We start from the raw sequence: 49,834 nt of genomic DNA, 5'->3' as shown, positions 1-49,834 counted from the left end.
GTTTTATATTTATGAGCGAGCAATCATCGAGAGAAAACTTTGTCGAACAGAACCTGCACTTGACCGCAAGCGTGGTGAGTTTCTTTACTGGGGGGGGGGTGATGATTTCCTTCTTGGCCCCCAAAACTGTAGAACGTTTTCGTCGGTTTTCCAGCAAGACCAGTTTGCCACAAAGAACCTCTCAATTGCGAAAAATCAAGCACACTTATAGGGCAGGTAGTCTCAACCGAAAAGCAGCGATGGATACCACACTGTATCCTGCCTTGAACCGTTCCACAACTCAGTGCTCTTTGAGACTGGCTCTTCAGATCGTGCCTACATGATCGATTATTCTACTCTCTGGTGCGCTGAAAGAGAACTCTCTCAAGATTATGGAAGGAGCCCCTTTATTTATCTCTGAAATACAATGTGTTACATTGTATTTCAGAGATAAATAAAGGGGCTGTGAAATGAACGCAACTGCTACCACGACGATCCGTCTTGACCCGAACCTTAAAGAACAGGCAACGAGCATCTTTGAGGCTCTTGGGATTAGCATGTCTTCGGCTATCAACACTTTTCTGAAAGCAACGATTCGTGAACAAGGTCTACCTTTTGAGATGAAAGTTGAATCTCCAGAAGCACCAGCTACTGGAAATTCCACTCTAAACAGTGCTTCTCTAGCACGAAAAGACGAGTTCTATACCCAGTACGAAGACGTAGCGAAAGAAATGCAATACTATGTAAAGCAATTCAAAGGGAAAACCGTTCTTTGTAATTGCGGTGACTCTTTTGAGTCTGCGTTTTTCCGCTACTTCGTTCTTAATTTCAATGAGCTGGGGCTTGCTTCGCTTATTTCTACTTCATATTCGGGGTCATCTCTTGGAAAGCAGGAAGATCCTTTACCTTCCACTCTCCCAGCATATAAAGCTACAGTAACTGAGGTACCAGATATTGATCTAGTTCGACCTGATGGTTCCCTAGATCTAAATGGTATTTTTAAGGCTAAAGGAAATACTTTGGAAGTTTTATCTGGTAACGGAGACTTCCGATCTTTTGAATGCGAAGAACTGCTTGAAGAAGTAGATATAGTAGTAACGAACCCGCCGTTCAGCCTTTTTCGGGAGTATATAAGCCAACTATACCGCCACAACAAGAATTTTATTGTCTTAGGTAATATGAACGCCGCAACGACCAAAGAGATTTTTCCGCTATTCCGCGATAATAAAATCTGGTATGGACGATCCATCCGTTCAGGTGACAGGAAGTTTTATGTCCCTAATAATTACCCTCTCAATGCAGCGGGTTGTGGCGTAGATGAACAAGGGCGCTGTTTCATTCGGGTCAAAGGAGTCCGATGGTTCACAAACATTGATAGCGGAATACTGCACGAACCGCTGCCACTCACTCAAGAGTATGATCCGGTAGCAAATCCTGCTTATGATAACTATAATGCTATCGAAGTTGGACGGACAGCTAATATCCCCGCTAACTACAAAGGAATCATGGGTGTTCCTATCACTTTTCTTGATAAGTACAGTCCTGACCAGTTCGAGATTCTAATGCTCGCCAACGGTAACGCACGAACCAATGTTGAATTCTCCACTCTGCAAACAGTCGGATATGAGCAACATCCAGAAGACCGCGGTGGAGTAACTATCCTCAACGGGCGTAGAACTTATGCGCGTATTCTTATTCAGAGTCGGAAAAATGAAAAATAAACTTCGAGTACCTTGCGCCTATCAGGGAGGCAAGCAGCGTGTTGCTCCTCAGATTGTAGAAGAGCTTATAGAAGCAGGCTCCGCTAAATCATTGTTCTACGATTTTTGCTGTGGTTCAGGTGCTATCTCTATTGAGCTAGTCAATAGAGGTATTGATCCTTCTCGTATCGTCATGCTGGATATAAGCTCTTGGGCAGTTTTCTGGAGGGCTATCGGTGCTGGTACATTTGACATACAGGTTTTTGACAATTTTCTATTAGAAATACCTTCTGATAAACGCCGGGTAAAATCGTATATGCTAGATCTTGTTGCTCAACCTGTGGGGTCGCATGAGGCTGAACTTTATCCTATCCTCCAATCGGCCTCATTTGGTGGAAAACAAATTTGGCGAGAAGAAAGCGGAAGCAAATGGGTCAATGCTTTCTTCCGTGATTATTGGGAACCTACACCTACTAGTGTGCGTCGTAGTCCTGCGAATCCGATGCAGCCATCACCCGATGAACTGCGAAGGCGAGTGATTATGCTAGCAAAACAGATGAAGGGGCTAACATGCGAAAAGGCCAATATCCTGACGACTTTGGACTGGGAGATTCCTGATGACTCGGTAGTTTATATTGACCCACCGTATAACAACACCACTGGTTACGCTTTCGAGTTTGATATTGATAATTTTACGGAGCGTTTTACTAATATTCATAAAACAAAGCTATTTGTTTCTGAAGGTAAGCAGTTATCCGAAAATGCAACTCGCTTGGTCTTTGGTGGAGCTAAAGGTGGTATCAATGGTAGTCGTGTAGGAAAACACCAAGAATGGATCAACCGTTTCTTCTAACCAGTGAATCAGAGAGGCTGAGGCGATCAGGATAGATACTTCTATAGGGCATCAGTATATTATACCGATATAACGAGAATTTGAGTTGAGGCCATTATATCCACATAAATCGGAATTGTTTTTGAAATTATCCAACTCACTTCCAGGAAACACAGCCAAAGAATAATAATCTGTACCAAGTTTAGTAAAGGTAATAATCTTAAATTTTAGACTGCTGTTTCCGTAGAGAGATTTTAAATTTTTCCCGGACGCGTTAACACCTTCGAGTTGCAACCTCCAGGTGCGATTACTATGTTGGTTGGATGGAAATTTTATAGTATTCCCTTTATAGTCATCACCTTGATAATGAATTGTAATATTTTTTGTTTGGGAGATTTGAGACGGATTTACTCCAAAAAATTCAACGGTTCCACACATATACCCTGCTTTGTTCCTGTCATATGGGGTTCCCGACGGATCGCCAGAAACCAATTTCGATTGTATGGATAAGTCAATTTGGTTACCTGACCCACCAGTCAATTTCTGTGTTGAATACCAAAGGGTATGATCGCTAATCTGTAAAGTAGGTGTAGTTAAAATCGCTGTATTTTTCTCCTGTTGTGAAGGGTCCTGAATCGGATTCCGAGTGGATGGCTTCTGGGGTAGTGCAATATGCTTTCCTGCGCCAAACTTAGGTTGCAGCTTGGACTGGTTCTGCCGTGCTTCCTTCCGATTTATTTTTTGTAGGACTTCTTGTGATATATAACCATCTTCTAGTAGTTCTTCGATGAAACCCTGGTCTTTAACGTGCTTGAACGAATTGCCAAGAATTTTAAGCTCATTTACATAGTCATCAATGCTTTGTTGAAGTTTTTTGCCGTCCATTTGAGTTAAATCCGCTGCGGCAATAAATGAGCTCTCGAAATTAGTCCAAAGTCCACCTGCTGTAAGGTTGTGCGACCCAACAATAGTTAGAATATCTTTGTCGTTTACAAAATTGAATATTTTAGGATGGAAAGTTTGTGAGGTTTCTGAGTGAATAATATTCAGGGAATCCACAGACTGATTTAGTGTAGTTAATGCTTCGTAAGATGTGCCGTCTAAATCAATTCCGACATACGCGGTCACACGTCCTTTAGCTAATCGAAACTCGTCGAGTGCATCCTTTATTCTGAGCACACCGGATTCTTTTGCAAATGCAACAATAATGGTCAAATCAGTGTATTTTTCTGAATTCAATAACGATATTAGTTTTTCACCCATCGTTCCGGAAAAGGGTTGATTGAAAAGTTCCAACTTGGTCTCCTAAACTATAGATTATATAAGGATGTTCTGCTCCCACACATAATTGGGGATTGCGCATCAGGGGTAGCTCTTATTCCTGAATGCGCACGAAATAGTAACGGCTCTTATACCTCGTATATGTATGATAGTGAAAGAAACGAACCAAATACCAATCACATGCGTAGATAGAGCATTCTACCTTTTCACCGTACCACTGGACTGACCACCACACAATTCGCTACCATCTTAATCTTGCTCAGTCATATCCTGGACCTGGGATATCTGAATACTAATCCCTACAGATTTGCTCTCGCCCAGGGGGTAAAAGCCGCCCCGTTATACCTACGCTAAAACCATACCGAAGAAACCCTCGCCAAATACTTCGGGGTATCCCAAGCCACTGACAATGCCACCATCACCATGATCGAAAAGGTGGTACTGACAAATCTGCAACCCGGTGATACCCACAGAACAGAAACCCTGCGAACTCTTTCGGAACTGTCATCATAGAGATACCCTTGATACCACTTATAACTGGCACACTACACCAGGTTATGGCAACTATTCATAATGACAGACCCTGTTATTAGAGCTCTTCACGATGTGTCTGCGTACCAGTATCACGAGTTGGACAGGTTTGTGACTCCGAAGGATATTTTGGTAAATAAGGAATACCAAGACTAGAGCTGATCAGCTTGTCTATGAAACCACCGCGTGAGAATCTCACCAAGAATGAGAAAGAGGTTAACCGCCAGATTAACCACCACTGGGCGGTGGTGGAGCGTCGTGTGATTGCTCGGGTGAATGCTGTTGCCGACCCCTGAGCTTCTTATCCTTAGGGTGTTCTTGGTCGTCTGTGGGCTTATCTTTTGGTTACGAGACAACTTCCAAGTAAGTAAAACTCAAACCCGTTTTAGTGGAATAAAGAGCCTTTTTAGTATGAGGAAATATGTAAGGAGTATATTGAGGGTTATTCATTAGGGGTGTAACACCCCAACCGCCTAACCACTCTTCACCACACAGAAAAACAACGGCCCCTCACCTCTTGTCCACGTATGATGGTGAAATACCAAAACCAACCACCAACCATACACGCACAGGTAGGAACCGTTGCCTTCTCACCGTACCACCGGCCTGAGACCAGCACAATTCACGACCCTCCTAGCACTTCCTGACCAAACACCTTCACCTGGAATACTCCGAACACTAAACCTCATAAACTCACCCTTACCCAAGGGCTGAAAGCCACCCTGCTGTATCTACGCCAGAACCAGACCGAAGAGTTCTTAGCCGAAGACTTCGGAGTTTCTCAACCAACGATCAGCCGCATCCTGAACAAGATCGAAACAGCACTGCTACACGTCTTAGCCCCAGCAGTACCGCCCATACCTGAAACCCTGCTGCAGAGTCCTGGGACCGTGATCGTCGACGGCACCCTCGTGCCCACCTACAACTGGCATGTTCCAAGAATACGCCTATACAGCGGTAAACACCACCGTGCAGGATTCAACCACCAGATTATCTGCACTCTAGATGGTATACCCTTGGTGATCACCGACCCCGTACCCGGGGCACACCACGGCACGTTTGCGTACCGGTGGTACGGATTGGACAGATTTTTAGACCCGCACGATACTCTAGGCCGATAAGGGCTACCAAGGACTAGACCTGATCACCCTGGTGAAGAAACTACCCGGCGCAGAACTCACCGACAACGAGAAACACCTGAACCGGCACGTCAATCACCACCGGGTCGTCATCGAACGCGTGATCGCACACTTCAAGTGTTGGCGGGTACTCTCTAGTATCTTCCGCAGATTCCTCACCTCGTACCGGAGAGTGTTCTCGGTGGTGCGGGCACTGTTTTTCTGGATACAAAACCACCCAAATGAATAACCCTCATTCATTGAGAATGTTCAGGGGGTTTTCATAGAATATCCAGGGTGTAATCATAGTGTAAAAATATGAATACTGACCATGACTTTTCATCCCAAAATTCTGCTCACGATGCGCCTGTTGCTCAAAGCGTCCGCGAGGTTTCTCGGTCGGGTATAGTCGATGGCGCCTCGGCAGTACCGGAGCAGCACGAACAGCAGCCGCAGTATTCCCGGCTGGAGACATCCACAGCCGCGATGACCGCCTACCCCGAATTTCCGTTCCGTTGGCTGTACAAGGTGCGTATCGCGTTCATGATGGTGAGCCTGGGGCTATCTGTGTGGGGCATATATAACATTGTGGAGTTTATCGCCAAGTATGGATTCAAGTATTGGGGTACGATAGTACCGGCAAGTGCACTTCTGGTGTATTACGGGCTTCAGGTACTCGCCGGTATCTTCTACCTCAGGTCTAAAGCACTGGGATTTATTCTGAGCATCAATATTATTGGTCTATTTCTTCAAGCTCTAAAGATAACAACGCTAACTGATGTGATCACCCATATGGATAAATTCTTCCAATACGCCAATGGCTTGATGTACCTCAACTGGGCTCTATATTTCATAGACGTAGCCCTTTGCATCGTCTTTATCTTCGTAACGGTTCGTGAATATTCTCGCCTAAAGAAGGATAATACGATGTGGACGCAGGGAGCGTAGCCTCTAATGTAGACGGTAGCTAGCTGTGAAAATACATGAATGCCCCCGAACTTCTTCAAGAAGTCCGGGGGCACTCTCATATAAACGCTCGGGAACGGAAGCTACTCGTGCGGGAAGGTATGACTTAGCCACCACATCTGCTTATGTCAATGGAGCGGGTTTTCCGCCACTTTATTGGAATAAAGAGCCTTTTTAGCATGTGGGTGAGAGGTCTGCCGGGCGAATCCGGCGAAAATAGTCGCCGTCGTGAACGGTGTGCATGGTAGTTTTATATTTATGAGCGAGCAATCATCGAGAGAGAACTTTGTCGAACAGAATCCGCAGGATGCGGTAAAACCTGGGACGGCGTCGCAGCCTTCCGACGATCAGGCTTCGACGGTACCGGGGCAGTATGCGCACCCGGGAGCTGCGAACCAAACGGAAGCGCCCATAGCCGTGACGACGGCATACCCTAAATTCCCGTTCCGTTGGCTGTACGGGGTGCGCATCGTAGTCACGGCGGTGAGTTTATGGCTCAGCGTGCGGATTCTCTACAAACTTGTTACCACGATTCTTGATGGTTATGTGTCGCTCGCCCTCGCAGAAATTATCGAAGCACCGCAGGTTATTGGATATCCGGTCTACGAAATCATGCAGATTATCGCGGCAATACTATACCTACGGTCCAAAGGGCTTGGCTATATTCTGGGCGTGAATATCCTCGGTTTAATCGTCCAGTTGCCCTCGCTGCCTAAACTGATTGAGAATCTTCTGCGCTTAGATATTTTCTTTGAATATGCCAAAGCTTCAACGTACTTAGACTGGGGACTGTACATTATTAATCTGGTTCTGTGCATATTCTTTATCATCATTGTGATTCGCGAATATTCTCGCCGCCAGAGAATGAAGACGAATCAGACTCAGCCTGCTTACGCGGCGACTCCACATGCTTCTGTACCGCCGACCGTCGTGCCGCACAACCCTGCCGCGCCAGCACAAACGCAGGGAGCACAAGCACAAACCTCACAATCTCAGCATGCACAGCCTCAGAATCCGCCGGAGCAGCCTCTAATGTAGCCGGTACTCCGCAGAGGTTGTGAAAATACATGAGCGCCCCGGACTTTTTCAAGGAGTCCGGGGCACTCTCATATAAACATTCGGGAACGAACGCTACCCGTGTGGAAATGCGCGCTTTAGCTGCCGCATCTGCTTATGTCAATGGAGCGGTTTTTCCAATGCTTTATTGACGTAAAGAGCCTTTTTAGTATGAGGAAATATGTAAGGAGTATATTCATTGAGAATGTTCAGGGGGTTTTCATAGAATATCCAGGGTGTAATCCTAGGGTGAAAATATGAGTACTGACCATGACTTTTCGCCCCATAATTCTGCTCGCGATGCGCCTGCCGCTCAAAGCAGCCGCAAGGTTCCTTGGTCGGGTATGGTCGATAGCGCCTCGGCAGGTCATGAACTTCCTGCGTATACGGCACTTTACGGCCAGCTGGGGGATGAGGAACTCGTGATCCGCCCTAGTGAAGATCCGGAAAATGATGCCGAAAAGCCGAAAAATACCACAAGTTCAGGAAGTCCCGTAAAATCGCTAGAGAAGGCGCATGATTCAGTGGAAGTCTCTGCGGCAAAACCCCTAGGGCTTGAGAATCTCAAGATATTCTATGTTCTTCGTATAGCTCTGGCGTATATTCCGATAGTAGTTATAGCTTATTCGTGGATAAATTCTATGGCGCGGTATTCAACTTCATATCGCGAAGAAACTTCTGTAAATCTGTTATCGGTTGAACGGCCATTATCCCATATAGCGATTCTTGGGTTTCTGATGATTCCTTATGCAGTATATATTACGGCCGTACAGACCCGCGCCTGCGCAAAATTTATACGGCGCAAAGACTATCCCTGGGTTGAAAAGGTGAATAACTATGGTCTTGTATTCTCTTTCGTGATGACCATGGTTACCGTCGCATACGATAACCCCTTTGGGTGTCTTATGGTTCTTTTTGACCTTGGGGTGAGCATTGTTTTCGTGAAAATGATGGGTTCAGGGACGGCAAAAACTAAACCTGCCGCCCGACCCCTAAATATCGCAGACCTCGATAGTAAGGAAAGTTCAAACAACAGCCGCAGTGACGAAGAGGCAGAAAAATAGCAGGATGTGAACGATATGCGTGATAGTTTTGAATTTATGCGTGAGCAATCATCGAAAGAAAACTCTGTCGAACAGAATCCGCAGGATGCGGTAAAACCCTGGGCGGCGTCGCAGTCTTCCGACGATCAGGCTTCGACGGCACCGGGGCGGTATGCGCACCCGGGAGCCTCATATCCCGAATTTCTGTTCCGTTGGTTGTACGGGGTGCGTATCGCGTTCACGATAGTGAGCCTGGGAATGTCCGTGTGGGGTCTATATGACTATGTGGAGCTTACCGTTAAGCATGGATTCGACTATTGGGATGCAGAAGATTTTCAGCGCATAGCATTGGCGTGTGCATATCCGGTATATTACGGGCTTCAGATACTCGCCGGTATCTTCTATCTCAGGTCTAAATCACTGGGATTTATCCTGGGTATCAATATTATTGGTTTGTTCCTTCAAGCTGTAGAGGTAGCATCGTTCATTAAACTGATCATCTTAGCGGGTGGCTTCGGCTCCTTCCGGTACGCCAATGGCTTGGTGAACCTCGGCTGGGTTCTATATTTCATAGATGTAGCCTTCTGCATCGTCTTTATCTTCGTGACGGTTCGTGAATATTCTCGCCGCCGAAAGAATAAAACGGTTTGGACTCAGGGAGTACAAGCGCAAACCGCACAGCCTCAGAATCCGCCGGAGCAGCCCTTAATGTAGCCGGCACTCTGCCAGCCGTGAAAATACATGAGTGCCCCCGAACTTCTTCAAGGAGTCCGGGGGCACTCGCATATAAACATTCGGGGTGGGAACTACTCGTGCAGGGATGCGCGCTTTAGCCGCCGCACCCGCAGCCACCACATCCGCATCCGCCGGATTTGGTGGCGACTGAACCCTCAGAGGGAATGCCATCGCCGGTGTCGCCGCCCATGAGGTTCACGCGGTTACCAATATCGGGACCACCTACCACCTGGGGCTTTTTACCGGCGAGGGTTGCCGCGAAACCGGCGGGTTCGCGCAGAGCACCGGGTGCCAAATCGGGAATGGGAGTGAATCCGGAGGAACCGCTCGGGCCGCATGCCGCCGCAGCCGCATTCGCCTTCGGCTTTTTGACCTTGTGGGCTTTTGAGAAGCGCGTAATCTGCTCGGCGGTCGGGTACATAAACGAAACCTTGACCTCGCCATTGACGAGCATAATCGGCAGAACGTCGGCACCGCTCATCGCAATTTGCTCGGAGACAGGCTCGCATTCCTCAAACGCTGAGGGGTAACTATCGGTTGAGTAAACCTCAATATCGACCCCCGAATCGAGTGCTTCCTGTGCGGCACCCAAAAAGAGGGTTCGTTCCATATCGTTAGGGTCCTCAGGGTTCTCGCCCGGACCCGGAATGAAAACCTCAAGGATGGTGCCGGTTAGTTCTTCGGTTTGCTCACTCATGCGGGAACACTTTCTCGTCGTTAGGGTTCAAGCCTTCAATATGCTCTAAGTGTACTCGTGTTTACCTGATGCAGGGAGGGCTTACAAAAATACTGAGCGATCGGCGAAATCCTCCGGAGCTCTAGTGCTGTGTCTGCCGCCTGATTGAGCGGCTGCATCATGAAATATACTCTGGAAATTCGGCATATTATGCAGGCTGGGAATATTTTTTCAAAATCCCTCGACCTGTGGCGTACACAGTAACAAAAACCTGACGAGTACGGTATTCTAAAGGGCAAATACATGTATTTGCCTGTGTCGTTACACAAACGACATCTTTCGGGTGTTTACTACATCAAAGGAGATCTTATGTTTGGCTTCGGGAAGAAAAAAGCAGCGGCACCGACGGAATCGACCGCAACCGCTGATATTTATGTGGCACCGGTGACGGGGGAGTACCTTCCTCTGTCTGAAGTTTCTGACCCCGTATTTTCGCAGGGTGTCATGGGGGATGGCTACGCCGTTAACCCTACATCGAATCTGATTGTTGCCCCTGCGGCAGGTACGATCGCCTTGATTCAAGACACCATGCATGCCTTTATGCTGCGCACCGATAACGGTGGCGAGGTGCTGGTGCATATCGGTATCGATACTGTAGATCTCAACGGCGAAGGCTTTACCTCGCACGCTAAGGTGGGCGATAAGGTTGAGGCGGGTGCCCCCATTATTGAGGTTGATTGGGAGGCTATTAAGGATCGTATTCCCTCCAAGGAGACGATGGTGATGGTGACCAACACCCCCAAATTCAATATTGTGAAGGACTCCGAGGAGCGCCGTACCGTCAATGCGGGCGATCACGTGGCGGAAGCGACCAAGAAGTAGAAGACGCGTAGAGCCTTGTGATGCTTCGACAGGGCAGAAGGCGCCGGTTTTCTCGCTCTGCCTTGCACGATGCTTTGGCTTTACACAGCCTCGCTTTATGTGAGGTCTTGTGCCGCAGGTGCCGACGCACAGACCTTACGAAAGAGGCTTTCTCATATGGTTTCACCGATTTTCGGTGGAACCATATTTTTTAACAAAAACTTTTTAACGGGCAAAAGATATTGTCTCGAAGAAATAGGCGTGGGAAAATACTTGACAAAGATAAATTTTCTCGCTCAAGCAAAAGTGATTTACAGGTAAAAAATAGTTATGCTATTTATGTGACGCGTCAAGAAAATATTTTTTGATGTGTCCGCCTATTCATTCACTCAGCAACATATAATATTTGGGAGTTCATACCCATGAGCCTTTCTTCGCAGAAACTCAACCGACGTACCGTTCTTGGCGCCACCACGCTTGGCGCTGCCGCCGCTATGATGCCCGTGGTGGGCGCATCCGCAGCAGAGGCGAGAATTCAAGGAAGTCTTCCCGGCGAGAAGGAACAGCCTGTCAATGATGAACAGCAGCCTATCCTCGACGAAGATATTGAATTTGACCCGGAACATGCCGCCTGGACCTTTCTTAGACAAAAAGAATTCTTTGTAGCACACCGTGGTTCGGGCGATATTAATCCCGAACATACCGCATACGCATATACTCAAACTGCAAGAAATGCCGATGCTATCGAAATTTCTTTGCGAACCACGGCTGATAATATTCCCGTCTGCATTCATGATGAATCGTTGATGCGCGTTACCGGACTTAATCGCAAAGTACGTGATCTTACCCTGCAAAAACTGCGCGGCGTTTACGTCAATATGCGCAAGACCCTCGGTGAAGGTACACCGCTGGAGCAGATTCCCACCTTTGAAGAGGCCGTGGATGCGATCAACAATGCCCCCACCGGCAAACGCCTTCCCCTCTTCATCGAAGCAAAAGACTGGCGCGCACAGGGTCATCTGCTGAAAGCTATCAAAGAACGCGGGCTGGCGCATCGTGTAGTGATCAAGATGTACCGCGACGGCCACGGCGGTTTCAACCCCAACTCAAAGTATCTGGCCCAAGCGAAAGCCGCGGGCTGCCAGACCTGGTGCTACTTCGACGCCAACGACAGCCTTGAAGGAATCCGTCAGCTGGCGGGATCCAACAACGTGGATGCGCTCGGCGTGCCCTACTTTGAATCCGTGCGCGGCCCCGGGTACGGTTCCATGGCGGATGATAAGGTGCGTGCCATTGTCGGCTTCGGCAAGCCCGTGATTGTTTGGGAGGTGCACCGCCGAAGCATCTACGAACACTACAAGAGCCTGGGCGTGCGCGGGTTTATGAGCCCCGACCCGTCCTGGGTGTGCGGGTGGAAAAAACAGGCCACGATCAACGTTGAAAGCGGCCGTCGGGAGCACGGCATGCTGCCCTCCAGCATCACCAACGCCCAGGATTACCCCGACTTCACCCGCGGGGCAATCGTGCACCAACAGAATTACGACGAATCCTTGCTGCTGGGGCCGCTCGCTGCTGCCACTGACAGGGAACAGTACACCCTCGAATTCGCTATGCACTGGGATAAGAAACTGCCCACAACCACCTGGAATTACGGGTACATGGCGTTCGGTCGCAGCCACGACGGTCCGCTCGGTATCGCCGGGAAGTTCCGGGGTGCATCCGAGGACGGCTGCTATGTGCTCGCTCTTCGCCCCGGCGCGAAGGTTCGGGACGAGCACGGCAAATACCGGACGGGCGATCTTGCACAGCTGATTCGTCTTGACGGCGGGCCGGGTGCGTCTCGCGAAGGTAAGGTTCTGCACACCATGAGTTTGAAAAAGCCTATCAAGCCCAACGAGAGCATCGAAGGCAAAATTGTGGTGAAGGGCAAGTACTTCTACTTTGTGATTAACGGCCAGTATTCCGCGCAGATTCATGATGCCGCCTACCGCGGTCCCTACGTGCATTTCGGCCGCTATCACGGCAATGCAACCGGCGGTCCGCTCGTGCTCACCCGCGCACTTGCCCGTGAGTCATGGGCATAAGCCTTTGAACCAGGCTGCCAGGGCGGCTTATCCACCCGAGAAAATTGTGTGGATAAGCCGCCGCGGGTTCGCCAAGAAGAAGTTGGGCAGTGCACAAAAACTGTTTGACGTCAGGTACAGGTTACCGTAGCAATTCGGGCGGGGTTAAGGCGATGCTGATCTAGGTGCTACTCTAGGGGCATGACAACTTCATTCACCGATAAAAAAGCTGTAACGACTGTGAGCCCCGAAGCTCGGGACGCATGGTTTAAATGGCAACTCACTCCACCCGTTCCCACGTCCTGGGAACTGCCCGAAGAAGCACGAGAAGACTTTGAAGATGCAATCATGCTCCTGCTCCTCACCGGCGAGGACGCCAGCGAATATGCGGATTACCTCAACGACTGCCTAGAAGAATTTCTAGGCGAATCGCAGGTCAAAGGCGACTTCTACCACGATATTGAACAATACGCGCAGAAAGTCGTGAGGGAGCGCCGTGCGCTCGCCGAGCGTTTGGGTGTTACGGGTGATTCTGGCAACTTGGCTGCGGCTTTCGCTGATTTGGAGGCGCACGGCGTGCTTGCGCGCGGTAAATTTTCGTGCTGCGGAACCTGCGCCAGCGCCGAAATCTGGGATGAGCGTGAGGGCTCTGACCGATGGAAGGGCTATATCTACTATCACCAGCAGGATGCCGAGAATCTGGCGGAAAGCGGGAGCACCTACATTGGCTTCGGCTCGTTTGAGGCGTACCCCTCTGATGAAGAGGCGTGGAAGAAACTCAGTGATGAGCAGCGCGCGGCCGTCACCCGCAAACATGAGGAACTATCACTCGCGTTGATGCTTGATACCGTGATTCCGACGCTGGAACGCTACGGCGTTAAGGTGACCTGGAACGGTAGCTACGATACCCGCCCGCGCCTCGATAACGTTGAGGTCTACGAGATTCCGTAAGCTATAAAACCGTGCGTGCGGTCCGCCGGAGGAGTCGCGCGTGAGTTGAGGGGCGCATCCTGTATGTTATACGGGATGCGCCCCTCTAGCTTTTTGTATTTTCTTACCGGTGCTCGCGGGGAGGTTATTCGGGCAGCAGGCTCAGCGCAATCTGGAAAAGGTGCTCACGGTCGGTCGAGGGGGACAGGGTTGAGCGCACCATAAACCCCTGGAAAGTGAGGATGAGCGCATCCGCTGTGTCGTTGACGAAGGCTTGAAGTTCGTCGGCAGAAGGTTTGCGTTTATTCTCTGCTTCAAGATACCGCTGACCCCAGGGTATAAGTGATTGAGCGACGATATCGTGCAGGGTGGTAAAAAGCGTGTTGGTGGATTCTTGCACCTCGGGAACGGTAAACGATTCCAAACGGATGCGCAGCATCGAGGTGAAGTTCGCTTCGACGGTTGAGGTGGCGAAGATCATGCGCATAATGTCGCGTGGGGAGGGGTCTTTGAGTTCCCCGTAAGCTGCGGCGATCATATCGATACGCTGTTGAACAGTGGCGTAAAGAATGTCGCCTTTGCCGCTGAAGTGCGAGTAAATGGAACCCGAGGAAAGTCCGGATTCTCTGATGATGTCCGTCATGGAGGTGTGAGTGTACCCCTTGGCGGTAAAACACGTGAAGGCGGCGTCGATAATTTGGCGTCGACGTGCCTGTTTAGTGGCTTCGGTCAGACGTGGCATGCCTTAAGACTATACCTTTCCGAGGAGTTTGCGCTAGATAAAAATAGAATGTTTATTCTCTGTTGTGAGATTATAAACAAAATGATTATTGTGTTTGCATCTGGTCTTTATGCAGAGTAGAGTCTTAGGTGTTAATAAACAAAACATCTATTTTGTTTGGAGAGTTTCATGGCACGCACACCGGAGGCGATTACGCCCTCATCCTGGCGTAAAGTTATCGCCATCGCCACGCTGGCATCCGTCATCGTCAGCATCGTGATTCTCGCCTTCACGTGGCCCACTAAAGCCATGGAGACGAACCTACCCGTCTCCATCGCGGGACCGGAAGCAGCCGTCAGCCAATTCGAGCAAGGACTCAAAGAGCGAGGAATCGAAACCTTCGAGTTCAAACAGGCATCCTCGCGCGAAGACGCCGAACGGCAGATCAAAGAACGTGAAACCTACGGCGCGATCGTCTTCACCGAAGGTGCGGCGCCCGAGGTCATGACCGCGCCCGCCGCAAACGCATCCGCAAACCAGATGCTCACCGGCGTAGCCCAGCAGATGAACGCTCAGGTACAGCAGCAAGCTACCGCAGCCAAAACTCAGGCACTGCAGCAGGCCGCCCAGGCGGGCGGGCAGCAGGGCGCTATCGCCACCCAGCAGCTCGAACAACTGAAAACCGAGCAGGAAAAACTGCAGCAGGCACAGGTTAAAACCACCGCAGTCGTGCCGCTCGGCGAGGGTGATCCCAACGGTATGGGCCTGGCGGTTGCCGCATTCCCGCTTGTTATGGGCGGCATAATCGGCGGGGTTCTCAGTATCTCTCTTGTCAAAGGAACCGTGCGCCGCTTCGTGACCGCAGGACTTTACGGGTTTATCGGCGGGCTCTTCATGACCCTTATTCTGGGCACCTGGTTCGGATTCGTTCCCGGCGATTTCGGGGCGCTTTGGGCGACCTTCGGCGTGACCGTTTTCGCGACGGCCTCCTTCATGATCGGGATTTCTGCGCTGTTTGTTGATGCCGCCGGTATCGGCCTTGGCGCCGTGCTCTCCATGTTCGTGGGTAACCCGCTCTCCGGGGCAAACATGCCGTGGCAGTTCATCCCCGCACCCTGGGGCGCCCTCGGGCAGCTGATGGTGCCGGGTGCATCCAACACGTTGCTGCGGAATATCGCCTATTTTCCGGATGCTTCAAACTCCCTGCCATGGGCTGTGCTGTTGGGTTGGGCAGGGTTTGGCCTTCTCGCCGGGGCGATCGGCTGGGCGTGGAAGGAACGCCGAGCAACTCACATGAGCGCAGAGGATGATACCGCGAGCGTTGGCGCGAAAACCGAGGCGAACGCAGATGTGCCGGACAATGTTGAGATTCCCTGGAAAACGGCAAACACATAGCGACCTCGCCCCCAAGTAGATCCGCGAGCAGATAGTATTTTCAAAATACTATCTGCTCGCGCCGCATGGGGGAGATTCCTAGAATGGGAAGTATGAGCGAAGAGATCACCAGCGCCCGCATCGACGTCTGGCTGTGGTCGGTGCGCATCTTCAAAACCCGCGCACTCGCAGCCGACGAATGCAAAGGCGGGCACGTGCGTGTGAACGATGCATCCGCAAAACCCTCACAAAAACTCAAACGAGGCGACATCGTGCGAGTGCGCTACCCCGGCTGGGAACGCGTGTTTAAGGTCGAAAAACTCATCACCAAACGGGTGGGCGCGCCGATCGCCGTCACCTGTTACGAAGACCTCTCGGGGCCGCGCCCCGCGCACCTGTCGATGCCGCCGGTCGCCAAACGCGAACGCGGCACCGGGCGACCCACCAAGAAAGAACGCCGTGCCCTAGACGAGCTGCGGGGGCGAAAAGGCTAAACCCAGTTCCGCTTTCTCTCACCCCGCGATCGTCGTTAAGAACCGCGAGCAGGTAGGATTTGGCCGAACAGGTGAGTTTTTCCTACCTGCTCAAACCAAAAACCACCTGCTCGCGGAATAAGAAGCGGTCATAGCGTGAGACAGATAAACGCATCGCTGACGTGCCATCTTTGCGGGAGTAGGCTGTACCTATGAGCAACAAGGCCTCAGAACCCAACACATCAGGCGCCGCGAACACAGCCGACGGCACCGCCAGCACGCACGAACCCCAAAACCTGCTGGATGCGACCCCGCGTACCGGCAGCATCCCCCTTCACCTAGGGGAAGGCGGCGCGGACTCTGGGAAAACTCAACCCGAAAAATCGCTCAACAGGCGGATTCTGGCGCTCGCCGTACCCGCCTTCGGCGCACTGATTGCCGAGCCGCTGTTCGTGCTCGCCGATTCCGCACTCGTGGGGCAGCTGGGCACCGAAACCCTGGCGGGCATGAGCATTGCGGCAACCCTCATCACAACCGTGGTGGGGCTCATGAACTTCCTCGCGTACTCGGTGACCCCGGCGGTTGCGCGCGCGTTCGGAGCGCATCGGCTGGCGCACGCCTACCGCATCGGCGTGGACGGCGTGTGGGTTGCGCTTGGACTCGGTCTGCTCATTATGGGTGTGGGTTATATCTTTGCCGACCCTGCGCTGCGCGGCATGGGCGCGAACGACGCAACCATCGGCTATGCGCGCGACTACCTGCACCATTCGCTGTGGGGCATTCCGCCCATGATGATGATTTTGGCGCTCATGGGCACCCTGCGTGGGCTGCAAGATACCGTGACCCCGCTCAAAGTTGCGGGTGTGGGCACCGTGGTGAATGTGGCGCTGAACTGGGTGCTGATATACCCGGTCGGCTGGGGCGTGGCCGGTTCGGCGACGGGCACATCGCTCACGCAGTGGGGCATGGCGCTCGCACTCGGTATATTTATTCATCTTAAGATGCGCCCGCAGGGCGTGACGTGGCGTCCCGATATTGCGGGGATGCGCGGCGTGCTATCCCTCGGTTCCTGGCTGATGCTGCGCACCCTCTCGATGCGCCTGGCACTGCTGTCTACCGTATTTGTGGTGGCTCGCCTGGGCGACGAGCAGACGGCGGCATATCAGCTGGGCATGAGCGTGTTCAACCTGCTGCTCTTTGCCCTGGATTCTCTTGCAATAGCGGCGCAGGCGCTGCTGGGCAAGGAACTTGGAGAACGCGACCTGACGGCTGAATCCGGGCGTGCGAAAGTGCGTGAGCTCAAGAATCGCCTGGTGCGTATGAGCCTGGTGTACGGGGTTGTCACCGGCGTTGTTGCGCCCGTGATTGGCTTCTTCGGAAACTGGATTTTCACGCAGGATGCGCCCGTCGCCACCCTCTTCGCGTGGGCTACCCTCGTGATTGGCGTGGGGCAGCCGATAGCCGCATATGTATTCGTTCTTGACGGTATCCTCATGGGTGCTCAGGACGTGAAATACCTGGCAATTGGCTCATTTGTGATGCTGGTTGTTTATGCGCCCGTCATTTTCGGGATCTACTGGGCGGTTTCCGGCGGTCTGCTGAGTGCCACGGTGGGGTACCTGGGGCTGTGGGCGGCGTACATCCTGTGGTACCAGGGCGTGCGTGCATTCATCTTCGGCCGCCGCGCCGCCTCGGATGTGTGGATTAAAGCATAGTTTTTCCGGGGGGGGGATACGCGGAATTTAGGTGTTGAAGACGAGTTTTTTCACGGTCTTCTAGCTTACGCATCGCGTTGAGGCATCGACTGGTGACCCCCACGGCATCTATGTGCGAACGGACTATACCCTTGGCGGTATGTGTGCTCCCTGAAACGGAGACGGTTATGCGATGTGCATCGTTAGAGAAGGGACTGTACTCGCACCCTCACCTGAGGCTGGGGCTTGGAGCCTGATTCCGAAGCGCCGCCCTCTCGACTTGCTTGCGACAGTGAGCGCAGAACCGCCTCTTGAACATCGCGGACAATTTCTTTGACCGCACGGGAGCCGTCGATTCCAATCTCGATAATGACCTTCTGCCCGCCCGACTCGATGATAACCCCGAATCGGGCGGCCGCAGGGTCGCCGCTCATACGGCTGCCGATGGCTTTCAGCGTGGAGCCGATCCCCGGTTCAATGCCGCGCACTCCAGGAACGGCCGTGACTACATGAGTCAATTCGGCTGCTGAGAGGTTAATCGTCATCGTGCAGATCCTCAATATGAATATTGACGGTTGGGGACAATTCTAGGTTCTCATAACACGCCTGGCGCACAGCATCACGAACCTGTTGAGCAAGCTGGGGGAGGCTACTGGTTGTAACGTGTGCAGAGATACGGCAGGAGATCGTATCCGGTATTCCCAGCTCTCGCTGACCTTCGGGAGCTGGGGCATGTTTGAAGGAAGACTTGAGTGCGCGAGCTCCGGGTACGGAGTCTACACTGCGTCGCACTAGGGCGCGTAGGGAGAACTCGGACATACTATAAGGCCCTAAGTCGGTCGGCGGCATCTCTACCTGGGCACCGTGGCGCGTTTCGGCGAGTACCGCATCCATAATATGGCGCTGAGGCATCACCGATGTGCTCGACTGTGCTTCCAATGTGTCCCAGGTCTTGTGGAGTGAAGCGATTAGACGCAGGTACTCCCGTGTGGAGGCTTCGTCAAGCTCATAAGACTGAGCCGACTGTGTGGGCTGCGGTTCTGCGTGTGGGATGCGGGTGGTGGAACTCATTCCCACTCCTTCATATGGCGCATGACGAGGGAGCGGGCGCGTGCCAGCCTCCCCCGGACTGTGGATTCGGTTAGGGTCAGGGTTTGGGATATCTCCTCGTAGGACATGTCATCAACCTCTCGAAGCACCCAGACGATACGCAGCTCTTCAGGAGCGGATGCCAACAGCTTGGCTAATGCATCTATCTGGGCGTTTACCTCACTGGACTGTGCCGGATCGTCGGTCGCTGTCGACGTTGTGTTAGGTAAGGCGCTCGCGCTCTCAAGACCCTCTGAATCGTAAGGGTCAGTGGCTCGGCGCTGAAGTTGACGAATAGTGCTGGTGGCCTTATTAGTGCAGATACGCATGAGCCAACCCCGGAAGGCATCAGGATCCCGAAGCAGATGAAGACTCCGCCACGCCTGAACAAGGGTCTCTTGGACGATGTCCTCACTGTCGTGGCGGTTGCGCACGATCATGTAGGCGGTGCGAAACAGGCGTCCCTGATAACGTTCGACGAGCTTTCCGAAAGCGTCAATGTCACCGTCCTGGGCTCGCAGCACCAGGTACCTGTCCTTGCCCTGAGACGCAGCGCTCGGATGAGGAACATGCTTGGTGGGCGGACCGGTGGACTGCCCTGCATTGCTGCGCTGTTCATCGGTCATGGTTATCAGAACCGCCGCTCTCTAATGAGTGTTGTCCTGCCACAGTGTGGGCTGCACTCTGGGGTTTGGTGGCTTGTTCTAGGCGCAGCAGTACGTCGATCTGACGAGCATGCTTTCCCAGAGAGGAACTAACGTCGTGGTCAAGTCGGTTCCTGAGCTCGCTCACGGTCCATGCAACCTCGCTGTTCTCTGCTACGGTGACGGTTGCCTGCACCCACAGGTTGCTGGGTGAACCGGTGACCCATACTGAGCACCGCTGAACCCCAGGAACGTCTTCGGCTCGCTCAGAAAGCGCTTGGGCTATGACATCGGGGCTGAGTGTGGCCAGAAGTGTGCCGTCGGAGCCTGTCAGGCGCAAGGGGGACGCGGCAGCTTTACGGGGTACCTGCTTAATGAGCAGAACCAAGCCAAACGCGATGAGAAGAACCGACCCGAGGGCGGCGGCTGGCAACAGCCAGTGTGCCTGGGGTCCGACCCAAGTATCGACCCGGGTATCAGCTTTGGCGAGGACCGAGCTAAGCGCGGGCCATGACTGGCCCACACCCATGCCGGAAGCCATAACCCAGAGGGCTATCGCCGCAATGAGCAAACCGCTTACCGCAAGGACTATCCTATTGAGAATTCCAGATACCGAACGCATGGTTTTCTCTCTTTCAGCTCGTGTGCTGGATACGCACTCGGCTGTGTGCGGTTCCGACGGGTTTCAAGGTCTGTATAGCCTGCTCAGCTGCCTTCTGTGCGGCCTGACGCACAGGTTCGAGGTCATCCAGAACGCTGAACACGGTCACATTCACGCGCGTTCGACGGACTCGAACCTTAGCGCTGTGAACACCATCGACCCGCTCGACATGGGCTTGTACCAGCTTTGCTAGGTCACGGCGTGAAATAGCTGTCTGACCGGGTATGTTATCTGCAAGAACCTCAGTGCGTTCAGGTGCCCCCGGCCACAGAGCCAGGAGAATCATGAACAGACTGCATACGGTCACAAAGCAGGCTGCCGCGAGTACCGCTGGCGACCCGATAATCGTGGAGCCGAGCCCGTTGACTGCTGAGGATGTTCCATTCGGCCACGCTCCGTTCAGGAGACGGTTTCCCAACGCCCAGATTCCCAGCCCTCCTACGATGAGGAGCAGTAACGCCAGGATAATGACGGGCAAACTCCGCGATGGGCGCCGGATGAGATTTTGTACGGGGGTTTTCATCGCAGAGCCCTCCTTACCTGGTTGTTCGGATTGAGCCAGGAGACCTCAATGTTGATCTTCTCAACCCTCAGCCCGGTGAAGTGCTCGACGCGCTGGCTCACATGCTCACGCACCTGTTGCAGGGTTGAAACCAATGCTGTAGGGAAGGTAAGGCCGAGATCTAAGTGAAGGACAGCAACCTGACCGTAGAGATCACACTTTGCCTCGGGGCGTGAATGGAAATTTCGACGTGCCCCGATCCCGAGCAGTCCCCCGGCGTTCGAGCCCACATTTGCGCTCTCGTAGGCAGCTTGAGCCGCGATCTGCGCAACAACCTGGGCGGGAATGACGGTGACGCCGCGCTGCTCCTGCCGGGGGCTCTCTGTCTGAGAGTCCCCGACACTGACAGCAGCGGGCTGTGTATTGGTCTCCGTCATTACTTCCTCCATCGATTAAGGATGCTTTGGACATCGACCCGGCCCTCCAGGTAAAGACCCACCACCGTTCCAACCAGGCCGCACAGTGCCACCAGGATGAAGTCGGCGAAGGAACCGAAAGCAAGAATTGTTCCCAGGAATAGGCCCACCAAAAGGGCCAGGTGTGTTGTCTTCATAAAAGATCCTCAGATCGGGGGCGTCGGTAGATTACTTGAGATCGGCAGAGTCAGAGGAAGTGGAATCGTCGTCGGGCAGGTGAACGTCGGTGACGTCGATATTGACCTCTACTACCTCTAGCCCCGTGGTCCCCTCAATCTGCTCGATAATGTTGCGGCGGATAGCATTGGCTACTTCCACAATGGAGACTCCATATTCAACCACGACGGTAACATCTACGGCTGCCTGGGTCTCGCCCTTCTGGACGCTAATACCGCCAGCAACATTGGTCTGGGCGTTGGGGATGCGGTCGGTCACGGCGCTGAAGGCACGGCGTACGGCATTGCCCATATCGTACACACCGGGAACTTCGCGGGTTGCCATGCCAGCGATTTTGGCAACAACGTTCTCTTCAATGGTGGTTACACCGTGTGAAGTCTGTAGGGGACCGCGAGGAGTCTTATCCTGCTGGGTTTCCTTGTTGTTTTCGCGCTCGCGCTGCTGACCGGTTTGGGGAATGGAGTTATCGCTCATGGGAGCCTCATTTCATGTGTTTTCCGCTGCGCGGATTATGATGTTTGATATTTGCGGCACGCATCGACGGCTGGGGAGTTCGGGCGCTACCCACGCCCTTTGTCCGTCCTTGCGGTCGATGGTGACGCTACTATAAAGACGCTTGAGGCGCTGAATTCCTCACGAATCAAAATGGTGATATATACCACTTTGTGTTGATGAGCGTGTACAAACACGACTGTTGCCTATGTTTGCTCGGCTCAGCTGCCTATCGTGCGGGTAGTCCTCATATACGCCAAAGCGGGCTATGCGGAAGCTGGGAATAGCTTCTGCATAACCCGCTTAGTTTATTTCTGCGATGCTGAAGCGACGCAAGAATATGGGTTACTAGTTCTTTTTGCCGGTTACGCTTAGGTATATAGAGATTGCGACAATGGCGGCAATAATGGATAGGATCCAGCGAATCCAGTCGATACCAGCAGTATCTGCAACGCCGAAGAAGCTCGCGATCCCTCCGCCAACGAATGCGCCAACAGCACCCAAGATAACGGTCCACAGTGCCGAGATGTTCTGGTGACCTCGCATGATGAGGCGTGCCAGAGCGCCGATGATAGCGCCGGCAATGATCATTCCGATGAGTCCAAGCATAATGGTTCTTCCTTTGTGAGTATCCGCCATAGCGCGTGCGCGCCTGAACGGTGATGATATGGGGTCTTAAAAGCGCAGATCGGTGAGGTTCTGCCTGAAAGTTCAGAAGCAGCCGGGATTTCAGCTGCCTTTCCTGTCACATATTGCGTGATTCGACGGGGCTGTTATCGCCTGCCGTCGTCTCTCAAGCCTACGGCGCTGATATGAAGACGCCATGAGTGCGCAGATCCTCACGCGTTCTATAAGTGTTTTACATCACCTTTAGTGTGAAGGGTGCTCTTACGTCCTTCTGTTCTGCTTCTTGCCTCCTGGTGCCGTGGGGCAGGGAGGGTGGGGCGCTGGCAGATGGGCTTTTGGTCGGTATGGACTTGACCGGTGTAGTACATAAATAAAAAATCTTATTCTTGAGCATCCGCTTTAATAATAAATTCGTGAATGCTGTTGTAAATTTTTAAATACATTATGGGAGTGAAGGGGTTTTATTAATAAATCCGGGGAAATTCCTCAGAATTGAATGAGAGTAGGCTGACAAAAATCTAAAAAAGGTTGTTTTGACAGATGTTCTGGAATTACATTGAAAATACCCCATGAATTCACAGATAAGTGATCATGAGGAAGTATCTTACATATCTGTTTTTCAGGGTTTTCTGCATTATTAAATGCGAGGAGGTGGTGCACATACCTTGATGAACCGTGGATAAAAAATACTCAAAACTGTCAGGATTAAGAAAGAAATGAGGCGATACGCTATGAAAAAGTCATTCAAACGAACCCTGGTGGCCGGGGTTGCAGGCGCGGTTCTTGCGGCCGGTGCCGCTATTCCGGCGAATGCTGCATCCAGCACGTCAAGTCTCGTTCCGCCGCGAACTGAGATTGATGCCACGGTCCACGGGCCGGGGTCTAGCTGGTGGTGCCACAGTGTTATCTATGTGTTTTACACTCCCATTAACTACCAGGAGCCCCGGTATGAAACCGTAACGGCGTGCGGGAACGAAACGGTGACAAAACACCTGGTATCAAACCATACGCAGGTGGCGGTCGCTGGCGAGGAATATCATCCGGCTATTACTGCTTCCCCGCGAGGATAGCGGCAAGATTGATATCCAGATGCGGTCTGCGGCAAATTATTGTATCTGCCGCAGGCCGCACTGATGCTGAACTATTTTAAATTTTAGAATATTTTTTGACCCTAGGATTTAATGTAAAAATATTTTCTTGATGATATATACCGATCATTTTATGGCGGTTCATGCCGACACAACTTAAATATTTTATAATTCTGCAGATTATATATTCGGATATGCTTCTTCGAGGAAAGAATAGTCATCCCAATATCCGCGGTCCCACCATTCGATAAATTCGATATTTTTACCTTCGCATCCGAGGGTGAGGAAATCTTCAAAGAAAATCAGACGCTCGGAAAATATAGAACTGTCATGGCCCTCTATGCGTATTTTTTCGTGAAATTCGCGCGGTGAAAACCCTAGACTCACGCCGTCGAGGGTGTCACCATCCAGGATCTGCAGCGAGAACAGAACAACCTTCCCCTCAGCCAACCCAAGATCCACCACGCGTTCGGCATTGCCCAGAGTAACGCGACCCTTGAAACGCTCACTTCCATGAAATGATGAATCGTAAAGGTCTTTATTGAATCGCTCGTTGTAGTAGCCGATCGGCTGTCCGAGCTCCAGCTGGGGCGGGGCCTCAAACTGAAAATCCATATTCTTCACCCTTCCTGAGGGACCATGAAAATCCTTATAAAGTACCCTCGAAACATACGTAATATACCCAAAGGCGCATTATTTACTGAATGAAGGACGTGCAAATAATCGGAACCGCTATATGTCACCGTGTGCTCGTTCCGGGCTCTGATAGTAGATCGGAGCAGCATGTAGCTGCTGGATCGCCTCAATAAAACTCGGGTCCAGCTCCCCCAACTCATCAAGCCAAGACCAGTCGTCAGGGGTGGAATCGTGCGAATGTTTCATGCGCCCTCCGTATTCTGTATGGAGTGAATATACTAGTTGAGATGAACCCGGCAGTTATCGCAGCATCTGGTCAAACTGCTCAATGGCGGCGTCAGGAATATCGCCGAGAGCATGCAGCATCTCGAAGGTGAAATCAATGAATCCCACCCCGCTGGCGGTCACCAGGTTCTTATCGCGCACAGCCTCGCGCGTGGTGTTCACGTACTGATGCGGGTTCGTGTAGGCAGGCAAATCCTTGATGTCCTCAAAGCTGTTAGCCGTGTGCCTGCGTCCGTCGAGCAGGCCAGCAGAAGCCAAGAAATATGCGCCGTCGCAGATACCACCAACTGCTTTGCCTGCATTCTTGAAATCACGCAGAATTGTGGCGAGTTGTTGGGAATCTTCGGTAGGCAGGGTGCGCCATGAGCCTTCCGCGCCGATGACGATGACCGCATCCGCAGTTGAGGGAATCTCAGCGATCGTCATATCGGGCTCCACCCGCAGCCCGCCCATAGAGGTTTTCACTTCTCGATCGACGGAGGCCCACCGCACTGTGTACCCGCCGATGATACTCTGCAGCCCGGCGGTAAGCAGGGCAGGCTCCCAATCGGCGAATTTATCCAGAATGACGACAGCAAGTGTTTTCATGGGAACTCCTCGTAACCTCAGCTCACTAGTCCCTAAACCCTACGGTAAACCTCGTCGAAGGGCAGGCGGAAGCGCTCGCCCCAGATGCCGTGGCCGGGTTTGCGGATACCGCAGGCGACCACCATGTTAATCTCGACATTGCGCGGCAGGTTGAGGAGTTTCTTCACGCGGTGACTGTCGAAGCCTTCCATCGGGCAGGTATCGTACCCCGCCTCGGTCATCGCGAGCATAAACGTCTGCGCCACCAGGCCGCAGCTCTTGTGCACAACCACGCGATAATCGTGCTCCGAAACCTCACGCATCATCGGAACGAATAGGCCCGCACAATTCGCCATTGCCGCGCGGGATGCGCCCAGCAGACCAAAGCAGCGCGCGTACAGGAGCGGCATAGCCTTGGTGTAGTACATTTCCCAATTCTTGATGCGGTCTTCCTGCTTCTCGGCCGGGCTGTTACGCTCAACATTGCCGCGCTCAAACTCCAGCGCGGCTTTCGCGCGGCGTCGGTACAAATCCTGGCGGGTCACGAATACCACCATCTGCTGCGCGGTCTTGGCAGCCTGCTGATGCATGCACGCCGCAGCGAGTTTATTCAGGGTGGCGGGATCAGTCACGTGGTAGAGCTCGTACAGCTGCATATTCGAACTTGTGGGTGCCAGCTGAGCCGCCTGCAAACACTCTTTGACAACATCGGCATCAATGGGCTGGTTTTCGTCGTAATGGCGCACCGAACGGCGGCGGTTCAGCAAATCTAGCAGGGACATTATGCGACCTTCCTCTCCGTAGGTGCGGTTTCTGCGAAAGCGCCTTATCCTTCAGTCTAGCGTGCGTGTGAGGGGCATGCGAGGGCATGTACCACATGTGGGGTGCCCTAGTCTTAGTCCCCGCAGGTATTCTGCGCCTGACTCTGCGGATCCTGTTGACTCTGAATTTACGATGCAGAGATCGTTTCGCGAAAGGTGCTCAGCTCATGCAAAAAGGCCTTTTTCTGCGTGATACCAAGATGCAGACTGAATTTTTGGAATGCATTCGCTGCGGCGTCAATGCTTTTCTGGAGCTGAAGAAGCTGCTCCAGCTCATCACGCTGTTTCGCGATCTCACGATCGATCAGTTCCAGTTGTTTGTACGCAGGAAGGCTATCAGCAAAATACATGCGCACCATAAAATCCCATTTGGTTTTCCTGGGTTCCACCTCAGTACGAAGGTAGTTTTGAAATGATTCGATACCTTTTTCTGTGATGGAATATATTTTTTTATCTGGTTTTCCTTCTTGGCGAACTAGCTTAACATACACTTTTTTGTGTGTAACTAATTTGTGGAGAATTGGGTATATACTGCCGAAAGAAGCGTTATAAAAATTACTAAAAACGGTTTCAAATTTTTGTTTAATCTCGTATCCAGTCGAAGGCGATTCGAGCAGTATACCTAAAACAACATCGTCACTTTTCATAAGAGCCTTTCGTGAATTTTACGGATTTTCGCGAGGTGAGCAGAAAGAGTGCTGCAATGATCAAAGCCGCCGGTGAAGCGTAGAGATACAACCGGGTAAATGAGGAAATATAATCCAGAGGTGTGTGGGCTGAGGCAAGGTTTGTGGTAAGTCCGCTGATAAAAATTGTGGTGGCGAGAACCGTTCCAAGTTGGCGAAGCACGCCTATAACACCTTGTGAAACAGTCAAGTCACTCCCTGTAAAGTCCGCTGTTGATAGCATGCTGATGGGCCCTACCAGTATGCCGTAGCCTGCTCCTACAAATATACTACAGGCTATGTAGGTGCCGTAGTTCAGGGGTGCTTGTAGAAATGCAAGGCCGAGATATCCAAGTCCCATTACCAAAAATCCTAAAGCAACTAAAAGGTGGGTTTTTATTTTCCTCATAGCTTTCCCTGCAAAAGGAGATAGTGCAAAGATTGCGACAGTTGCGGGCGTAACCAGTAGTGCCGACTCCAGAGATGTTCGGTGAAAGATCGTTTCAAATAAAGTTGGCATCAATACCATATATCCCACCAGAAGAATTTGCCCCAGAATAGTTCCTGTGGTGGCTAATTTAAAATTCTTGTTGTGAAAAAGCCGAAAATCAACGATCGCATGAGGGGTGTGTCGCTCCTGGCGTATAAAAAGGGTAAAAAACAGTATGAAGAGCATTAGGAGAAAGAAACTTTCTGCCGCAACCCCAGTATTCCTGAGGTTTAGCAGAAAAAGCGTGAGGCAGAAGAGCCCTGCAGTCATCATGCCTGCACCCCACCAGTCGATGCGCGAATCCGTTTTTGAGGGTTTAGTGTTTGGTATATATTTTTGGATCAGCACGAACGAGAGAAGAACCACGGGAATATTAATGAGGAAGATCCATCGCCACCCCCAGCTTTGCAGAATCATGCCTCCCAGAATAGGGCCGAAAGCGGATGCGGAACCCTGCGTCATGCCCAAGGTCAGCGTGACTTTGCCCCTGCGGGTTGGATCTTGGGTGGAGATTGCCAAGTCCATGCTGAGTGGGAAAATGGCGGCTGCCCCTAGACTTTGAAGAACTCGACCCACTACTAGAAGGAGAATGCCATTCGCCAGACCACTCACTAAAGAACCGACCGCAAAAATGAACAATGCTCCAAGGTAAAAACGCTTTTTACCTGTACTGTGGGCGAGTTTGCTGAAGGGAATTGTGAGAGCTGCAAAGAGAATAGTGTAAGCGTTGAGTGCCCAAGAAAGTTCGGAGAACGAAGCGCTGAGCTCCGTGTGAATCTGGGGTAGGGCAATGTTCATAATCGTCATGTCCAACATGACAACGAAAGTGCCCACACACAGAGCAAAAAGGGTGAGTTTATTGCTGTGGACCATGACTTAACTCCTTACTATATAAATTTTATTTATATAAATATAATTTATATAGTAGTCTTATGGGGGAGGGTACGTCAAGGGTTATGAATGAGCCAAAAGCCAGCAGAACCGCCGTAAAATATAGAAATATAGGGAGCCTGACCTTGTGAAGACCAAGCTCCCTGAGCCATATATCAATGCGTTTTTGAGAATCTACTCCGCGAACCAGTCTTTGGTGGCCGTGTGCGCATCGAAAACCTGCCCCAAAAGTGGGGTTAGCGGGGAAATTCCGTGTTCACGCACCAGCGACACGAAACGTAGCACCGACTCATTCCACTAGTGAAGCGCCAGCGCATAGGTACGCCCAGTGAGTGCAGAAACCGGGTAAATTAGGGGACCGGGCAGGCTGCTAAGTACCTGAACCCGACCCCCCCCAGATAAGAGTCCCGCGCGGGAACTCAGGGAGAGCAGACTACTTGGCCCACACAACGAGCTCATCAAGCGGCTTGCGCGGCTTCGGGTCGATCTCGCGCGAGCGGTAGCCGAAGGTTGCGGCAACGGATACGCCGTAATCCTCGGGGTCGAGAAGCCCTTCCTCGGTGAGGAGCTGGGTGACCGCATCGTAGTCCATGCCTTCAACGGGGCAGGAATCGATGCCGAGCATTGCTGCGCCCGTGAGCATATTCCCTAGCGCAATATAAGTGTTCTTCCTAGTCCACTCGAAAAGGGCACGCTCGTCGTCGGCGATCTTCATATCGTGCACCTGGAAGTTTTTGTACATATCCAGCGCCATCTGCATCTGGTCTTCGGGAAGATTGCGCTTCGCTAGCGCTTGCAGCAGGAAATCGGAATCATAGCGGGCGTTCTTCTTCGCCACAATAATCACCACATGGCTGGCGTCATCGAGCGTGTTTGCCATACCCCAGGCGATAGGCTTGAGCTTCTCACGTAGCTCTTTATTCTGTATCACCAGAAATTTCCACGGCTCGGAACCAACCGAGCTGGGGTAGAGGCGCCCAAACTCAAGGATCGTGTTGAAGTCTTCATCGCTGATCTTACGGGCGGGGTCGTAGGAGCGGGTAGAAACGCGACGCTTGAAAATTTCAATTGCTTGTTCACGAGTGAGAATCATGGTTTTCCTTTTCTGTGCTGGGTTTCTATGACGGAATTTAGTATATCGAGCAGGGATGCGCCTCCCGCCGGTTTTTTCGCACAGCGTGATTGACTGCGTTGCCCAAAGCGTGCTTTAGATGTGCTCCTACGGCTAACAACATATCGTTTGGACAAACCGCCGCCGATCTTCAGCTGGTTTTTCGGGTGAAAGAGCCCGGTGAGCGGCCTGCACAATCAGAGAGGCTGGAACTGCATCATATGTTTTCCCCTGGGACTCGACGGTTCGGCACTGTTCACCGTGGCACACATCGTCGCAGGTGCTGCTTCCCTGTATCCCACCCACTAGATCTTCCAGGGGTACACCCATAATCCAGATACGATTGGATTCCTCAGGATGAGTCAAGAATTCTTCTTCACTCATTGTACGGATTTCCAGATGAGGCTGAATACCCTGAGGCAAGAGCTCAGCTTCCAATACCTGTAAAGCCTTGCGCAGCTCCTCACCTGTTGTACCGCACCGTGAGCAGGTTTGTTTTTCGGCATTGACAAGGTGCTGCCAGATAATAGGTAAAGTTTTCATCAGGGACTACCTTTCCTTGTTGAAACTATAATCTATTTGGTTGTGATGGGATGGGGCGTGGGCACGCCAGTGTTTACACCACTTTTACGGTGTATTCCAGGGCCTTGCTCGGGTGCATGGTTACTGAGACGTATCCGTTGGCGGGGGTGCGCACATAGTCGAGGTAATCCTCCATAGACGGACCAAATCCTTCAACATCGTCTACGGCAATCACAGCGCGGTCGGCAAGATGCGGCTCCAACAGCTGAAAGACGGGATGCACCAGGTCAGGCCACCCGTCGAGAAGTACAAAATCGGGGCTGAAATCCAGGTCTTGCAGGGTCTTTAGCGCATCGCCTTCGCGTAGCTCGATATAGTCCGCAAGCCCCGCCCGCTCAAAATTTTTCCGCGCGGCCTCAGCCTTCTGAGGCACATATTCGCAGGTGATTACGCGCCCGCCATTGCGTTTTGCGGCGGCGGCAAGATACAGCGTCGAGATGCCGTAGGACGTACCAAACTCAACGATATTCCGCGCGCCGCTCGCCAGCGCCTGCATATACAGAAACTCGCCCTGCTGCGGGGTTATGGGGATGTATTTATCGGTATAAAAATCTTCGTTCTCGGTCTCCCAATCAATCCCCCTGCCTAAAATCTGGTGGATTTTTGGCAGAAAATGCATGAACATGCGCTTGCCCTGCTTGAGCGTGGCGTCGTAGAGGTCATAGAGTGTGTCTTCGACCGGTGGGTCGTTGAGGAATGTGAACATTTGCGGGGTTAATTTGGGCATGTGAATCTCCCGGGTGCTTTGGTGCGTATTACCTGCACCACAAAATTCAGAGGTATACCTCTGAAAATAGTGCGGTCATGTGATTCCTCTTATCATGCCAGCGTCAGCAGGGGAGTACAAGGGATTTGCGCGAAGACGCACAAAAGCCGAAACTCGCCGCCTCGACTGGGCTAACGCTCAAATCGGGTGAGGCGCATCGAATTTAGCACCACAAACACCGAACTGAACGCCATGGCCGCGCCCGCAATCATCGGGTTCAGCAACCCTGCCGCTGCGACCGGCACCGCGATAGTGTTGTATGCGAACGCCCAGAACAGATTCGACTTGATGGTGTGCAAAGTCGCCCGCGAAAGCCGCAGCGACGTGGGGATCGCGCGCATATCCGAGCGCATCAGCACAATATCCGAAGCCTGCACCGCAACATCCGTACCCGAGCCCATCGCCATCCCCAGGTCCGCGCGGGCCAGGGCAGGCGCATCGTTCACGCCGTCGCCAACCATCGCCACCCGGTAGCCTTCATCTTGAAGCTGCGCGATAACCTCAGATTTACGTTCGGGCGTGACCCCCGCGAAGACGTTCTCAGGATTAATCCCCACGCTGGATGCGATAGCCTGGGCAACTTCGGGGGCATCACCGGTCAGCAGTACGGGCTCTAAGCCCAGTTCGTGAAGCTCGGTGATGGCCTGCGCCGACTCGGGTTTGGGGGAGTCTGCCAGCGCGATGAGCCCGACAGGCAAGGGGTCCTTTGTGCCGATCGCGCGAGCCACAGCCACGGTGGTCAGCCCTTCCGAACGCGTTTGCTCAAGCATCTGATGCTGCTTCTCGGTGAGGGGAACGCCCGCCTGCAGCAGGTATTCGGGGGTGCCCACCAGCACCAGGCAGCGGGACTTCCCCTCGTCCCGAGTGCGCACGAGCTCGCCGCGCACACCTCCGGGCACACCCTCAAAATTCTCAACGGTACCGAGAAATGCTCCATAGTTTTCTGTCGCAAAACGCGCAATAGCATGGGCTATTGGATGCTCGCTCAGCGCCTCCACAGCTGCGGCATCGCTCAGAATAGATACAGAACGTTCGCTCTTTGAAGAGGCGTTGTCGGCCGTGACGTCGGTGAAATCGTCGAAGGTTCCAAAGCGCGCCACGCGCATTGTGCCCTCGGTGACGGTCCCGGTTTTATCCAGCACGATGCGGTTCACCGCATACGTAGTTTCCAGCACCTGCGCGTTGCGAATCAGTATGCCCAGCTGCGAGCCGCGTCCGGTGCCCGCCAGCAGTGCCGTGGGGGTTGCCAGACCGAGCGCGCAGGGACAGGCGATCACCAGCACCGAAACTGCCGCATTGAACGCACGCGGCACATCGTGCGATACAACCAGCCACCCGATAAGGGTCAGGAGCGAAATCACCAGAATCGTTGGCACGAAAATCGCAGAAACACGGTCGGCAAGGCGCGCGATGGGTGCCTTCGTTTCTTGGGCGGCGGCAACCAGCTCACCCATTTTCGCGAGCGTCGTCTCAGACCCCACGCGGGTTGCGCGCACCGTCAGCGACCCGGAGGTGTTCAGGGTTGCGCCGGTGACCGCATCGCCCACTGAAACCTCGACGGGCACCGATTCGCCGGTCAGCAGGGAGGCGTCCACGGCGGAAGACCCTGCAATAACCGTGCCGTCGGTAGCGATTTTTTCACCCGGGCGCACCAGAAATTCGTCTCCCGGCAGCAGGTCCTCGACCGGAATCTGCACCTCGCGCGTGGTTCCCCGCTTATCGGTGCGAAGCAGGGTTGCGGTGCGTGCCCCCAGGCTCAGCAGGGTGCGCAGAGCCTCAGAAGAGCGGGTTCGTGTGCGGTGCTCAACTGCCCGCCCGATCAGCAGGAATAAAGTCACCATCGACGCCGAATCAAAATACAGTGGCGCATGGTTACCGCTCAAGAACATGCCGAGAATGCCCCCCTGCATGGGGTGAACATGCTCGGTCAGCCCGGGGTTCATGAACAGCTGCGCGAGTGAATACAGGTAGGCGACGATCACACCGAGAGAAACCAGCGTGTCCATCGTGCTGCTGAAGTGGCGTGCGTTCGTGAGAGCGGCGCGGTGAAACGGCTCGGCGCTATAGACCGCAACCGGCAGCGTGATAAGCGCAAGCACCCAGCCCCAGTGCGGGAACTGGAACGTGGGGAACATCGAAATCAAGAAAATCGGCACACCCAGCAACAACGCCACAACGATGCGCCACCCCAAGCCCCCGCTGCGCGCGTTGGTCCTCTCTTCGGACTCTGCATCGCGAACCTCGGTTTTGAGCGATGCCGTATACCCGGCGTTATTGACCGTTTCAATGATCTGCTCATCGGTAATATCGGCGGGAACGATCACGCGCGCAGACTCCAGCGGCAGGTTCACGGCGGGATCAACCCCCGGGATTTTGCGGAGTTTGCGTTCCACGCGGCCCACGCAGGATGCGCATGTCATGCCCTGAACATCCAGGTGGATAATGCGCGTCTGCCCGCCATTAGCCGAGGAATCGAAAAGAGAACGCTCGTTCTCAGTTGTGGTGGATGCTGTTTGAGTTGAGTTACCCATGTTCTTCGCCTCTGTTCTTAATGCTCACGATGCTGTGCTGTCTTCGGGCTTTGCCTGCTGCGGATGCGCCTGCCGCAGTCCGCCCTGATCTATACTTCGCCTTCGTCCGGCAGTCCATCGGCACGGTTGCTGCGCGGTCGCTTACCGGTCAGCTTCGCGCCCCGATCGTTCACCCCGCGAACCCGCGTGACGTCAGCACGCCTGAATGCGCGGCGTTGGGTGAGGGCGTCGTATGCAGTGCCGTGCACACCGGGATGCAGATTATCGCCGGTGCCGTCAGCGGAGGTATTCGCCGCATGATCCTGTGAGGAATGTATACGCGATGCGCCCCGCCGTTTCAGCCCGCGCTGATCCTCGCGCGCCGTGTAGGGGGTGGAGTCGCGCACCCACGCATCCAGCAGATCGGAGTCGAGCCCCATCTGCCGTGCCACGCGGGAAATCGCCTCGGTCAGGTGAATGTTCTCGGTGCCTACGAGTGCGCGCACTGCCCCGACCGCCATTGCCTGGTACTGCGGAGAATACGCCATGATTAGACGGCGGGAGTGAAGCCAGCTTCAACGATGGCGTCCGCTACGGCTTGCGTATTGAGGGTGCCTTCGTGCTCGATGGTGACGGTCGAAACGCCGTCTTTGACCACGTCTACGTTCACGCCGGTGACGCCCGGAACCTCACCGACTTCTTCACTCACGCTCATGGCGCAGTGGTTGCAGGTGAGGCCGGTTGCTTTGACGGTGGTGATTGCCATGATGGTTCCTTCCAGAAAATTTGGAATTACAAAACTTGTGGATGCGCCGCCCGCGTGTCAGCTGCGCATCATGCGGGATATGGCGGCGGTTGCCTCTTTTATTTTCTCATCAACTATTGTCGCATCACCTGTACGTTCGGATTCAATTGCGGCGTTGGTGACGCAATGCCCCATATGTTCTTCGAGCAGGTTGAGTGAGACTGCATGGAGCGCTTTGGAAACCGCCGCGACCTGAGTAAGCACATCAATACAGTACTTGTCTTCCTCGACCATGCGGGCGATACCGCGCACTTGCCCTTCGATGCGGCGCAGGCGCTTCAAATGCGCCTCTTTGTTTGGGGTGTACCCGTGTGGCTGTGCTGAGGAATTACGCTTTGTCATAGATCCAGTGTATACCCTAGGGGGGTATATCTCAAGGGGCGGTGAAGGTGATTTGATATATTGGCTTTATGCGTGCACCACACCCTCAACCGGTCTATACGCTTCCGCACGAGCAAACGGTGCTCAATACCCTGCGGAAGTATGGGGTGGTTAAAGCGCACCTATTCGGTAGCGCGGCACGCGGCGAGCTTAACCCCACCAGTGATCTTGATTTTTTAGTAGAGATGAAAGACTCCCCAGATTACGGCGTATTACTGCGGTTATCTGAGGAGCTTGAGCAGATTACAGGGTACCCGGTCGATGTGCTGACCTCTATTAAGCCTGTTTTTCGTCCCTACATCGAACCCGACTTGACGGAGCTGCCGTTGTGAAAGTTCCAGACCCTTACGTCATCATGGCGCTTGATGCAGGCAGACGCGTGCAGCGTTACACCCCAGAGTCTGCAGAAGCATTTTTTGAATCAGAGCTTATACAAGATGCTATTTGTATGCGGCTGCAGGAAATGGGCGAGAATCTGTCTAAAATTCGTCAGCAGTTTCCTGATTATTACCAGGCTCACCATAGTGAGAGCTGGCACCGCCTGATCGGATTACGTAATGTTATCTCTCATGGTTACGGCGATATCGACCTCGATATTGTGTGGCGCATAGCTTCACAGCACCTATCAGGTGTGATGCAAGAGTTGGAGACCTTGCAGGCATCATCTCTTCCCGACCTGTAACCCGTCGTAGACTGAAACAGAAAAACCCCGGGACGCAGAAACACTGCTGCACTCCGGGGTTTTATCTGGTTTTCGCTGAAGCGTTCGTGGTGTTTAACCGCGGCTTACATCCCCTGCGCCTGGATGGCGGTGATCGCCACCGTGTTGATGATGTCCTCAACGGTGGTACCGCGTGAAAGGTCGTTCACGGGCTTGCGCAGACCCTGCAGAACGGGGCCAACGGCGGGGGCACCCGAAGACTGCTGTACAGCCTTGTAGGTGTTGTTGCCGGTGTTCAGGTCGGGGAAGATGAACACGGTTGCCTGGCCCGCCACCTGGCTGTCGGGCATCTTGGTCGAAGCAATCGACATGTTCGAGGCCGCATCGTACTGAATCGGACCCTCCACCGCGAAATCCGGGTTAGAGGCGCGCACAATCTCGGTTGCCTCACGCACCACATCCACATCTGCACCGGAGCCGGAGGTACCGGTCGAGTACGACAGCATAGCCACCTTCGGATCAACCCCGAACTGGCGCGCAGTCTCAGCGGAAGCCTTCGCAATATCCGCCAGCTGCTCGGCATTCGGGTTCGGGTTCACGGCACAGTCGCCGTACACCAGCACGCGGTCTTCCATGAGCATCAGGAACACCGAAGACACAATCTTGGTGCCCGGGCGGGTCTTAATGAACTCCAGCGAGGGGCGAATCGTGTTCGCAGTCGTATTGATAGCGCCCGAGACCATACCATCCGCAAGACCCTTGTAAACCAGCATCGTACCGAAATACGAGGGATCGCTCATGCGTTCACGCGCGCCCTCAATAGTCATGCCCTTGTGCGCACGCAGCTCAGCATAAGTCGCCGCAAAATCCTCACTGTATTCGTTATTCGCAATGTCGATAATACGAATCGAGGCAGGCAAGTTAATACCCTCAGCCTGGCAGATTTCCGAGATCTTATCCGGGTTACCCAGCAGAATCAGATCACAGAAATCGCGGCGCGCAATCATCTCGGCTGCACGCAGAATACGCACATCATAACCCTCAGGCAGAACCACGGAACGGCGGTTCGCACGAGCGGTCTCAATCAGGTTGTGCAGGAATCGCAGCGGAGTCATCGAAGCCGGGCGCTCAAGCTCAAGACGTGAAAGCAGCTCTTCCTGGTTCACGTATTCATCCCAGCCGCCGAATGCGCTCGCGAGTTTGCGGGCCTGACCGTTGATCACGCTGCCGTGCACGCGGGAAACAGCGCGCGCCGACTTGAAGGTGTCACGGTCGGTCGATAGTACCGGGAAAGGCGCGCTTTCAAGCAGGCTGCCCACGGCGGTGTTATTGCCGGGCAGGTTGTTGAGTCCGCCGGTGAGCAGCATACCCGAAGGTGCCGGGAATGTGGGCGAAAGCGCGGATGCGAGGGTCGCGGCCACAACATCGGCGCGGTCGCCGGGAACGATCACAAAGTCGCCGTCGGCAAACTGGTTGAGGAAGTTTGAGACGGTCATTGCAGCGATCTTGATCTCGTTAATGTCACGGCCAAGATCTTCCTGCGACAGGTGCGAGCCGTCGAGCTTGAGGGCGGCGACGACCTCTGCGATGGTGGGCTTACCCAGGTCTGCGATTTCGGGCAGAACGTAGACGGGGAACTTATGCTCGCCCAGCTTAACGTTCTTCTCAATGCTCTCACGCAGCTCGGGGTCGGCACGGTTGACGATAATCGAGAACAGATCAACCTTGGCTGCCTTAAGCTCGGAACGTGCAACCTCTACGGCGTTGGTTGCTTCTTCGAGGGATGCCTCGTTCGCACCCACGATAGCGATCACGGGCAGGCCTAAATCGCGGGACACCTGGGCGTTGAGATCGAACTCGACGGCGAGTGCGTTCTGGGCGGTCAGGTATATGCCGTCCACGATCACAACATCGCTGTGGGCGGCAATTTCTTCATAGGCGGAAACCGCGCGGGCCGAAATTTCTTCGGTGTTGCCCTCCGCAATGAGCTCTAGTGCCTCGGTGAGCGATACTGCGCCGCCCACCTGCTCGTCAGAGAGGTTAAAGTGCTCTTTCATCAGGCGAATCATGGGGTCATCGCTGGCAGTTTCGCCCTTGAAAATGGGTCGGAAAAAGCCTACTCGATCGGCGCGCTTCACAAGGGAATCTGCGAGGCCCAGGGCGATCAGGGATTTGCCTGAGTCCTGAGTCATCGCCGAGAGATAAATGCCGGTGGTCATAGTGCTCCTTTGGCGTTGAACGTTCGGCGGGGGCGCGCTAACAATCCGGTACGTACGTTGGATGCGCCGGATGCGGCGACTCTCGTCGAGTTTGTCTTGTCCTTTCTATCTTATCGGGGTTGAGAGTCGGGCAAACCTTTTGTTGCGGTGCGAGGGGAATTGAAGACTGCATCATGGTGTGTTTTTGGTGCTTATTTTCGCGGTCAATATGGTTTTAGGTGGGGTTTGAGAAATATTTTGTGGTGAAAAGCATGCTTTCATGCACTAAACACACAATCAAATATCTCGCCCTATCAAACGTCGCTTTCACGCAGGATTATGCAAAATTCTTGTACTTTCAGCGAAAGTCCCCAGGGAGCGTATCGGCCCCCTGTAGATTTTTCGTGTGAGAATCTACGATTGAAATATGTTGTTTGCATTTTCTGTAGCTCCCACGGGCGGGGGTTCCGCCGACGGTTCTGTTCACGATGCGGTTGCCGAGGCCGTATCCATCGTTCGTTCTTCCGGTCTGCCGCATCAAACCGGGCCCATGTTCACCACGATTGAGGGCGACTGGGATGAGTGCATGGATGTTATTAAACGCGCTACCGAGGCGGTGACGAAACGTGCCCCGCGCGTCTCGCTGGTGGTCAAGGCCGATATTCGCCCCGGTCACGATCATGGCGAAATTGAGGGTAAGGTGCAGCGTCTCAACGCCGCTATAGATCAGATGGAATCGGGTAAATAAGCATCGGAATACTGGCTCGACAAGGCTATATGTTGTATGTGGCATATAGAATTAACGGCTATCGTGGCGATGCTCTAATACGTGCGTAACGGGTGGTGCTTACATTCTTGTGAAGGTACTCCTAGCCGTTGAAATGCGTGTGCCGCAGGAACACTCAACTGTATTCCAGATTCGGCATATACGGCTGACGCAGTAGCTCGAGCAGCGACAGGCAGGTTCGCGGTTTAGGACTCGAATTCCTGCCTGTTGCCCGAACCTAGCGTAGGCTTATGTGCATGGCGAAAAAGAAAAACCGCAGCGTTGCTTCACGCCGCGTCGAGCATCCGAACAAAACAGGTGCGGTTGCCGGTGTTTACCCCATTTCGACCGGTGAGGCTGAGCTTGTGCCCGATGGTTACCACGCTGATGGTTGGCTTCTGCTCATCAACGGTGTGCAGTCTTCGCATGTGATAGTGGGGCAGCCGCGCATGCTCGATTTTGAGTACATGCGCTGGATTGCTGCGGTTCTCGACTCGCATATTCAGACTCACCTTAACCCCGAAAAACTGCGTATCACCCATCTGGGCGGCGGGGCGTGTTCCCTAGCGCGCTATTGCGCGGATGTATACCCAAGTTCACGCAATACCGTTGTGGAGCTTGATGCCAAGCTGGCCGAATATGTGCGTGACTGGTTCGATATTCCTAAGTCGCCGCGCGTAAAAATTCGGGTGGGTGATGCGGGTACCGTCACTCGCTCGTTTGCACCGGCATCGCGCGATGTAGTTATTCGCGATGTATTCGCGGTAGATAAAACTCCGGCGGAACTTACAGGCGTGGATTTCGTGCGGACGGTTGATAACTCTCTGGGGCCCGGTGGGCTGTATATTCTCAACTGCGGCGATGACCGCACGCTTAATGCCGCCCGCGCCGAAGCCGCCGCCTTGCTTGAGGTGTTTGAATACGTGAGTATTGTGGCCGATTCCGCAATGCTCAAAGGAAGGCGGCGCGGAAATATTATTCTGGCGGGTTCACATGTTCCGCTTCCGCAGCTTGGAAGCGCCGAGGCGGCGTCTATTTCTCGTGTCCTCATGGGTGGGGGAGTACCTGCCCAATATTGGGATACTGAGAAGGTTCGGGCCTTCGCCCGGAAGGGTGCATAAACCGCATTTGTCTAACCCTGATACCTGCTATATGCCTGATCGGGAATATGGCATATATCGGCAAAAATTTTTATTTATACTAGTCAAATACCTTATATTCCTATATTGGAATATATTTTATGTGCCCAAAAAGCACTTACCCAAGCTGCGGAAAATAAGGATGCAGTTTCTCGCGAAGCACTCGCGATGAAGGATAAAAATCTTCCCACCGAACCTGAACCATATGCCAACCTTCGGGGGTCGGTGCATCCGCGTGAGGAAGCGCGGCGTCGGAGGACACCATTGCAAGACCCACCCGCTGTTCGAGCCACACGAAACTCGCCTGCCGGGTGCGTAACATGCGGTACACACCCGCATAGTCCGAGGTGCGGTTCGAGGTATGCGCATCCGAAGTCCCCAACAAATATGCTTCAAAATCCAGCCGATGCACGGGCGCGGGAAGACCCATCTCAACCAACTGAAGGCGCGCCACGCTTTCTAAGAGCGAGCCGCTGCGCGCATCCGCATGCGTGGCAATATGGGTGGCCGCCGAATTTTGACTCGCCTGCAAACGCGGCAAGATCTCTTCGGGGCCAAGCATTCGACGGTGCAGCGCGGCATCGACGAGGGCGCATCCTTCAAGAACGGGAAGTGTGCGGGCACAATCCAGGAGGGTCTGCGAGAGCTCGGTAACCCGAAAATTCGGGCGTAAGACCGTCACCTGCGCCGGGGTTTCATTGTTTGTATACTCCAGAATGCCATCCGACGCCGCCCCTCGCACCGAATATCCGGCGAGCACATGCAAATTCTGCGGCACATGCAGAAGCGGCAGACCGTATAGAAATGCCGCTGAAGACAGGCAAAACACGCATGTAGAGTCACGCAGTGCCAGCGCGGTGTGGCGTGCCAAAACCTGAAGAGAAGGCGTGAAGGAATCCCAGGCCGATGCGGCAATATACACCCCTTGAAGCACGCTGACCAGCTCTTTTGTGCGTAGTTTACGCCGCATTGTGGTGCGGGTATACCCGGAATTAAGCAGCCTTTCCTGGGTATAAAGCTGATCAAGAAGCGTGAAGTTGGGTGACATATCCTCAAGTATGGCACGACATGAACACCACTCAGCGCACGAAGACGATATGCGTCATAGAGATCAACCTTGTGTTAAATAACGTCTCATCCTGCGAGCTTGTGGCGGCACTGAACCCACCTCGCGCTAAGATTGAACCCATGCGATACACCTACCTTGGACCCTCAGGCACCTTCACCGAATCCGCCCTGCTTTCCGTGCCCGGCGCGGTCGGTGCCGAACGCATTCCCGCCACCAGCGTGCCTAATGCGCTCGAACGTCTTCGCAGTGGCGATGTGGATGCCGCCATGGTGCCCATTGAGAACTCGGTCGAAGGCGGGGTGAGCGCTACTCTTGATGCGATCGCGGCTTCCGAAGGAATGCGCATTATCCGCGAGGTGCTGGTACCTATCAGGTTCGTGCTGGTCGCGGCGCGTCCACTCGCTTTGGAAGACATCAAAACCGTTTCAACCCACTCGCACGCCTGGGCTCAGGTGCGGCAATGGGCGGATGCGACCATCCCCACCGCCGAATACCTGCCCGGTTCCTCCACCGCGGCAGCAGCCGTGGGCCTGCTTGACCCTTCCTGTGCGTATGATGCCGCAATTTGTTCGCCAGCGCTTTTGGCAACCCACCCCGACCTGCATGTGCTTGCCGAGGACATTGGCGATAACAAAAACGCCGTCACCCGGTTTGTGCTTATCAGCAGCACCGCGGATATTCCAGAGCCTACCGGTGCCGATAAGACGACGCTCACGATCCCTCTGCCCGAAAATCGAGAGGGCACTCCCGAAAACCGTTCGGGTGCGCTCCTGGAACTGCTCGAACAGTTCGCTTCGCGCGGCGTGAACCTCTCACGCATCGAATCGCGCCCCACCGGAAGGCAGATGGGATCCTATATGTTCAGCGTGGACGCAGACGGGCATATTTATGAGGCTCGAATGCGCGACGCCCTGCGCGGCCTGCACCGCATAGCACCCGGCATTAAATACCTGGGATCGTACCCGCGCGCCGACCGGCAGCCCACCGTTGCGCCGCGCATCCACTCCGAGAATTCGTTCGATGCTGCCCACGCCTGGGTGGAATCGCTCTTCCCGGGTGGGCGACCGGCGCATCTGAAACGCTAAACCGCCCCCCGCGATCGTATAAAAACGCTCGTGATGAATACAGAGGGTTTTCAACACTTTATTCATATCAAGGTTCTTTTTACGGCTGGGGGCGACTGGGTACTATTGATATGTGATTGATATTAACCTCCTCCGCGAAAACCCCGAGATTTTCCGCGCCTCCCAGCGAGCACGCGGCAAAGACGAAGCGCATGTAGACCGTATTCTTGAGGCGGATGCCGCACGCCGCGCCTCGATCGGCACCTACGAGAACCTGCGCGCCGAACAGAATGCCTTCGGTAAACAGGTGGCGAAGGCGCCCAAGGAAGAGAAACCCGCTCTCGTAGCGCAGGCGAAAGAACTCGCCGCCCACGTGGCAAATGCGAAAGCGGCATCTGAGGCGAAAACCGCCGAATATGAAGAGCTGCTAAGCTCCATCGAAAACCTGATTATCGACGGTGTACCCACCGGCGGCGAAGACGACTTTGTGGTGCTCAAAGAAGTCGGCACCCCCCGCGATTTCACCGCAGAAGGTTTTGAACCGCGCGACCACCTGGAAATAGGCGAACTCGTCGGCGGCATCGACATGGCACGCGGCGCCAAGGTATCCGGCTCGCGCTTCTACTTCCTCAAAGGGCAGGTTGCCCGTCTGGAACAGGCGCTCATGTGGATGGCGCTCGATCTGGCAACAGCCAACGGCTTCACCATGATGACAACCCCCACCCTCGTGCGCCCCGAAATCATGAACGGAACCGGGTTCAACGTCAAACACGACGACGAAATATACCGCCTTGAACGTGACGACCTGTACCTGGTCGGCACCTCGGAGGTGGCGCTTGCGGGCTACCATATGGACGAAATACTCGACCTTAGCGACGGACCCAAGAAGTACTTGGGCTGGTCATCCTGCTACCGCCGTGAAGCCGGTGCCGCCGGTAAAGATACCCGCGGTATTATTCGCGTGCACCAGTTCAACAAGGCCGAAATGTTTGTCTACTGCCAGGTGGAACAGGCGGAAGAAATACACGAGCAGATGCGTGCCCTCGAAGAAGAAATGCTGCAAAAGTGCGGTCTTGCGTATCGCGTGATTGATACCGCCGCAGGGGATTTGGGCACCTCTGCCGCACGCAAGTTCGACTGTGAGGCGTGGGTTCCCACCCAGGGCACCTACCGCGAGCTGACCTCGACCTCGAACTGCACCACCTACCAGGCACGCCGCCTAAACATACGCGAACGCACCGCAGACACCGTGGACGATGCGGGCAATGTGCGTAAGGGGCGCACCCGCGCGGTCGCAACCCTCAACGGTACCTTGGCAACTACCCGTTGGGTTGTGGCGATTCTGGAGACCCACCAGCAGCCTGACGGCTCGGTGCGTATTCCTGAGGCGCTGCGTCCGTATATGGGCGGCGCTGAGGTTATTCCTGTGGTGTAAAAACGGGTGCTTCGCCGAGCTGTTAAATCTGCTGTTTTGTCGTGCGGGAAACCTGCCGACGGCGGAAGTACGGTGTGCTAGCATGAAAACATTACTGAAATGGAAAGCTACATACTTTATGTATGTAGCGGAGAGGCTCGGCGGCTTGCAACGACCGAACCCCTCCTTGCGAGTTGATACTACTTCAGGTTGCGGATAACAACCTTGAGAGCATCAAGAGCATGCAAAACAGCCTGAGCTGATCCATCGGTAAGGATGAGACTTACCAGGATCGCTTGGGCTGTTTCCATGAGTTCGAAGAACGTCATGGCTCTACTCACCTCCCCTCTGCCCCAAGAGTCGACCGCAGGGATTTACTGAAATGGATGTGCTGCGGCGCACCCCGGGAAGAGGGCAGTATTAACTTTACCTAAGAAGTATGTGGTGGATTTCGCCTAAATCGGTGGGTATAAGAGGTTGATAAAGCAGCTATGGCGGTGTGATAGCATGATGATATTACTTTGATATGCAAAGTCATCTTTTCTCACACAAAGAAGGGGCTCAGAAGCGGGAACTTCCGAGCCCCAGGTGGGGACTACTTCAAGATTTCCAGTAGGTTCTTGACGTAATCATAGATGGCTGACACGACCCAGGATGATCCGTCCGTGAGGATGAAGCTCACGAGAATCGCCTGGGTCGTTTCTATGAATTCATAGAAAGACATCCTAACCACACCACCTCTCTGCCCCAAGAATCAACGCGCAGGGATTTCACTTTGATATGCGTGGCGCGTGCGTACCCCGGGAAGAGGGCAGTATTAACTTTACACAACAAATATAAGCAGAAGCTCGAAAATACGGTCTACACATTCACTTAACAGGGTTCATATAGAATGATATTGAGTGTATTGTTGATATGTGTGTTTAAGTACGCATCTGAGACTTCTACACATTATTTCTATTTCTGTTCATTCACCTCTTCAGCAGTAAAAGTAATAAAACTATTCTTTTATGGGTGTAACTACCTTTGTGCGTATTCGTATGTGATAACACAGATGTATTCAGCCTTTATAGCTCTTGAAAGGAACTGTTGATGGTGTATTCTTCGCCTCCGGTGGTGATGCGTGATGTTGTTCAGAAGTTTGGTAGTACTACTGTTTTGCATGGTCTTGATCTGACGGTTAATCCTGGTGAGATTGTTGCTCTTTTGGGGCCGAATGGTGCGGGGAAAAGTACTGCGGTTGATATTATTTTGGGTTTGACTAAACCGTATGCTGGGTCGGTTGAGGTTTTTGGGGCGACTCCGCAGCGTGCTGTTAAGGCGGGGCGTGTTGCTGCTGTGCAGCAGGATGGTGGTTTGCTTCCTGATTTGACGGTTAAAGAGACCGTGCAGTATATGGCGTCTTTGTATGGCAAGCTTAAGAATGTTTCTGCTGTTCTGGCTCAGGCCGGGCTTGAGGGTAATGCTAAGACGCTTGTGCAGAAATGTTCTGGTGGGCAGAAGCAGCGTCTTCGTTTTGCTATTGCGTTGTTGACTGACCCGGATTTTTTGATTCTTGATGAGCCCACGGCTGGTATGGATGTGCAGGGTCGCCGTGATTTTTGGGCGTCGGTGACTCAGTCGGGGGATCATCAGCGTGCTGTTTTGTTTGCGACTCATTATTTGGCTGAGGTTGATGAGTTTGCTGATCGTGTGGTGGTCATTAATCAGGGGCATGTGGTAGCGGATGGGACTCCTGCTGAGATCAGGTCTTATGCGCGGGGTTCTACTTTGCGTGCGACGGTCAATGATGCGTGGACGTCTGAGCAAATTGAGGAGCGTCTTGCGCAGCTTCGTGCTCTTGATGGTGTGAGTGCAGTATCGTTGCACGGTATTCGCCTGGAAATCTCTGCTGCTGATGCGGACGCTGTTGCTTCGCATCTGCTTGCTGGTGGGTTCGCTAAGAACCTGGAGATCACATCGTCTTCCTTAGATGATGCGTTTGTGTTACTGACCGAGACCGATTCTGAAGGAGAGCGCAAGAATGCCAAATAACACTAGTGCCCAGGCGGCGAGTCTTTCTCAGGTGCGTCCCGTGTGGATTAATAGCACTGTTGTTCTGTTGGAGCTGCGCAGGAAATTCCGTAATTTGCGGGTCTTTATCCTGGCTATTTTGCTTCCTGTTATGTTCTTCTTTATGCTCGCCTACCCGCAGCGTGACAGCCTGGAAGGGGCGGTGAATACCGGGACCTACTATATGATCGGGATCAGCGCCTATGCTGCTATTGTCTCTAGTTCGGCTGCCGGTGCTGCTATTCCGATTGAGCGTGCTCAGGGGTGGTCGCGTGCCCTTGCGCTGACGCCGTTTCGGCCTTTAGGGTACGTTATTACGAAGGTGATCTCGTCTATGTTGCTGGGTGCTATCGCTGTTGTGGTGATGATGGTTCTGGGGCTTGTGACGGGTATGCCTTTGGATGCGTGGCAGGCGGCGCAGTCGTCACTCATTATTATTGCTGGAAGTTCTGCTTTTGCTGCGTTTGGTATTTTTGTGGGCTATTTTATGTCCGCTGATAGTGCGCAAACGCTTATTAATCTTATTATCTCTGTGTTCTCTTCATTTGGTGGGTTGCTTCTTCCGCTGTCCCTTTTTCCTCAGGCGCTTCAGGATATTGCGCATTGGCTGCCGTCGTACGGGTTAGGTGTTTTGGCTCGTTTGCCTGTGGGGGTGGAATGGGATCCTTGGGCTTTGGTGAACCTGGTGGCGTGGCTGGTGATTTTTGTGGCGGGTGCAGCCTGGTGCTTGAGTAAGGATACACACAGGGTCTAGTTCCTGCCCTCTCAATCGTGCGGGGGACCCCATCAACGACGGAAGTACGGTGGCAAAGCCGGTGTGCTAGCATGGGGGTGTTACTAAGGTGAAAAGCACTGTAGATAATTCACCTTAAAGTGCAGAGAGGTTCGAGCGCTCTCAACACCCGAACCTCTCCTGTGGGGTGATGTTACTTCAGGTTACGAACGATAACCTTAAGCGCATCAACGGTGCATGAAACAGCCTGAGCTGATCCATTGGTAAGGATGAGACTTACCAGGATTGCTTGGGTCGTTTCTATGAATTCATAGAAAGACATCCTTCCCACCCCCTCTCCGCCCCGGGAGTCAACGCAGGGATGTATCTACTATTGCGTGCTGCGGACTCACCCTGCGAAGAGGGCAGTATTACCTTTACCCAATAAATATTTGGGTGATTCTCTAAAACCTGCGCTTTTCGTTAGTGTTGGCGAACTCAATATCGCTGCACCCGGTACTCTAAAGATATGTCCCTTTTTCGGAACCTTGTTGGTGCATCCGCCGCGGCAGCGACTCTCACGGCGGTTGCTCGGCGTGTTCGCAAGCATGCGCAGCGCATCGTTACGCCCCTCGGAATCTGGAGTACTCTGCCCGTCGCTCAAGAGCGGCACGTCGGTATTGTGTATAACCCCAGCAAGTCGAGCACCCACGCGGTAGTTAATATTCTGGAACGTACCGTGGTCGCCAACGGTTGGAAACCCGCCCTCGCGAGTACCACTCGTATCGACGAACCCGGCACCCAGGCTGCTCGCGATCTGATCGACCGGGGCGCCGATACCCTGCTCGCGGTCGGCGGGGACGGAACCGTGCGCGCGGTCGCCGCCGCCATTCAAGAAGCCAGGAGTCGGGGCAAAGACGTCACGCTCGGTATTATTCCGCTGGGGACAGGCAACCTGCTGGCACGCAACCTGCGTCTGCCTATCACCGATATAGCCGCCTGCATTAACATTGCGCTCAACGGAACGCACCAGCTGGTCGATGCTATCGACATGAGCGCCGAATCTGCCGAAGGCGACGTTACCAACCACATGTTCTACGTGATGAGCGGCGCGGGGTTTGATGCGCTCGTCATGAACGACGCCAACGAAGACCTTAAAGCTCGTATCGGTTGGCTAGCCTATGTGCACAGCGGGCTGAACCATATCTTCGGGCACTCCCACAAGGTCAGAATACAGCTCGACGACGATGAACCTTTCGAAGCACGTGCGCGTTCGGTGCTCATCGCCAATTGCGGGCGGCTGCAGGGCGGACTGCAGCTGACCGATATTACCGAGGTTAATGACGGCAACCTCGAAGTGATCATCATATCGCCGCGTACCGTCCTGGAATGGGGGCAGCTGGCTGCCAAAGTGGTCCGCCGCGCCCTGCCCGGTTCATCGCGCGTCTCTCTGCCGGTCATGCGCCATTATGTGGGGCATCGGGTCTCACTGGACATGCTTTCGGGGGCACAGCCTATTGAAGTCGACGGCGATTTAGCGCCCTCGGCGATCAAGCTGCAGGCGCGCATCGTGCCGAGCGCTCTCAGCGTGAATGTGCACCCGGATGCGCTCGCAAATTAGAACCTCGGCTCGCCCGAGCGCCTGTGTTTATGTGGCTTAACCTTCTTTGGTGTGGTGTCTTCACCGGTTATCTCGCTTTAAACACCTTTTTAGTGCGAGAATGAGATGAAAGTTTGTTTCAAGAAAGAAGAGAAGTTCATGCTTATCCTCGTTGTGAACGCGGGTTCCTCATCCCTCAAATACCAGGTGCGCGACACCTCTGCGCCTGAAGCCGAGCAAATGATTACCTCAGGGCTCATCGAAAATATCGGCACTGACGTTCCCGACCACGAAGTCGCTCTGCACATGATGGCTGAGAAACTCGAAGGCGTGCTGCACGGCCGTCAGCTGCAGGCTATCGGTCACCGCGTGGTGCAGGGTGCCGAGAAATTTACCCACCCCGTGCTGCTCAACGAGCAGGTTATCGACGAGATCGATGCGCTCTCACCGCTTGCGCCTCTGCACAACCCCGCGCACGTAAAGGGTATGCGTGCTGCTTTCCACACGTGGCCAGACCTGCCGCAGGTTGCCGTGTTCGATACCGCGTTCCACTCGACCATGCCCGAGCATGCTTGGCGTTACGCTATTCCTTATGACCTGGCTGATAAGTACAGTATTCGCCGCTACGGCTTCCACGGTACCAGCCATGAATACGTCTCTCATGTTGCCGCAGATATGCTCGGTATTGCCCGCGACGAATTTAACGGTGTGGTGGCGCACCTGGGCAATGGTGCATCCGTGACCGCTGTGAAGGGTGGAAAGTCCGTGGATACGTCGATGGGCTATACCCCGCTGGCTGGTCTGGTGATGGGTACCCGTTCGGGCGATATTGACCCCTCTGCGCTGACCACGATTCTCACCCGCGACCCCGAGATCGATGCGGAACGCCTGGATACCATTCTCAACAAGGAATCTGGTTTGCTGGCGCTGGCGGGTTCCAACGATATGCGTAAGGTGGTGGAGTCTGCGCAGTCGGGCGACGAACGCGCACAGTTGGCTCTGGACATGACCGCATACCGCCTGATGAAGTACATCGGCGGCTACAACCTGGTGGTTGGTGGCGCGCAGGCGCTTATTTTCACCGCGGGTATTGGCGAAAATTCCGGCGACTTCCGCAAACTGGTGCTGGACCGCCTGGCGCCGTTGGGCATTCGCTACAACGAGGAAGAGAACATGAAGCGTTCCCCCGAACCGCGCTTGATCTCGACCGAGGATTCGAGCATCGCCGTGTTCGTCATCCCCACCAACGAGGAGAAAGCGATCGCTGAGGCTACCGAGGAGCTCGTCGCGTAGCAGTATCTTCTACTTCTTCCCTTCGGGGATGCTGCTAAAGGCTCTTGATCGTGAATAAGCGAGATTTTCTGTGCTTTATTCGCGTTCAAGAGCCTTTCTAGCATGGGCGGCAGAGCGCCGGGCACAAGGCTGGCACGAAAGCGTATACGCGGCTTTGGGTGACAAAAACTCTAGGGTCAGGGCATCAAGAATAAGCGTAAGGCGAGGGAATGTTGAACTTTATATCTAAATAATATTTGACACATTATTTTAGTAATTATTTAAATTACTTAACGGCATAAAATTTGCTATAGTTGTTTTGGTTCAGAATGCTTTGTGCAGATGAACTAATAGATACAAAGAATAGTGTGCATTCTCTATTCGTGGTTGTGTGGGGAAATGCTGGCATTCTTTGTATCAAAACTGGCACAGGTATATCACATCTATCACTCACTTAGATGACATATACAACGAGGTGCAGAAAATTGGGGTCGCAGGACTTTGGGCATGTATGTTCGCGGCCTCCGGTGTGAAAAACCCTCGCGGTATGTTCCTCCCATGAAACCTTGTACGTTTCATGAGTATAATTCCGCGGAATAACAGGGGTTTGAGCTTTCTGTAAGCCTTCAGGTTCTCTGAAGGGACTCGTTGCACACGAAGGTATCTTATAGGGATTGGTGCCTTCTAAATCCGTGCTAGAACTGTACACATGTGTATAGGGTGTTTTATGTGTATAGTTTGGATGCCGTCATGATTTTTCATGGCGGCATCCTTTTTCTTTATGATAAAAATAGTGGAAAGGTAAATACTTGCTAGGTGCAGCAATAAATATATTTTATTCGCCTAAAGTATGTAAATTATTTATAGCGAAAACATTATCAGGATTTTGTGTAAGGAATACGAGGTGTAAATTCTAGGGGAGGGACATACACGGAGCCTTCGTCGGAAATCCAGGACTTCCGTTCACCTGCCCAATCGGTGTTAAGGGTAGTGATCAAAAGATTCCAGTCGACTCCCAGACCAAACGAGCTAACGGATTCAAAAAGTGGTGGGTTGCTGGGCATGCTAGTTCACATCCACTACGGGGAGACCTGCCCACTACAGCAAACGTGGTTGAACGGCAAAACGCAATTCAGCCCCTAGCTGAAGAGGTTATCTCTGAGATAGGAATGGTCAGCTCCTCCGTTCGGATGTAGACGTTCCTACAAACGGACAATATACAAATGTTTTCCTTACCCCTATATTTATATTTAAGAATGAAAGCTTTTTCATAAGGAAGGTAGGCATCATGAAAACCGAAAAATCGAAAGAAATTTTCTGGAGCATCATCTCAATTCTCGTAGGCGGAGTAGCCTGGCTAACCATGCAGAATATTTCATGGGGTGTAGTAGACCCCGCGAAAGTCGGTCTCGTATTCGCAGTAATCGGCCTCATTTCGCTTATCTGGGCTCTCTTCAATAAAAACTCCGATAGCTCACGAGCGCACGAGACTATACGTAACGCCAATAGGTCAAAGGAGGATTAAGGAGGGTTATTCATTAGGGGTGTAACACTCCAACCGCCTAACCACTCTTCACCACACAGAAAA

54 protein-coding genes and 2 pseudogenes are annotated in these 49,834 nt (G+C 53.2%); 28 read left to right on the top strand and 28 right to left on the bottom strand.

Annotated elements, in window-relative coordinates; genetic code table 11:
• The 3 genes from HMPREF2554_RS11690 to HMPREF2554_RS10395 form a co-directional block, all read left to right on the top strand.
• Positions 1-211, top strand: a 211-nt coding sequence (locus HMPREF2554_RS11690) for a hypothetical protein (protein WP_210396057.1), incomplete at its 5' end; no start/stop codon positions are given.
• Positions 212-449: 238 nt separating this feature from the next.
• Positions 450-1,700, top strand: coding sequence for a type II toxin-antitoxin system RelB/DinJ family antitoxin (locus HMPREF2554_RS10400; RefSeq protein WP_083297476.1), 1,251 nt, complete (start codon positions 450-452; stop codon positions 1,698-1,700).
• Positions 1,690-2,532, top strand: a complete 843-nt coding sequence (locus HMPREF2554_RS10395) for a DNA adenine methylase (RefSeq protein WP_070555237.1) — start codon at positions 1,690-1,692, stop codon at positions 2,530-2,532. Before HMPREF2554_RS10400 ends, HMPREF2554_RS10395 begins: the two co-directional genes overlap by 11 nt.
• Before the next feature lie 51 nt (positions 2,533-2,583).
• On the opposite strand, the gene HMPREF2554_RS10390 is transcribed toward HMPREF2554_RS10395, so the two are convergent.
• Positions 2,584-3,807 carry a phospholipase D family protein gene (locus tag HMPREF2554_RS10390; protein WP_070555234.1) on the bottom strand — a complete coding sequence of 408 codons (1,224 nt, stop codon included), beginning with the start codon at positions 3,805-3,807 and terminating at the stop codon, positions 2,584-2,586.
• A 683-nt stretch (positions 3,808-4,490) separates the two neighbouring features.
• Between HMPREF2554_RS10390 and HMPREF2554_RS11920 the strand changes: the two genes are divergently transcribed.
• From HMPREF2554_RS11920 to HMPREF2554_RS10370, 7 genes and pseudogenes are all read left to right on the top strand, one after another.
• Positions 4,491-4,619: a hypothetical protein gene (locus HMPREF2554_RS11920; RefSeq protein ID WP_256388025.1), complete on the top strand. Its 129-nt coding sequence runs from the start codon at positions 4,491-4,493 to the stop codon at positions 4,617-4,619.
• A 402-nt stretch (positions 4,620-5,021) separates the two neighbouring features.
• Positions 5,022-5,444 (top strand): annotated as a pseudogene (locus HMPREF2554_RS12055) (transposase family protein); the annotation flags it as partial.
• A 4-nt stretch (positions 5,445-5,448) separates the two neighbouring features.
• Positions 5,449-5,691, top strand: a pseudogene (locus HMPREF2554_RS12050) (transposase family protein); the annotation flags it as partial.
• 68 nt (positions 5,692-5,759) lie between these two features.
• Positions 5,760-6,389 carry a hypothetical protein gene (locus HMPREF2554_RS10385; RefSeq protein WP_070555231.1) on the top strand — a complete coding sequence of 210 codons (630 nt, stop codon included), beginning with the start codon at positions 5,760-5,762 and terminating at the stop codon, positions 6,387-6,389.
• A 276-nt stretch (positions 6,390-6,665) separates the two neighbouring features.
• The gene (locus tag HMPREF2554_RS10380; RefSeq protein ID WP_070555227.1) at positions 6,666-7,445 is read left to right on the top strand and encodes a hypothetical protein; all 780 of its coding nucleotides are present in this window, start codon (positions 6,666-6,668) and stop codon (positions 7,443-7,445) included.
• A gap of 275 nt (positions 7,446-7,720) precedes the next feature.
• Positions 7,721-8,527, top strand: a complete 807-nt coding sequence (locus tag HMPREF2554_RS10375) for a hypothetical protein (RefSeq protein ID WP_246826067.1) — start codon at positions 7,721-7,723, stop codon at positions 8,525-8,527.
• Positions 8,528-8,542: 15 nt separating this feature from the next.
• Positions 8,543-9,220 carry a hypothetical protein gene (locus HMPREF2554_RS10370; RefSeq protein ID WP_070555223.1) on the top strand — a complete coding sequence of 226 codons (678 nt, stop codon included), beginning with the start codon at positions 8,543-8,545 and terminating at the stop codon, positions 9,218-9,220.
• 115 nt (positions 9,221-9,335) lie between these two features.
• On the opposite strand, the gene HMPREF2554_RS10365 is transcribed toward HMPREF2554_RS10370, so the two are convergent.
• Complete coding sequence (locus HMPREF2554_RS10365; protein ID WP_070555219.1) at positions 9,336-9,938, bottom strand: arsenic metallochaperone ArsD family protein; 603 nt, start codon at positions 9,936-9,938, stop codon at positions 9,336-9,338.
• Between the two features lie 348 nt (positions 9,939-10,286).
• On the opposite strand from HMPREF2554_RS10365, the gene HMPREF2554_RS10360 reads away from it, so the two are divergent.
• The 3 genes from HMPREF2554_RS10360 (at position 10,287) to HMPREF2554_RS10350 (ending at position 13,792) form a co-directional block, all read left to right on the top strand.
• On the top strand, positions 10,287-10,799 hold the full coding sequence (locus tag HMPREF2554_RS10360; RefSeq protein ID WP_070555215.1) for a PTS sugar transporter subunit IIA: 513 nt from the start codon (positions 10,287-10,289) through the stop codon (positions 10,797-10,799).
• Between the two features lie 401 nt (positions 10,800-11,200).
• Positions 11,201-12,862: a glycerophosphodiester phosphodiesterase gene (locus tag HMPREF2554_RS10355; protein ID WP_070555211.1), complete on the top strand. Its 1,662-nt coding sequence runs from the start codon at positions 11,201-11,203 to the stop codon at positions 12,860-12,862.
• A 180-nt stretch (positions 12,863-13,042) separates the two neighbouring features.
• Positions 13,043-13,792, top strand: a complete 750-nt coding sequence (locus HMPREF2554_RS10350; RefSeq protein ID WP_070450661.1) for a DUF6891 domain-containing protein — start codon at positions 13,043-13,045, stop codon at positions 13,790-13,792.
• A gap of 124 nt (positions 13,793-13,916) precedes the next feature.
• Here HMPREF2554_RS10350 and HMPREF2554_RS10345 read toward each other — a convergent pair whose 3' ends face one another.
• Positions 13,917-14,513: a TetR/AcrR family transcriptional regulator gene (locus HMPREF2554_RS10345; protein WP_048778026.1), complete on the bottom strand. Its 597-nt coding sequence runs from the start codon at positions 14,511-14,513 to the stop codon at positions 13,917-13,919.
• A 168-nt stretch (positions 14,514-14,681) separates the two neighbouring features.
• Between HMPREF2554_RS10345 and HMPREF2554_RS10340 the strand changes: the two genes are divergently transcribed.
• The 3 genes from HMPREF2554_RS10340 (at position 14,682) to HMPREF2554_RS10330 (ending at position 18,054) form a co-directional block, all read left to right on the top strand.
• Positions 14,682-15,887, top strand: a complete 1,206-nt coding sequence (locus HMPREF2554_RS10340; protein WP_070555208.1) for an ABC transporter permease — start codon at positions 14,682-14,684, stop codon at positions 15,885-15,887.
• A gap of 83 nt (positions 15,888-15,970) precedes the next feature.
• Positions 15,971-16,360: an RNA-binding S4 domain-containing protein gene (locus tag HMPREF2554_RS10335; protein WP_006888382.1), complete on the top strand. Its 390-nt coding sequence runs from the start codon at positions 15,971-15,973 to the stop codon at positions 16,358-16,360.
• A 191-nt stretch (positions 16,361-16,551) separates the two neighbouring features.
• Positions 16,552-18,054, top strand: coding sequence for an MATE family efflux transporter (locus tag HMPREF2554_RS10330; protein WP_070450655.1), 1,503 nt, complete (start codon positions 16,552-16,554; stop codon positions 18,052-18,054).
• 182 nt (positions 18,055-18,236) lie between these two features.
• Here HMPREF2554_RS10330 and HMPREF2554_RS10325 read toward each other — a convergent pair whose 3' ends face one another.
• The 9 genes from HMPREF2554_RS10325 to HMPREF2554_RS10290 form a co-directional block, all read right to left on the bottom strand.
• Positions 18,237-18,578 (bottom strand): transcriptional regulator, encoded by a 342-nt coding sequence (locus tag HMPREF2554_RS10325; RefSeq protein WP_070450653.1) that lies wholly within the window; start codon positions 18,576-18,578, stop codon positions 18,237-18,239.
• The gene (locus tag HMPREF2554_RS10320; protein WP_070555206.1) at positions 18,568-19,104 is read right to left on the bottom strand and encodes an Asp23/Gls24 family envelope stress response protein; all 537 of its coding nucleotides are present in this window, start codon (positions 19,102-19,104) and stop codon (positions 18,568-18,570) included. The genes HMPREF2554_RS10325 and HMPREF2554_RS10320 overlap by 11 nt, the downstream gene beginning before the upstream one ends.
• A complete protein-coding gene (locus tag HMPREF2554_RS10315; RefSeq protein WP_070555205.1) occupies positions 19,101-19,748 on the bottom strand; it encodes an RNA polymerase sigma factor in 648 nt (215 codons plus the stop codon). Before HMPREF2554_RS10315 ends, HMPREF2554_RS10320 begins: the two co-directional genes overlap by 4 nt.
• The gene (locus tag HMPREF2554_RS10310) at positions 19,738-20,388 is read right to left on the bottom strand and encodes an Asp23/Gls24 family envelope stress response protein (RefSeq protein ID WP_070555203.1); all 651 of its coding nucleotides are present in this window, start codon (positions 20,386-20,388) and stop codon (positions 19,738-19,740) included. The genes HMPREF2554_RS10315 and HMPREF2554_RS10310 overlap by 11 nt, the downstream gene beginning before the upstream one ends.
• A gap of 13 nt (positions 20,389-20,401) precedes the next feature.
• Positions 20,402-20,950, bottom strand: a complete 549-nt coding sequence (locus HMPREF2554_RS10305) for a DUF6286 domain-containing protein (RefSeq protein ID WP_070555201.1) — start codon at positions 20,948-20,950, stop codon at positions 20,402-20,404.
• Positions 20,947-21,366, bottom strand: a complete 420-nt coding sequence (locus HMPREF2554_RS10300; RefSeq protein ID WP_070555198.1) for an Asp23/Gls24 family envelope stress response protein — start codon at positions 21,364-21,366, stop codon at positions 20,947-20,949. Before HMPREF2554_RS10300 ends, HMPREF2554_RS10305 begins: the two co-directional genes overlap by 4 nt.
• Positions 21,366-21,542 carry a hypothetical protein gene (locus HMPREF2554_RS11640; RefSeq protein ID WP_004005823.1) on the bottom strand — a complete coding sequence of 59 codons (177 nt, stop codon included), beginning with the start codon at positions 21,540-21,542 and terminating at the stop codon, positions 21,366-21,368. The genes HMPREF2554_RS10300 and HMPREF2554_RS11640 overlap by 1 nt, the downstream gene beginning before the upstream one ends.
• 31 nt (positions 21,543-21,573) lie before the next feature.
• Entirely contained in the window at positions 21,574-22,056 is a 483-nt protein-coding gene (locus HMPREF2554_RS10295; protein WP_070555193.1) for an Asp23/Gls24 family envelope stress response protein, read from the bottom strand.
• 366 nt (positions 22,057-22,422) lie between these two features.
• Positions 22,423-22,683, bottom strand: coding sequence for a GlsB/YeaQ/YmgE family stress response membrane protein (locus HMPREF2554_RS10290; RefSeq protein ID WP_037231409.1), 261 nt, complete (start codon positions 22,681-22,683; stop codon positions 22,423-22,425).
• Between the two features lie 749 nt (positions 22,684-23,432).
• Between HMPREF2554_RS10290 and HMPREF2554_RS10285 the strand changes: the two genes are divergently transcribed.
• Positions 23,433-23,771, top strand: coding sequence for a hypothetical protein (locus tag HMPREF2554_RS10285; RefSeq protein WP_041321618.1), 339 nt, complete (start codon positions 23,433-23,435; stop codon positions 23,769-23,771).
• A 198-nt stretch (positions 23,772-23,969) separates the two neighbouring features.
• On the opposite strand, the gene HMPREF2554_RS10280 is transcribed toward HMPREF2554_RS10285, so the two are convergent.
• From HMPREF2554_RS10280 to HMPREF2554_RS10220, 13 genes are all read right to left on the bottom strand, one after another.
• Entirely contained in the window at positions 23,970-24,404 is a 435-nt protein-coding gene (locus HMPREF2554_RS10280) for a hypothetical protein (RefSeq protein ID WP_070555190.1), read from the bottom strand.
• 117 nt (positions 24,405-24,521) lie between these two features.
• Positions 24,522-24,671 (bottom strand): cytochrome-c oxidase, encoded by a 150-nt coding sequence (locus HMPREF2554_RS10275; protein WP_070555187.1) that lies wholly within the window; start codon positions 24,669-24,671, stop codon positions 24,522-24,524.
• Between the two features lie 54 nt (positions 24,672-24,725).
• Positions 24,726-25,298 (bottom strand): DJ-1/PfpI family protein, encoded by a 573-nt coding sequence (locus tag HMPREF2554_RS10270; RefSeq protein WP_070555183.1) that lies wholly within the window; start codon positions 25,296-25,298, stop codon positions 24,726-24,728.
• A 32-nt stretch (positions 25,299-25,330) separates the two neighbouring features.
• The gene (locus HMPREF2554_RS10265) at positions 25,331-26,059 is read right to left on the bottom strand and encodes a nitroreductase family protein (RefSeq protein ID WP_070555180.1); all 729 of its coding nucleotides are present in this window, start codon (positions 26,057-26,059) and stop codon (positions 25,331-25,333) included.
• Positions 26,060-26,226: 167 nt separating this feature from the next.
• Complete coding sequence (locus HMPREF2554_RS10260; RefSeq protein ID WP_070555176.1) at positions 26,227-26,745, bottom strand: PadR family transcriptional regulator; 519 nt, start codon at positions 26,743-26,745, stop codon at positions 26,227-26,229.
• Positions 26,735-28,126, bottom strand: coding sequence for an MFS transporter (locus tag HMPREF2554_RS10255; protein WP_070555172.1), 1,392 nt, complete (start codon positions 28,124-28,126; stop codon positions 26,735-26,737). Before HMPREF2554_RS10255 ends, HMPREF2554_RS10260 begins: the two co-directional genes overlap by 11 nt.
• A gap of 451 nt (positions 28,127-28,577) precedes the next feature.
• Positions 28,578-29,237, bottom strand: coding sequence for an NAD(P)H-dependent oxidoreductase (locus tag HMPREF2554_RS10250; RefSeq protein ID WP_070555168.1), 660 nt, complete (start codon positions 29,235-29,237; stop codon positions 28,578-28,580).
• Between the two features lie 132 nt (positions 29,238-29,369).
• Positions 29,370-29,798, bottom strand: coding sequence for a DUF2703 domain-containing protein (locus HMPREF2554_RS10245; protein ID WP_006888341.1), 429 nt, complete (start codon positions 29,796-29,798; stop codon positions 29,370-29,372).
• Between the two features lie 73 nt (positions 29,799-29,871).
• Positions 29,872-30,564, bottom strand: coding sequence for an O-methyltransferase (locus HMPREF2554_RS10240; protein ID WP_070555163.1), 693 nt, complete (start codon positions 30,562-30,564; stop codon positions 29,872-29,874).
• A gap of 170 nt (positions 30,565-30,734) precedes the next feature.
• Positions 30,735-33,134 (bottom strand): heavy metal translocating P-type ATPase, encoded by a 2,400-nt coding sequence (locus HMPREF2554_RS10235; RefSeq protein ID WP_070555160.1) that lies wholly within the window; start codon positions 33,132-33,134, stop codon positions 30,735-30,737.
• Between the two features lie 89 nt (positions 33,135-33,223).
• The gene (locus HMPREF2554_RS10230; RefSeq protein WP_070555157.1) at positions 33,224-33,661 is read right to left on the bottom strand and encodes a hypothetical protein; all 438 of its coding nucleotides are present in this window, start codon (positions 33,659-33,661) and stop codon (positions 33,224-33,226) included.
• Positions 33,662-33,663: 2 nt separating this feature from the next.
• Positions 33,664-33,879 (bottom strand): heavy-metal-associated domain-containing protein, encoded by a 216-nt coding sequence (locus HMPREF2554_RS10225; protein WP_004005811.1) that lies wholly within the window; start codon positions 33,877-33,879, stop codon positions 33,664-33,666.
• 57 nt (positions 33,880-33,936) lie between these two features.
• A complete protein-coding gene (locus HMPREF2554_RS10220) occupies positions 33,937-34,260 on the bottom strand; it encodes a metal-sensitive transcriptional regulator (protein WP_070555154.1) in 324 nt (107 codons plus the stop codon).
• Positions 34,261-34,328: 68 nt separating this feature from the next.
• On the opposite strand from HMPREF2554_RS10220, the gene HMPREF2554_RS10215 reads away from it, so the two are divergent.
• Together HMPREF2554_RS10215 and HMPREF2554_RS10210 are read left to right on the top strand one after the other, a co-directional pair.
• The gene (locus HMPREF2554_RS10215) at positions 34,329-34,631 is read left to right on the top strand and encodes a nucleotidyltransferase family protein (RefSeq protein WP_070555151.1); all 303 of its coding nucleotides are present in this window, start codon (positions 34,329-34,331) and stop codon (positions 34,629-34,631) included.
• A complete protein-coding gene (locus tag HMPREF2554_RS10210) occupies positions 34,628-34,981 on the top strand; it encodes a HepT-like ribonuclease domain-containing protein (protein ID WP_070555148.1) in 354 nt (117 codons plus the stop codon). Before HMPREF2554_RS10215 ends, HMPREF2554_RS10210 begins: the two co-directional genes overlap by 4 nt.
• A 104-nt stretch (positions 34,982-35,085) precedes the next feature.
• On the opposite strand, the gene pta is transcribed toward HMPREF2554_RS10210, so the two are convergent.
• On the bottom strand, positions 35,086-37,179 hold the full coding sequence (gene pta / locus HMPREF2554_RS10205; protein WP_070555145.1) for a phosphate acetyltransferase: 2,094 nt from the start codon (positions 37,177-37,179) through the stop codon (positions 35,086-35,088).
• Between the two features lie 406 nt (positions 37,180-37,585).
• Between pta and HMPREF2554_RS10200 the strand changes: the two genes are divergently transcribed.
• Together HMPREF2554_RS10200 and HMPREF2554_RS10195 are read left to right on the top strand one after the other, a co-directional pair.
• A complete protein-coding gene (locus HMPREF2554_RS10200; RefSeq protein WP_013398021.1) occupies positions 37,586-37,906 on the top strand; it encodes a thiamine-binding protein in 321 nt (106 codons plus the stop codon).
• A 275-nt stretch (positions 37,907-38,181) separates the two neighbouring features.
• Positions 38,182-39,045 (top strand): spermidine synthase, encoded by an 864-nt coding sequence (locus HMPREF2554_RS10195; protein WP_070555142.1) that lies wholly within the window; start codon positions 38,182-38,184, stop codon positions 39,043-39,045.
• A 136-nt stretch (positions 39,046-39,181) separates the two neighbouring features.
• Here HMPREF2554_RS10195 and HMPREF2554_RS10190 read toward each other — a convergent pair whose 3' ends face one another.
• A complete protein-coding gene (locus HMPREF2554_RS10190) occupies positions 39,182-40,111 on the bottom strand; it encodes a hypothetical protein (RefSeq protein WP_070555139.1) in 930 nt (309 codons plus the stop codon).
• 140 nt (positions 40,112-40,251) lie between these two features.
• Here HMPREF2554_RS10190 and pheA point away from each other — a divergent pair, with 140 nt between their 5' ends.
• Positions 40,252-41,217 carry a prephenate dehydratase gene (gene pheA, locus HMPREF2554_RS10185; RefSeq protein WP_070555480.1) on the top strand — a complete coding sequence of 322 codons (966 nt, stop codon included), beginning with the start codon at positions 40,252-40,254 and terminating at the stop codon, positions 41,215-41,217.
• Positions 41,218-41,329: 112 nt separating this feature from the next.
• Positions 41,330-42,631 (top strand): serine--tRNA ligase, encoded by a 1,302-nt coding sequence (gene serS, locus HMPREF2554_RS10180; protein ID WP_070555136.1) that lies wholly within the window; start codon positions 41,330-41,332, stop codon positions 42,629-42,631.
• Between the two features lie 179 nt (positions 42,632-42,810).
• Here the strand turns inward: serS and HMPREF2554_RS11360 are convergent, their stop codons facing one another.
• Positions 42,811-42,939: a cell division protein FtsL gene (locus HMPREF2554_RS11360; protein WP_080513857.1), complete on the bottom strand. Its 129-nt coding sequence runs from the start codon at positions 42,937-42,939 to the stop codon at positions 42,811-42,813.
• A gap of 763 nt (positions 42,940-43,702) precedes the next feature.
• On the opposite strand from HMPREF2554_RS11360, the gene HMPREF2554_RS10175 reads away from it, so the two are divergent.
• The 5 genes from HMPREF2554_RS10175 to HMPREF2554_RS10155 all read left to right on the top strand — a co-directional run bounded on the left by HMPREF2554_RS10175 (position 43,703) and on the right by HMPREF2554_RS10155 (position 49,771).
• Positions 43,703-44,644 (top strand): ABC transporter ATP-binding protein, encoded by a 942-nt coding sequence (locus tag HMPREF2554_RS10175; protein WP_070555132.1) that lies wholly within the window; start codon positions 43,703-43,705, stop codon positions 44,642-44,644.
• Positions 44,634-45,416 carry an ABC transporter permease gene (locus HMPREF2554_RS10170; RefSeq protein ID WP_070450632.1) on the top strand — a complete coding sequence of 261 codons (783 nt, stop codon included), beginning with the start codon at positions 44,634-44,636 and terminating at the stop codon, positions 45,414-45,416. Before HMPREF2554_RS10175 ends, HMPREF2554_RS10170 begins: the two co-directional genes overlap by 11 nt.
• A 487-nt stretch (positions 45,417-45,903) precedes the next feature.
• On the top strand, positions 45,904-46,995 hold the full coding sequence (locus HMPREF2554_RS10165; protein ID WP_070555127.1) for a diacylglycerol/lipid kinase family protein: 1,092 nt from the start codon (positions 45,904-45,906) through the stop codon (positions 46,993-46,995).
• Between the two features lie 138 nt (positions 46,996-47,133).
• Positions 47,134-48,267, top strand: a complete 1,134-nt coding sequence (locus HMPREF2554_RS10160) for an acetate/propionate family kinase (protein WP_004005800.1) — start codon at positions 47,134-47,136, stop codon at positions 48,265-48,267.
• Between the two features lie 1,267 nt (positions 48,268-49,534).
• Positions 49,535-49,771, top strand: coding sequence for a hypothetical protein (locus HMPREF2554_RS10155; RefSeq protein ID WP_013398007.1), 237 nt, complete (start codon positions 49,535-49,537; stop codon positions 49,769-49,771).
• Positions 49,772-49,834: the final 63 nt, after the last annotated feature.

It is taken from the genome of Rothia sp. HMSC071F11 (assembly GCF_001809115.1).
In the GTDB taxonomy this organism is placed as follows: Bacteria; Actinomycetota; Actinomycetes; order Actinomycetales; family Micrococcaceae; genus Rothia; species Rothia dentocariosa.
This window is presented reverse-complemented; position numbering and strand designations above follow the sequence as displayed.

What these genes read in the sequence shown, in the direction of transcription:
- HMPREF2554_RS10355 (WP_070555211.1), top strand. Translation starts at nt 11,201, where the DNA reads ATGAGCCTTTCTTCGCAGAAACTCAACCGACGTACCGTTCTTGGCGCC.
- HMPREF2554_RS10230 (WP_070555157.1), bottom strand. Translation starts at nt 33,661, where the DNA reads ATGGCGTATTCTCCGCAGTACCAGGCAATGGCGGTCGGGGCAGTGCGC.
- HMPREF2554_RS10395 (WP_070555237.1), top strand. Translation starts at nt 1,690, where the DNA reads ATGAAAAATAAACTTCGAGTACCTTGCGCCTATCAGGGAGGCAAGCAG.
- HMPREF2554_RS10275 (WP_070555187.1), bottom strand. Translation starts at nt 24,671, where the DNA reads ATGAAACATTCGCACGATTCCACCCCTGACGACTGGTCTTGGCTTGAT.
- HMPREF2554_RS11360 (WP_080513857.1), bottom strand. Translation starts at nt 42,939, where the DNA reads ATGACGTTCTTCGAACTCATGGAAACAGCCCAAGCGATCCTGGTAAGT.
- HMPREF2554_RS10155 (WP_013398007.1), top strand. Translation starts at nt 49,535, where the DNA reads ATGAAAACCGAAAAATCGAAAGAAATTTTCTGGAGCATCATCTCAATT.
- HMPREF2554_RS10165 (WP_070555127.1), top strand. Translation starts at nt 45,904, where the DNA reads ATGTCCCTTTTTCGGAACCTTGTTGGTGCATCCGCCGCGGCAGCGACT.
- HMPREF2554_RS10175 (WP_070555132.1), top strand. Translation starts at nt 43,703, where the DNA reads ATGGTGTATTCTTCGCCTCCGGTGGTGATGCGTGATGTTGTTCAGAAG.
- HMPREF2554_RS10345 (WP_048778026.1), bottom strand. Translation starts at nt 14,513, where the DNA reads ATGCCACGTCTGACCGAAGCCACTAAACAGGCACGTCGACGCCAAATT.
- HMPREF2554_RS10225 (WP_004005811.1), bottom strand. Translation starts at nt 33,879, where the DNA reads ATGGCAATCACCACCGTCAAAGCAACCGGCCTCACCTGCAACCACTGC.
- HMPREF2554_RS10220 (WP_070555154.1), bottom strand. Translation starts at nt 34,260, where the DNA reads ATGACAAAGCGTAATTCCTCAGCACAGCCACACGGGTACACCCCAAAC.
- HMPREF2554_RS10290 (WP_037231409.1), bottom strand. Translation starts at nt 22,683, where the DNA reads ATGCTTGGACTCATCGGAATGATCATTGCCGGCGCTATCATCGGCGCT.
- HMPREF2554_RS10265 (WP_070555180.1), bottom strand. Translation starts at nt 26,059, where the DNA reads ATGTCCCTGCTAGATTTGCTGAACCGCCGCCGTTCGGTGCGCCATTAC.
- HMPREF2554_RS10335 (WP_006888382.1), top strand. Translation starts at nt 15,971, where the DNA reads ATGGGAAGTATGAGCGAAGAGATCACCAGCGCCCGCATCGACGTCTGG.
- HMPREF2554_RS10370 (WP_070555223.1), top strand. Translation starts at nt 8,543, where the DNA reads ATGCGTGATAGTTTTGAATTTATGCGTGAGCAATCATCGAAAGAAAAC.
- HMPREF2554_RS10170 (WP_070450632.1), top strand. Translation starts at nt 44,634, where the DNA reads ATGCCAAATAACACTAGTGCCCAGGCGGCGAGTCTTTCTCAGGTGCGT.
- HMPREF2554_RS10315 (WP_070555205.1), bottom strand. Translation starts at nt 19,748, where the DNA reads ATGACCGATGAACAGCGCAGCAATGCAGGGCAGTCCACCGGTCCGCCC.
- HMPREF2554_RS10380 (WP_070555227.1), top strand. Translation starts at nt 6,666, where the DNA reads ATGAGCGAGCAATCATCGAGAGAGAACTTTGTCGAACAGAATCCGCAG.
- HMPREF2554_RS10280 (WP_070555190.1), bottom strand. Translation starts at nt 24,404, where the DNA reads ATGGATTTTCAGTTTGAGGCCCCGCCCCAGCTGGAGCTCGGACAGCCG.
- HMPREF2554_RS10325 (WP_070450653.1), bottom strand. Translation starts at nt 18,578, where the DNA reads ATGACGATTAACCTCTCAGCAGCCGAATTGACTCATGTAGTCACGGCC.
- HMPREF2554_RS10235 (WP_070555160.1), bottom strand. Translation starts at nt 33,134, where the DNA reads ATGGGTAACTCAACTCAAACAGCATCCACCACAACTGAGAACGAGCGT.
- HMPREF2554_RS10285 (WP_041321618.1), top strand. Translation starts at nt 23,433, where the DNA reads ATGAAAAAGTCATTCAAACGAACCCTGGTGGCCGGGGTTGCAGGCGCG.
- HMPREF2554_RS10255 (WP_070555172.1), bottom strand. Translation starts at nt 28,126, where the DNA reads ATGGTCCACAGCAATAAACTCACCCTTTTTGCTCTGTGTGTGGGCACT.
- HMPREF2554_RS10190 (WP_070555139.1), bottom strand. Translation starts at nt 40,111, where the DNA reads ATGTCACCCAACTTCACGCTTCTTGATCAGCTTTATACCCAGGAAAGG.
- HMPREF2554_RS10295 (WP_070555193.1), bottom strand. Translation starts at nt 22,056, where the DNA reads ATGAGCGATAACTCCATTCCCCAAACCGGTCAGCAGCGCGAGCGCGAA.
- HMPREF2554_RS10260 (WP_070555176.1), bottom strand. Translation starts at nt 26,745, where the DNA reads ATGAAAAGTGACGATGTTGTTTTAGGTATACTGCTCGAATCGCCTTCG.
- HMPREF2554_RS10245 (WP_006888341.1), bottom strand. Translation starts at nt 29,798, where the DNA reads ATGAAAACTTTACCTATTATCTGGCAGCACCTTGTCAATGCCGAAAAA.
- pta (WP_070555145.1), bottom strand. Translation starts at nt 37,179, where the DNA reads ATGACCACCGGCATTTATCTCTCGGCGATGACTCAGGACTCAGGCAAA.
- HMPREF2554_RS10240 (WP_070555163.1), bottom strand. Translation starts at nt 30,564, where the DNA reads ATGCCCAAATTAACCCCGCAAATGTTCACATTCCTCAACGACCCACCG.
- HMPREF2554_RS10305 (WP_070555201.1), bottom strand. Translation starts at nt 20,950, where the DNA reads ATGAAAACCCCCGTACAAAATCTCATCCGGCGCCCATCGCGGAGTTTG.
- HMPREF2554_RS10160 (WP_004005800.1), top strand. Translation starts at nt 47,134, where the DNA reads ATGCTTATCCTCGTTGTGAACGCGGGTTCCTCATCCCTCAAATACCAG.
- HMPREF2554_RS10320 (WP_070555206.1), bottom strand. Translation starts at nt 19,104, where the DNA reads ATGAGTTCCACCACCCGCATCCCACACGCAGAACCGCAGCCCACACAG.
- HMPREF2554_RS10270 (WP_070555183.1), bottom strand. Translation starts at nt 25,298, where the DNA reads ATGAAAACACTTGCTGTCGTCATTCTGGATAAATTCGCCGATTGGGAG.
- HMPREF2554_RS10250 (WP_070555168.1), bottom strand. Translation starts at nt 29,237, where the DNA reads ATGATTCTCACTCGTGAACAAGCAATTGAAATTTTCAAGCGTCGCGTT.
- HMPREF2554_RS10360 (WP_070555215.1), top strand. Translation starts at nt 10,287, where the DNA reads ATGTTTGGCTTCGGGAAGAAAAAAGCAGCGGCACCGACGGAATCGACC.
- HMPREF2554_RS11640 (WP_004005823.1), bottom strand. Translation starts at nt 21,542, where the DNA reads ATGAAGACAACACACCTGGCCCTTTTGGTGGGCCTATTCCTGGGAACA.
- HMPREF2554_RS10340 (WP_070555208.1), top strand. Translation starts at nt 14,682, where the DNA reads ATGGCACGCACACCGGAGGCGATTACGCCCTCATCCTGGCGTAAAGTT.
- HMPREF2554_RS10375 (WP_246826067.1), top strand. Translation starts at nt 7,721, where the DNA reads ATGAGTACTGACCATGACTTTTCGCCCCATAATTCTGCTCGCGATGCG.
- HMPREF2554_RS10195 (WP_070555142.1), top strand. Translation starts at nt 38,182, where the DNA reads ATGGCGAAAAAGAAAAACCGCAGCGTTGCTTCACGCCGCGTCGAGCAT.
- HMPREF2554_RS10365 (WP_070555219.1), bottom strand. Translation starts at nt 9,938, where the DNA reads ATGAGTGAGCAAACCGAAGAACTAACCGGCACCATCCTTGAGGTTTTC.
- HMPREF2554_RS10400 (WP_083297476.1), top strand. Translation starts at nt 450, where the DNA reads ATGAACGCAACTGCTACCACGACGATCCGTCTTGACCCGAACCTTAAA.
- HMPREF2554_RS10310 (WP_070555203.1), bottom strand. Translation starts at nt 20,388, where the DNA reads ATGCGTTCGGTATCTGGAATTCTCAATAGGATAGTCCTTGCGGTAAGC.
- HMPREF2554_RS10300 (WP_070555198.1), bottom strand. Translation starts at nt 21,366, where the DNA reads ATGACGGAGACCAATACACAGCCCGCTGCTGTCAGTGTCGGGGACTCT.
- HMPREF2554_RS10350 (WP_070450661.1), top strand. Translation starts at nt 13,043, where the DNA reads ATGACAACTTCATTCACCGATAAAAAAGCTGTAACGACTGTGAGCCCC.
- HMPREF2554_RS10200 (WP_013398021.1), top strand. Translation starts at nt 37,586, where the DNA reads ATGTTGTTTGCATTTTCTGTAGCTCCCACGGGCGGGGGTTCCGCCGAC.
- HMPREF2554_RS10330 (WP_070450655.1), top strand. Translation starts at nt 16,552, where the DNA reads ATGAGCAACAAGGCCTCAGAACCCAACACATCAGGCGCCGCGAACACA.
- HMPREF2554_RS10215 (WP_070555151.1), top strand. Translation starts at nt 34,329, where the DNA reads ATGCGTGCACCACACCCTCAACCGGTCTATACGCTTCCGCACGAGCAA.
- HMPREF2554_RS10385 (WP_070555231.1), top strand. Translation starts at nt 5,760, where the DNA reads ATGAATACTGACCATGACTTTTCATCCCAAAATTCTGCTCACGATGCG.
- pheA (WP_070555480.1), top strand. Translation starts at nt 40,252, where the DNA reads ATGCGATACACCTACCTTGGACCCTCAGGCACCTTCACCGAATCCGCC.